This is a genomic window from Pseudomonas sp. P7779 (assembly GCF_013386315.1).
GTDB lineage: Bacteria > Pseudomonadota > Gammaproteobacteria > Pseudomonadales > Pseudomonadaceae > Aquipseudomonas.
This window is the reverse complement of sequence record NZ_JACARZ010000039.1, coordinates 1-57,242: the sequence shown is the minus strand read 5'-3', so window position 1 is coordinate 57,242 and position 57,242 is coordinate 1. Positions and strand designations below refer to the sequence as shown.

Sequence of the window (57,242 nt, the reverse complement as noted above, 5' to 3'; positions counted from 1 at the left end):
TCGCCGGCCGAGATGAAGATCTTGGTACCGGAAACCTTGTAGGAACCATCAGCCTGAGGCTCGGCCTTGGTGCGCAGCATGCCCAGGTCGGTGCCGCAGTGCGGTTCGGTCAGGCACATGGTGCCGGTCCACTCGCCCGACACCAGTTTGGTCAGGTAAGCCTCTTGCTGCTCGGGAGTGCCGTGCTCGGAAATGGTGTTCATCGCGCCATGGGACAGGCCCGGGTACATGCCCCACGACCAGTTGGCTTCGCCGACCATTTCGCTGACCGCCAGGCCCAGGGATTCCGGCAGGCCCTGGCCACCGTGCGCCACGTCGTGGGCCAGGCTTGGCCAGCCGCCTTCAACGAACTGTTTGTAGGCTTCTTTGAAACCGGTAGGGGTCTTAACGCCTGACTCGCTCCAGGTGCAACCTTCGATATCACCCACGCGGTTCAGCGGTGCCAGTACCTGCTCACAGAACTTGGCGCCTTCTTCGAGAATGGCGTCAACCATGTCCGGGGTAGCGTCCTGGCAAGCCGGCAGGCTCTGATAGTGCGCTTCATAGCCAAGCAGTTCGTCACGAACGAAGCGAATATCACGCAAGGGGGCCTTGTAGTCAGGCATAGCGATAAACCTCTGCTGATGTATCTGGGATGAACAACCGCATGGATGTGTTGTGGCGGTCAAACAGTTGTTTGAAACATACGTTTACGACCAATCCTTGTCAAGCGTCGCGCAAACGCCGTTTGTCATGACGCAGGTCAACGTCAGGCACGGCAAGGCCTGCAGCGAAATGCCGCATGACGATTCAGGGGGAAAAAGATTATTGAGCGGTGAAGATCAGTGTGGGAGCTGGCTTGCCTGCGATGCGGGCGCCGCGGTGTATCAGGAGGATCAAGGTGACGCTATCGCAGGCAAGCCAGCTCCCACAGAGAAGCCAGCTCGCACGATAAGAGGGGGGGGTTATGCGTAAGTATCGATCAAGGTGCCGAGCATTTCGTCGGAAGCCTTGGCGACTTTGGCGCCCAGTTCAACCTGGAACTTGCCTTGGGCCATCTCGACCATGTTGCTCGCCGAGTTGCTCGCCTGATTGGCGTCTACCGAACGCAAACGATCATTTTGCGCGTCCGAAGGCTGGGAAGTGGCGGCGCTGGCAATCTTGCCGGCGGCCTGGTCGACACGGTTCTGCCCGGTCTGAATCGCGCTCAGTCCCGAGTAAAACGCACTGCTACCAGAGATTTCCATGGCGTGAACCTGCCTATAAGAGAATCGTGAACTGTTATTGAAGCAGACCTACCGGCAAAACGCCCGTCAAAAACACTAATGGCATAATGCCTTCGCGATAGGCAAAACTAGTCAAGCAGGTCCAGTTGCAAGTACGCGGCGACCGCTTCGGCGCTGGGATGCTTGAGCTTGGGCACCCTTCCCAGGCATGGCGCGGGGAGTCGTTCAGCCAGGGTCGCGAGGTTTTCTTCCAGACGAGAGGTCTTGGGGTCGATGATATTGGCCACCCAGCCCGCCAGCGGCAACCCGTCCCGGGCGATGGCTTCTGCGGTCAACAACGCGTGGCTGATACACCCCAACCGCACACCCACCACCAGGATCACCGGCAGCTTCAGCGCCTGGGCCAGGTCCGACAAATTGTCCTGGTCCGCCAATGGCACACGCCAGCCGCCCGCACCTTCGATCAAGGTGAAGTCCGCCTGCTTGGCGAGAACGTGCTGCATGGGCTTCAACAACGACTGCACCGTCAGCGCCACGCCGGCTTCACGGGCCGCCAGATGCGGCGCGATGGCCGGCTCGAAGGCCACCGGGTTGACCTCGGCATAACTCAACGGCAACGAACACTCGGCCAGCAACGCCAGGGCGTCCGAATTGCGCAGGCCCTTGGGCGTCAGCTGGCACCCAGAGGCTACCGGCTTGCCCGCCGCCGTACTTTTGCCGGCTTGCCGCGCGGCATGCAGCAGGCCGGCAGCGACGGTGGTCTTGCCGACGTCGGTGTCGGTCCCCGTGATGAAGTAAGCGGCATTCATAGAGGTTTCTCCAGGACGGCGTACACCACTTGATAAGTTGCCGGCAGGCCCTGGGCCTGGCGGAACTGCTCGTAGGCTTGCACCAGTGCAACAATCCGCGCCCGGCCCGTCAACCCTCCTGGGCGCCCCGGGTTCAGATTGTGCGCACCCAACGCTTTCAGTTCGTGGGTCAGGCTGCGCACGTCGGGGTAATGCAACACGTGGGGACACTGCTCCAGGCTGCGCACCCGCAAACCACTGGCTGCGCACAGTTGCTCATAAGCACTGAACGGCCGGAAGCGGTTCACATGAACCATGCCATCCGCTGCGCGCCAGCTTTCGCGCAACTCATCCAGCGTACCCACGCAGAGGCTGGCAAACGCCAGCACGCCGCCGGGCTGCAATACGCGCTGCGCTTCGCTGAGCACTGCGGCAAAATCCGAACACCACTGCACTGCCAAACTGGAGTAGATCAGCCCGCAACTGGCGTCCTGCAAGGGCAAGCGCTCGGCATCGCCAGCGATGAAATGTTGTGCACCGCCCAGCGGCCGGGCGTGTTTGAGCATGCCCTCGGCGATATCCAGGGCCAAACCCTGGCTACCCGCAAATGACTGGCCCAGCACACGACTGAAATAGCCCGTGCCACTGCCCAGGTCGAGCCAGCGTTGTGGAGAAAGACCTTCGGGCAAACGCCGCAACAGCTCGCTGCCCACCGCACGCTGCAACTCGGCAACGCTGTCGTAACTGGCGGCTGCGCGGGAAAAGGAGGCCGCTACCTGGCGCTTGTCTGGCAAGCCGCCGGGCAGCACATGGGACAAATCAGTCATCACCGCACTCATGCAAAAAAGCCTGGATGGCCCCCGCCACACCGTGGGGGTCCTCCAGTAGAAAAGCGTGACCGGCCTGTTCAATCAGGCCGATTTCAACGTCAGGCAACAAGGCGAACAACTCACTGGCCACTTCAGCCGGAACCAGCCCGTCCAGCCCGGCAAACAGATGCAACTGCGGCCCTTGAAAGTCGACCAGCGCCTGGCGGGTGTCCAATCGGCCCAACAGCTCCAGACCACTGAGCAAGGTCTGCGCGGAGGTTTTAGGGGCACCCGCCAGCAATAGCCGAGCAAGTGATCGGGGATCGCTGGAGCCCCGGGCGCAAAGCAGACTGAAGCGTTTTAACGTCGCAACCGGATCAAGGCGGCAACCGTTAAGAAACGCAATAAAATCCTCTTCGTGCATGCCATGGTCCCAGCGGGGCCAGGCCACGAAGCTTGCGTTGCTGGCAAAGGTGAGCAAACCGCAACAATGATCACCGCGCCGGGCGGCCAACTCGGCAGCAAGCATGCCGCCGAGGGACCAACCACCCAGCCAGACGTCTTGGGGCAAGGTCGAATCCAGCTCATCGAGCCACTCTTGAAGGTCGTCCGACTCCACGTCCGGCAACGGTTCGATCTGCACCTGCAAGTGTTCATCCAGCCCCTGCAACGCCGCCGCCAGCGGTTCCAGCGGCGAAACGCCGAGGCCCCAGCCAGGCAGCAATATCAGTCGATCACGCATGGTCGGGCTCCTGGCCTAACAAGCGGAAACACTCTTCCAATGCGCTTAACAATAGCTGCACCTGGGCTTCACTGTGGGCTGCCGTGAGAGTCACCCGCAGACGGGCGCTGCCGGCGGGCACGGTCGGTGGCCGAATCGCCGTCACCATCAGCCCGCGCTCGCGCAGCATCTGCGACAAAAGCACGGCGCGGGCACTGTCGCCAATCATGATCGGCTGGATCGGCGTGAAACTGTCCATCAGTTCCAGGCCAATCTGCTCGGCGCCCTGACGGAACTGGCGGATCAGCCCATTGAGATGCTCCCGCCGCCAATGCTCGGTGCGCAGCAGTTCCAGGCTTTTCAGCGTGGCGCAGGCCAATGCCGGCGGTTGGCTGGTGGTGTAGATATACGGGCGGGCGAACTGGATCAGGCTTTCGATCAGCTCTTCGCTGCCCGCGACAAACGCGCCGGCAGTACCGAAGGCTTTGCCCAGAGTGCCCACCAACACCGGAACGTCTTCCTGGCTCAAACCGAAATGCTCGACGATCCCGCCACCGTTGGCGCCCAAAGGCCCGAAGCCATGGGCGTCATCCACCATCAACCATGCGCCCCTGCCCCGGGTTTCACGGGCCAGCGCCGGCAAGTCGGCCAGGTCACCGTCCATGCTGAACACGCCGTCGGTCACCACCAGCGTATTGCCGGTGGCTTTCTCCAGGCGCTTGGCCAGGCTTTCAGCATCGTTGTGCAGGTAACGATTGAAGCGCGCACCCGAGAGCAAACCAGCGTCCAGCAACGAGGCGTGGTTAAGGCGGTCTTCCAGCACCGTATCGCCCTGCCCCACCAGCGCGGTGACGGCGCCAAGGTTAGCCATGTAACCGGTGGTGAACAGCAGCGCCCGCGGGCGCCCGGTGAGGTCGGCCAGGGCCTCTTCCAGTTCATGGTGCGGCGTGCTGTGGCCGATCACCAGATGCGAAGCGCCGCCACCCACGCCCCAGCGAGCCGCGCCCGCGCGCCAGGCTTCAATCACTTGCGGGTGATTGGCCAGGCCCAGGTAATCGTTGTTGCAGAACGCCAGCAACGGCTGGCCATCGACCACCACGTCAGGGCCTTGCGGGCTCTGCAGCAGTGGACGTTGGCGATACAGGTGTTCGGCACGACGAGCCGCAAGACGCGCGGCGAGATCGAAAGACATGAGACCTCGGTAGATCAGGTTGAACGCAGTCAAAAATGTGGGAGCGGGCTTGCTCGCGAAAGCAGTGGATCAGTCAGCTTATGTATTGGCTGACACACCGCCTTCGCGAGCAAGCCCGCTCCCACATTTGGGTGGCATTCCAAAGTGGACTTATCAAACAGCCGCGTTATAGAACTGCTCGCTGCTCTTCTGCTCCACCAGCGCCTGCTCGATCGCCGCCTGGTGCACTTCATCGGCGTGCTCTTCACGAGCTTCCGGCAAGATGCCCAGGCGCGAGAACAGTTGCATGTCCTTGTCCGCCTGCGGGTTGGCAGTGGTCAGCAGCTTGTCGCCGTAGAAAATCGAGTTGGCGCCAGCAAAGAATGCCAGGGCCTGCATCTGCTCGTTCATCGCCTCACGCCCGGCCGACAGCCGCACATGGGACTGCGGCATCAGGATGCGCGCCACCGCCAGCATGCGGATGAAATCGAACGGGTCGATGTCGTCGGCGTTTTCCAGCGGCGTGCCGGCAACTTTCACCAGCATGTTGATCGGCACCGATTCCGGATGCTCCGGCAGGTTGGCCAGTTGGATCAGCAGGTTGGCGCGATCGTCCAGGGACTCGCCCATGCCGAGGATGCCGCCGGAGCAGATCTTCATCCCCGAATCACGCACGTACGCCAGGGTTTGCAGGCGCTCGCCGTAGGTGCGGGTGGTGATGATCGAACCGTAGAACTCCGGCGACGTGTCGAGGTTGTGGTTGTAGTAATCGAGGCCGGCCTGGGCCAGGGCTTCGGTCTGGTCCTGGTCGAGACGGCCGAGGGTCATGCAGGTTTCCAGGCCCATAGCTTTCACGCCTTTGACCATCTCCAGCACGTAGGGCATGTCTTTGGCTGACGGATGCTTCCAGGCGGCGCCCATGCAGAAACGGGTCGAACCGATGGCCTTGGCGCGAGCGGCCTCTTCGAGGACCTTCTGCACTTCCATCAGCTTCTCTTTTTCCAGGCCCGTGTTGTAGTGGCCCGACTGCGGACAATATTTGCAATCTTCCGGGCAGGCGCCGGTCTTGATCGACAGCAGCGTGGAAACTTGGACGCGGTTAGCGTCGAAATGCGCGCGGTGCACGGTCTGCGCCTGGAACAACAGGTCGTTGAAGGGCTGTACGAACAGCGCTTTGACTTCGGCTAAAGACCAATCGTGACGCAGGTTGGCAGTGATGCTGGCGCTCATGGGCGATTCCTTGATTATGCTTTGGCAAGCCCTGTGGGAGTAATACCCACAGGTACGACACGGATGCTCGGCATATTTAAGGAAGATTCATGCACTGTCAACTTGAGAACAAACACGAGGTTTACATCTGGTTAAAAAGCGACCAACCCTGTTTAGTTTGCGATGAAAGCAGCGGAACGGCCGATCCCGTCTGCAGCGCCTGCGAAACCGAGCTGCCCTGGCTGATGGAACATTGCGAGGTGTGCGCACTGCCGTTGCCGGCGACTGGCCTGGTGTGCGGCCAGTGCTTGAAGCAACCTGCGGCGTTCAAGCAGGTTGTCGCGCCGTGGACCTACAGCTTCCCCATCGACAGCCTGATCAGCCGTTTCAAGCATCAGGCCCGCTGGCCGCTGGGGCATCTGCTTGCGCACCTGTTGGGACAATTCCTGCAACACCGCTATGAAGATGCCGCGCTGGCTCGCCCCGACTGCCTGCTGCCCGTGCCCCTGGCCCGCAAACGCCTGCGGGAACGGGGCTTCAACCAGGCGGCAATGCTCGCCCGCTGGCTGAGTGAGGACTTGAACATCCCCTGGGATGAGCACCTGCTGTCACGGCCGCGTGAAACCGTGGCGCAGCAAGACCTCGACGCCAGGACCCGCAAGCGTAACCTGCACCAGGCCTTCGCCCTGGCCGACGGCGCGCAAGTCAAAGGCCGGCACTTGGCGCTGATCGACGACGTACTGACCACCGGCGCCACCGCCAGCAGTCTCGCCCGCCTGTTAATGGATGCCGGCGCCCGACAGGTGGATGTGTATTGCCTGGCCCGTACGCCCAAGCCCGGCACATGACTTGACTCGCGGGCGCCCTGCCCGCAACGTCAGCCCATTCCATCGAAGCGTGTAACCATGTCCCTGCCAACCCTCTTGAGCCAACACATCGTCCGTCGCCCGCAGCGCATTGCACTGCTGCAACATATTGCCGAACAAGGCTCCATCACCCGCGCCGCAAAGAGCGCGGGGCTGAGCTACAAGGCGGCCTGGGACGCCATCGACGAGCTGAACAACCTGGCGCAAAAGCCCCTGGTGGAACGCAGCGTCGGCGGCAAGGGCGGTGGCGGCGCCAGGTTGACGGCCGAGGGTGAGCGGGTATTACGCCTTTACCAACGCCTGCAGGTGTTGCAAGCCCAGGTGCTGGATTGTGCCGAAGACGCCAGCGACTTCAACCTGCTGGGCCGCCTGATGCTGCGCACCAGCGCACGTAACCAGTTGCACGGCCGGGTGATCGCCATCGACAGCCACGGCCGCAATGACCTGATTCGCCTGGAGCTGGCAGCCGGGCTGCGCCTGGATGCGCAGATCACCCACGACAGTACCTTGCGCCTGGAGCTGGAGATCGGCACCGAAGTCGTCGCCCTGATCAAGGCCGGCTGGCTTGAAGTACTGGCCGTCACGCAGGCAGCAACACCTGGACACAATTGCCTGGAAGGAAAAATCGACGCCATTCTCGATGCCGAAGACGGCCCCAGCGAGGTGCGGATCACCTTGCCCAACGGCCAGGTTCTCTGCGCCCTGGCCCGGCCCGACGCGCTTGCGCAGATCCATGCCGCCGAAGGCCTGCAGGTGAAGGTGCAGTTCTCCCCCAGCAACGTGCTGCTGGGCACTCCGGTGTAGCGCTTCAAACTGCAACAATTTCGTCACGACTGCTCCCTAAGGTGGCTGCAAAAACCCGCAGGGAGCCTGAAATGAGCCTATTAGAAGAAAACCAAGCCACCGACCTGGAACAGATGGTCGGCCTCACCCGCCGGCGTTTTATCGGCGCCGGCGCCCTGTGCGGTGCGGCGATGTTCCTCGGCGGCAACCTGCTGACCCGCAGCGCCCTGGCGGTCAACGCCGCGTCGAACAGCCCGTTGCTGGGGTTCGCCAGCATCGCCTCGGCCACCAGCGACACCATCACCCTGCCGCCCGGCTACAGCGCTTCGGTACTGATCAGCTGGGGCCAGCCGCTGCACAAGAACGCGCCGGCCTTCGACCCCAGCGGCAACGGCACGGCCAAGGCCCAGGAACAGCAGTTCGGCGACAACAACGACGGTATGAGCCTGTTCGCCTTCCCCGGTGACGACAACCGCGCGCTGATGGCGATCAACAACGAATACACCAACTACCGCTACCTCTACGCCCACGGTGGCGCGCCGCAATCGGCCGAAGACGTGCGCAAGGCGTTGGCCAGCGAAGGCGTGTCGGTGATCGAAGTACGGCGCAAAGGCGACACCTGGCAGTTCGTCCAGGACTCGCGCTACAACCGGCGCATCCACGGCAACTCGCCAATCCGCTTCGGTGGCCCTGCGGCGGGCCATGCCTGGCTGAAAACCAGCGCCGACAAAACCGGCAAAAAAGTCCTCGGCACCTTCCAGAACTGCGCCAACGGCAAGACCCCGTGGGGCACGTATCTCACCTGCGAAGAGAACTTCACCGACTGCTTCGGCAGCAGCAACCCGCAACAGACCTTCGACGCCGGGCAGAAACGCTATGGCGTGGTGGCCGCCAGCAAAGACATCAACTGGCACCCCCACGACCCGCGCTTCGATATGGCCAAGAATCCCAACGAACTCAACCGCCATGGCTGGGTGGTGGAAATTGACCCGTTCGACCCGCAATCCACACCGGTCAAGCGCACCGCCCTCGGCCGCTTCAAGCATGAAAATGCTGCGCTGGCGGAAACCCGCGACGGCCGCGCCGTGGTGTACATGGGCGACGACGAGCGCGGCGAGTTCATCTACAAGTTCATCAGCCGCGACAAGATCAATCACAAGAATCCCAAGGCCAACAAGGACCTGCTGGACCACGGCACCTTGTACGTGGCGATCTTCGACGCGGGCGACGGCAATGCCGACCATCCCAAGGGCCAGGGCCAATGGGTCGAGCTGACCTACGGCAAGAACGGCATCGACGCCAACAGCGGTTTTGCCAGCCAGGCCGAAGTGCTGATCCACGCGCGCCTGGCCGCCAGCGTGGTGAAAGCCACCCGCATGGACCGCCCGGAATGGATCGTGGTCAGCCCCACCGACGGCCAGGTGTATTGCACCCTGACCAACAACGCCAAGCGCGGCGAAGACGGCCAGCCCGTCGGCGGCCCGAACCCGCGGGAGAAAAACGTCTACGGGCAGATCCTGCGCTGGAAGGCCAACTCCAATGACCATGGCGCGCCGGACTTCAGCTGGGACCTGTTTGTGGTGGCCGGCAACCCGGCGGTGCATGCCGGCACGCCAAAGGGCGGCTCATCCAACATCAACCCGCAGAACATGTTCAACAGCCCGGACGGCCTGGGCTTCGACAAGGCCGGGCGGTTGTGGATCCTCACCGATGGCGACTACAGCAACGGTGGCGACTTTGCCGGGATGGGTAACAACCAGATGCTGTGTGCCGACCCGTCGACCGGTGAAATTCGCCGGTTCATGGTAGGGCCCGTGGCCTGTGAAGTGACCGGGATCAGCTTCTCGCCGGACCAGAAAACCCTGTTTGTGGGGATTCAGCATCCGGGGGAAACCGGTGGTTCGACCTGGCCGGAGCATCTGCCAAATGGCAAGCCACGGTCCTCGGTGATGGCGATTCGTCGGGATGATGGCGGGATCGTCGGCGCCTGATAAGGCCTCTTCGCGAGCAAGCCCGCTCCCACACTTGACCGCATTCCAAAGCCAGGACTCGGTTTAATGTGGGAGCGGCGGTGCGACGATTCGACTTGCTCGCGAAGGCGTCAGAACAGTCACCACCTATCCAACCCTGGGTGCGTTACCATACCCGGCCGGACGCGGCGCCCTGCTGCGCGCAGGAGTTCGCATGGCACACCCGTTTGAAACACTGACCCCTGACCTGGTGCTCGACGCAGTCGAAAGCATCGGTTTCCTCAGCGACGCCCGCATCCTCGCGCTCAACAGCTACGAAAACCGTGTCTACCAGGTCGGCATCGAAGACTCCGAGCCCTTGATCGCCAAGTTCTATCGGCCGCAACGCTGGACCAACGAAGCGATCCTCGAAGAACACAGCTTCACCTTCGAACTGGCCGAGTGCGGAGTGCCGGTGGTGGCGCCGATGATTCACAACGGTGAAAGCCTGTTCGAGCACGCGGGTTTCCGCTTCACCCTGTTCCCGCGCCGTGGCGGACGCGCACCGGAGCCGGGCAACCTCGACCAGTTGTATCGCCTCGGCCAATTGCTCGGCCGCCTGCATGCGGTCGGTTCCACCCGCCCCTTCGAACACCGCGAAGCCCTGGGCGTGAAGAATTTCGGTCACGACTCCCTGAACACCCTGCTGGAGGGCAATTTCATCCCTCGCAGCCTGCTGCCAGCTTACGAGTCCGTGGCCCGCGACCTGCTCAAGCGTGTGGAGGAGGTCTACAAGGCCACGCCCCACAAGAACATCCGCATGCACGGCGATTGCCACCCCGGCAACATGATGTGCCGCGACGAGATGTTCCATATCGTCGACCTCGATGACTGCCGCATGGGCCCCGCCGTTCAGGACCTGTGGATGATGCTCGCCGGTGATCGTCAGGAATGCCTGGGGCAACTGTCGGAATTGATGGACGGCTACCAGGAATTCCACGACTTCGACCCGCGCGAGCTGGCCCTGATCGAACCCCTGCGTGCCCTGCGCCTGATGCACTACAGCGCCTGGCTTGCACGGCGCTGGGACGACCCGGCGTTCCCCCACAGCTTTCCCTGGTTTGGCAGCGAACGTTACTGGGGCGACCAGGTTCTGGCGTTGCGTGAACAGTTGTCGGCGCTCAACGAAGAACCGTTGAAGCTGTTCTGATCCCTGCCGTCTGGGCCCTGACCTTGGGCCCTACACTTTCAACACACATCCGCTGACAAATATCCTTACAATCGCGGCTTTGTTAGCTGCCTAAGCAAGGATTCTGCATGCAAGCCGCCAACCCCCGTCGCGGGTACATATTGGGCCTGAGCGCCTACGTCATCTGGGGCCTGTTCCCGATCTACTTCAAGGCCATCGCCAGCGTTCCCGCCGCAGAAATCATCGTCAACCGCGTGCTGTGGTCGGCGCTGTTCGGCAGTCTGCTGCTGATAGTCTGGAAACACCCGGGCTGGCTCCGAGAACTGCGGGACAACCCCAGGCGCCTGGCGATCCTGGCCCTGAGCGGCACCTTGATCGCGGCCAACTGGCTGACCTATGTGTGGTCGGTGAACAGTGGCCGCATGCTGGAGGCCAGCCTGGGTTACTACATCAACCCGCTGGTGAACGTGCTGCTGGGCATGGTGATCCTCGGCGAGCGCCTGCGCCGCCTGCAATGGGTGGCCGTGGGCCTGGCAGCGGTAGGTGTGGCGCAACAGGTATGGCAAGTCGGCAGCCTGCCGTGGGTATCCCTGGTCCTGGCGGCGACCTTTGGTTTCTACGGGTTGATCCGCAAGCAGGCGCCGGTCAAGGCATTGCCCGGGCTGGTGGTGGAAACCTGGATGCTGGTGCCGATTGCCATCGCATGGTTGCTGTTCAACCCCTCGGCCCACAGCGCACAGATGGAATTCTGGAGCACCTCCGAAGCGTGGTGGCTGGTGGCCGCAGGCCCGGTGACGCTGATCCCGCTGGTGTGTTTCAACGCCGCCGCACGGCATTTGCCCTACACCGCCCTGGGCTTCCTGCAATACGTGGCGCCCACCCTGGTGCTGCTGGAAGCCGTGCTGTTGTTCAACGAACACCTGGCACCCGCCACGCTGATCGCCTTCTGCTTTATCTGGGCCGGCCTGGTGGTTTACAGCATCGACGCCTGGATGACTGTGCGGAAAAACTGATCAAATAACGTACAAACCTCTGCAAGCCACGGCCGGTGTGGCTTGCAGGCATTCACCCCAAGGTTATCCACAGCCTGGTCCCCGGCGTTTGTGCACAAGCCCTTGAAACTGTTCGTTTTTTAGCCAGCCGGCGAAGAGCCACGGCCCGCCTGGGCCGGACGCGGGTCTCTACAGGTTATCCACAGGCCCATGCAAGATTTCCATGCATAACCTTGTGGGCAACTATTCCTCGCTGCGTAGTTCCAGTTCCACCATCAAGTCGTCGGCCAGGGTTTCCAGCGCCGCCTGCAAGGTTTCCAGCGGCAGCGTCAACGGCACCGCCAGCAAGGCTTCGGCGTGGAACAGCAGGTCGCTGCTCATGGGCGCCGGGCGCACGTCGGTGATCAAGCGCTCCAGGTTGACACCCTGCTTGCTGAGCAGCGCGGTGATGTCGCGAACAATCCCCGGCCGGTCGTTACCGACCAGTTCCATCGCGATGGGTTGCGACTCGCTGGGGGCGAGCGAACTGCTTTCGCCCAGCAGCACGCGAATGCCGTGGGTGGACAAGTCTTCCAGCGCGCCAATCAAGTCCAGCCGATTTTCCGCCGGCACGCTCACCCGCAAAATCCCGGCAAACTGCCCGGCCATGTGCGCCATGCGGCTTTCCAGCCAGTTGCCGCCATGGGCGGCGATGCATTGGGCGATGCGTTCGACCACACCGGGTTTGTCCGGGGCGATGACAGTCAGTACGAGATGGTCCATGGTGTCGTCCTCTTCTTATGAAAATCAGGTAGGAACCAGGCGTTCCCCTCGTACCTACCAAGGTGGACTCAGGTAGCCACGAAAACAAATCGTGTACCATTTTTATATTTATATGGAACAATCCAATAGTTTTTTGAGAACATCCCGTACCCCACTGTGACCGTACGACCAAAGTGGGTCGCTAAACGACGTATTTAGTCTAATTTTCACAACCGCAACTCATCATGTAGTATGCCCAATCGCGCACTACATAACGTTAGGTCGATGTCTGCCAAGGCAACCACGCACCGCGACGCAGCCCGCCCAGCCGCCTTCTACGGCATGTACTGGTGCAGCGTGTTCACGGTTTACATGGCCAGAGGCTTCATTGGTAAATTGAAAAGCTGAAAAGCGCATAAGCTCCGCAGAGTGAGGCAAGCAATGACTGAACACGTTCAAGTCGGTGGCCTGCAGGTCGCCAAAGTCCTGTTCGACTTCGTGAACAACGAAGCCATTCCTGGTACCGGCATTACCGCCGACCAGTTCTGGGCCGGTGCCGACAAGGTCATCCACGACCTGGCGCCGAAGAACAAAGCCCTACTCGCCAAACGCGACGATTTTCAAGCGCGGATCGACACCTGGCACCAGGCGCACGCCGGCCAGGCCCACGACGCGGTGGCCTACAAAGCCTTCCTTCAAGATATCGGATACCTGCTGCCAGAAGCCGCGGATTTCCAGGCCTCGACCCAAAACGTCGATGAAGAAATTGCCCACATGGCCGGCCCGCAGCTGGTAGTGCCGGTGATGAACGCCCGTTTCGCCCTCAACGCTTCGAATGCGCGCTGGGGTTCGCTGTATGACGCGCTCTATGGCACCGATGCCATCAGCGAAGCCGACGGCGCCGAGAAAGGCAAAGGCTACAACAAGGTGCGTGGCGACAAGGTCATCGCCTTCGCCCGCGCCTTCCTCGACGAAGCCGCACCACTGGCTGCCGGCAGCCATGTGGATTCCACCGGCTATAAGATCGTCGACGGCAAGCTCGTGGTCAGCCTCAAGGGCGGCAGCAACAGCGGCCTGCGCAGCGATGCCCAGTTGATCGGCTACCAGGGCGACGCAGCCAAGCCGACCGCCATCCTGCTGAAGCACAACGGCCTGCACTTCGAAATCCAGGTCGACGCCAGCACCCCGGTCGGCCAGACCGACGCCGCCGGCGTGAAAGACGTGCTGATGGAAGCCGCCCTGACCACCATCATGGACTGCGAAGACTCCGTCGCCGCCGTCGATGCCGATGACAAGGTGGTGATCTACCGCAACTGGCTCGGCCTGATGAAGGGCGACCTGTCGGAAGAAGTCGCCAAGGGTGGCAAGACCTTTACCCGCACCATGAACGCCGACCGCGTCTACACCGATGCCGACGGCAAGGAAGTGACCCTGCACGGTCGTTCGCTGCTGTTCGTGCGTAACGTTGGCCACTTGATGACCATCGACGCGATCCTCGACAAGGATGGCAACGAAGTGCCGGAAGGCATTCTCGATGGCCTGCTCACCAGCCTGTCGGCGATCCACAGCCTTAACGGCAACACCCGCCGCAAGAACAGCCGCACCGGTTCGGTGTACATCGTTAAACCGAAAATGCACGGCCCGGAAGAAGCCGCATTCACCAACGAGCTGTTCGGTCGCATCGAAGACGTGCTGAAGCTGCCGCGCAATACGCTCAAAGTCGGGATCATGGACGAGGAGCGCCGTACCACGGTCAACCTCAAGGCCTGCATCAAGGCCGCCAGCGAGCGCGTGGTGTTTATCAACACCGGCTTCCTCGACCGTACCGGCGACGAGATCCACACCTCCATGGAAGCCGGCGCGATGGTGCGCAAGGCCGCCATGAAGGCCGAGAAGTGGATCGGCGCCTACGAAAACTGGAACGTGGACATCGGCTTGAGCACCGGCCTGCAAGGCCGCGCACAAATCGGTAAAGGCATGTGGGCGATGCCCGACCTGATGGCCGCCATGCTGGAGCAGAAGATTGCTCACCCGCTGGCCGGCGCCAACACGGCGTGGGTTCCTTCGCCGACGGCGGCTGCGCTGCATGCGCTGCACTACCACAAGGTTGACGTGTTCGCCCGCCAGGCCGAACTGGCCAAGCGCGAACGTGCTTCGGTAGACGATATCCTGACCATTCCCCTGGCCCAGAATACCGATTGGTCCGAGGAAGAAATCCGCAACGAGCTGGACAACAACGCCCAAGGCATCCTCGGTTACGTGGTGCGCTGGATCGACCAGGGCGTGGGTTGCTCGAAAGTCCCGGACATCAACGACGTCGGGCTGATGGAAGACCGCGCCACCCTGCGTATCTCCAGCCAGCACATTGCCAATTGGTTACGCCACGGCATCGTCAATGAAGCCCAGGTGATGGAAAGCCTCAAGCGCATGGCGCCGGTGGTGGACCGTCAGAACGCCGGGGATGCGCTGTACCGCCCGCTGGCTCCGGATTTCGACAGCAACATCGCGTTCCAGGCAGCGGTGGAGTTGGTGATTGAAGGGACCAAGCAACCGAACGGCTATACCGAGCCGGTGTTGCACCGTCGGCGTCGGGAGTTCAAGGCCAAGAATGCTCTGTGAGTAAGCGCTAGAAACGAAAAAGCCCTGACCTATCGATCAGGGCTTTTTTGTTTGGGATGTCAATCGGACTCAACGGTGTAGTTCCCATTAAGCGTGACCGTTCCTCCGTCCGATTCAAACGTTACGTTTGTAAGTTTCCCGATGTGCTTGAAGGTAGTACCGGACTCCGGACGTTCGACCAGCACATTGAGGTCACCCAGCACAGGCTGATGGTATGAATGGCCGTCGGCATCGCGGTAGGTGACATTAAGAAGTGGAGCTTTCCGATGATGCGGCCCGGCTTTCAAGTCGCTTCCGTAGTAGATACGAACACTCTCAACTGCACCGTCCAAAGCGCTCCAGGAGAGATAGCCAAAGACGTCTGTAGGCACAAATACATGACTCAAGGTGCCATCTCGCGAAACTTCAATACGAGCATCACCACTGCTTAAAGTCTTGGCCTTGTGCAGTTCTTTCTCATCGATATTGAATTTTTCAGTACTCATGATGAACTCCTGTCCACAAATTGATTAGGTGCAGGCCTGCGACCCACCCCCTCCTAATCAGTAAACATGCGAAGTTCGATACTTTCCTACTGTCAGAATTGACAGTTCTTCGCGAAATCAGACCAATGGCACCGTCTAGGACGCCATCCCCAACTCCCGCTTCACCATCTTCGCCAGCTTCACGCTATCAATCGGCTTGAGCAAAAAGTCCACCACGCTCAAGTGCATCGCATCAATCACATCCGGCGCTTCGGCGTCACCCGACATGATGATGATCGGCAGCGCCGCCCGGGTGGATTCGCGCACCTGGCGAATCAATTGCAGCCCGTTGCTCGGCGTCATGCGCAGGTCGGTGATCAGCAAGCCGATGGAGCTGCTGGAACTCAACAAGTCCCATGCAGCCTCGCCGCTGTCGGCGGTCATGCAACGAATGCCGTCCAGGCCAAGAATTTCTGCCAACAGTTCGCGCGCGTCCTTGTCGTCATCCACGATCAAAACCCGTTGTGGCGGCAAATCCGGCTCCTGCATAACAGCACTCAGGGCCTCGCGCTCGGCATCACTCAAAATATCGTGGTCGGACATACGTTTCTCGGCAGTTCTATTCAATCTCCCAGCACAGAAGTCAGACATCGCCGGAAGGGCGAACAATGTGCACTTCGTCGGAAAGTTTGCCTAGTGGGCGTTCTACGGGGTTTGGACGATATTCATGTAAGGTTTTTCCCTAGTCGTGGAAGGCATAACGCTACCTAGACTTACGTCCAATGGGCACCCGCAGCGCAGGAGTCGACCATGGGGCACGATAACGACAAAAAAACTGCGGTCATAGGTATGAGTAAAGCTGATGCTTTCACACAAGCGGGGAAAACCGCTGTGTTGCAGAACATCCACGGCACCCTGCAATTCCTGCAACGCTTCCCGCCGTTCAACCAAATGGAAAACGCCCACCTGGGATTTCTGGTAGAGCAGTGTCAATTGCGCTTCTACGGCCCCGGCGAGAGCATCCTCAAGCCCTCGGGCGGGCCGGTGGAACACTTCTATATCGTCAAGCAGGGGCGCGTAGTCGGCGAGCGGCCGGACTCGACAGAAACCACCTTTGAAATCACCACCGGTGAATGTTTTCCGCTGGCGGCGCTGCTGGGGGAGCGGGCCACCCGTACCGAGCACAAAGCCGCCGAAGACACCTTCTGCCTGCAACTGAACAAGCCGGCCTTTATCAAGCTGTTCGCCCTTTCCAGCGCGTTTCGCGACTTTGCCTTGCGCGGCGTGAGCAGCTTGCTGGACCAAGTCAACCAGCAAGTCCAGCAAAAGGCCGTGGAAACCCTCGGCACCCAATATTCGCTGAACACCCGCCTGGGTGAATTGGCCATGCGCCACCCGGTCACCTGCAGCCCGCTGACGCCGCTGCGTGAAGCGGTCACGCAAATGCACGAGCAGCAAGTGGGTAGCATTGTGATCGTCGATGAACACAAGGCGCCCCTGGGGATTTTCACCCTGCGGGACCTGCGCCAGGTGGTGGCCGACGGCACCAGTGATTTCAACCAGGGCATCGAGCGCCATATGACCCAGGCGCCGTTTTTCCTCACGCCGGACCACAGCGCCTTCGACGCGGCGATTGCGATGACCGAGCGGCATATCGCCCACGTGTGCCTGGTCAAGGATCAGCGCCTGTGTGGCGTGGTGTCCGAGCGTGACCTGTTTTCCCTGCAGCGGGTTGACCTGGTGCACCTGGCGCGCACCATCCGCAATGCACCCAGGGTCGAAAACCTGGTGGCGATTCGCGGCGAGATCGGCCAGTTGGTGGAGCGCATGCTCGCCCACGGCGCGTCGTCTACGCAGATCACCCACATCATCACCTTGCTCAACGATCACACGGTGTGCCGTGTCATCGAGTTGACCCTGGCCGACAAGGGCGACCCGGGCGTGCCATTCAGCTGGCTGTGTTTCGGCAGCGAGGGCCGCCGCGAGCAGACGCTGTATACCGACCAGGACAACGGCATCCTGTTCGAAGCCCGGGACGCCGCCGAAGCCGCCGAGATTCGCGGGCGCCTGCTGCCGCTGGCACAACAGATCAACCAGAGCCTGGCGCTGTGCGGCTTCAGCCTGTGCAAGGGCAATATCATGGCCGGTAACCCGGAGCTGTGCCTGTCCCGGGCGGAATGGGCGCGGCGCTTTGCCGGGTTTATCCGTGAGGCGACGCCGGAGAATCTGCTGGGTTCGAGCATCTATTTTGATTTGCGGGTGGTGTGGGGCGATGAGCAAGGGTGCGAGCAACTGCGCCAGGGCATTCTCGACCAGGTGGCAGACAACCGCTTGTTCCAGCGCATGCTGGCCGAGAACGCGTTGCGCCAGCGCCCGCCGGTAGGGCGCTTCCGGGATTTTGTGTTGACGCGCAAAGGCGCCGACAAGGCAACCCTCGACCTCAAGGTGCAAGGCCTCACGCCATTTGTCGACGGTGCCCGTCTGCTGGCATTGGCCAACGGCATCAGCGCCATCAACACCCTGGAGCGCTTGCGCCAACTGGTGGCCAGGGAAGTCATCGAACGCCTTGATGGCGCCGCCTATGAAGAGGCCTATCACTTCATCCAGCAAACCCGCATGCAACAACACCAACTGCAAACCCGCGAGAACCTGCCCTACTCCAACCGCGTCGATCCCGACAGCCTCAACCACCTCGACCGGCGCATCCTGCGCGAATCCCTGCGCCAGGCCCAACGCCTGCAAGGCAGCCTGACGTTGCGGTATCAGCTGTGAGCTGGTTTGGCTGGTTGCGCAAACCCAAACCTGGCCTGGATGCGGCGCAACAACGGCGCGTCGAACAATTGCCCACACCTGGGGAGCTGGGGGACGGATCGCTGCGGGCCCAGCGCTGGGTGGTGGTGGACCTGGAAACCAGCGGCCTGAACCTCAATCGTGACCAGGTGCTTTCGATTGGCGCCGTGGTGATCGAGGACGGCGCAGTGGACTTCTCGCAATTATTCGAGCGCACCCTGCACCGGGCCGAGACCAAGCTCAGCCCCAGCGTGCTGATCCATGGCCTGGGGCCCAGCGCCATTGCGGCGGGCAGTGACCCGGCAGAGGCGCTGATGGACTTCATGGAGTTTGTCGGCGACAGCCCGCTGCTGGCGTTTCATGCGCCCTTCGATCAACACATGCTGTGCCGGGCACTCAAGGACAGCCTGGGCTATCGCTTGAACCACCCGTTCCTGGACGTGGCCGACATCGCCCCGCTGCTGTGCCCCGACGCCAACATCCGCGAAGCCGGGCTGGATGACTGGATCACGCATTTCAAGCTGCAAGTGGGCGAGCGTCACCATGCCAGTGCGGATGCGCTGGCAACGGCGGAACTGATGCTGATTTTGTTCAGCCGCGCACGGCAGCAGCAGATCGATAGCCCGCACGCGTTACAACAGCGCCTGGGCCAATGGAAACGCCGCAAGCAAGCGCCCTCATTCTAATGGTGGCGAGGGAGCTTGCTCCCGCTGGGGTGCGAAGCGCCCCCAAATCAGCCAACCCATTTCCAACTGAATAAATGCACTGCCTGGATTACGACTGCTGCGCAGCCGAGCGGGAGCAAGCTCCCTCGCCACAGTAAGCGGCATCACCATGATAGATAGCATTACGCCGCCGCCCGACCAACGCCAATTGCACCCGCCTTACACCTCTGCCACAATCGCGAATAATTCTCGTTAGTTTAAACTTTCCGATCGGTGTCGCCTTGTCGTCAATCCAAAGTCCCCACAGTGAGCTTGTTGGCGCGTTGTACCGCGACCATCGCAGTTGGCTGTTGGCGTGGCTGCGACGCAACGTGGCCTGCCCCAGCCGCGCCGAAGACCTCAGCCAGGACACCTTCATGCGTCTGCTGGGCCGTGAAGAACTGCGTGAACCCCGCGAGCCGCGGGCGTTCCTGGTGGCCATCGCCAAGGGCCTGCTGTTCGATTATTTCCGCCGCGCCGCGCTGGAACAGGCTTACCTCACCGAACTGATGCTGATCCCGGAAAGCGAGCACCCGTCCCCGGAAGAACAGCAACTGATCCTCGAAGACCTCAAGGCCATCGACCGCCTGCTGGGCAAACTCTCGAGCAAGGCCCGCGCGGCCTTCCTCTACAACCGCCTCGACGGCATGGGCCACGCCGAAATCGCCCAGCGCCTGGGGGTTTCCGTGCCCCGGGTGCGGCAATACCTGGCCCAGGGTATCCGCCAGTGCTACATCGCCCTGTATGGCGAGCCGCTGTGAGCCCGGTCAGTTCCAAGCCGGTGTCGGCGCGGGTGCTCGACGCGGCCATTGCCTGGCAACTGTCCCTCGGTTCGGGCGACGGCAGTGCCGTGGAGCAGGAAGAATTCGCCAAATGGCTGGCCAGCAACGAAGAACACGCCCGCGCCTGGCGCCAGTTGGGCATGCTCGATCAGCGTTTCAGTGTGGCCTCGGGCCCGGCCCGTGCGGCATTGCTGCAGTCGCGCGAAGGCATTCGCCGCCGCGTGCGCAAGCTCGGCAGCGGCCTGGCCAGTGTGGTGCTGGTGTGCGGCCTGGCATTGTTCGTCGGCCAGCGCTACGTGCCGCTCAACTATTGGCTGGCAGACCAGCGCACCGCCACCGGTGAACAGCGCACCCTGAAGCTGGCGGATGGCACCGTGATCAACCTCAACACCCACAGCGCCATTGACGTGCGCTTTGACGAGAAACGTCGGCTGATCGTATTGCAGGAAGGCGAGATCCTTGTCGAAACCGGCCACAACGACGCCCGCCCGTTTTTTGTCGAAACCCGCGAAGGCAGCCTGCGCGCCCTGGGCACACGGTTTATCGTCAAGCGCGAGGAAGATGGCACCCGCCTCAGCGTGTTGCAGTCTGCCGTCGGCGCACAGCCTGAAGCGCTGCATCAAGAGCAGATCTTCAAGGAAGGCCAGCAAGTGCTGATGCGCCGCGACAGCCTCGGCCCGATGCTTGCCGTCAGCCCCGGCACCGACGCCTGGACGCGCGGCATGCTGGTGGTGGACAACGCGCGGCTCGGCGATGTGGTTGCCGAACTGAGCCGCTACCGCACCGGTTACCTGGGTGTGGATAAACAGGTGGCCGACCTGCGGATCACCGGCAGCTTTCCGTTGCACGACACCAACCTGGCACTGAACGCGCTGCTGCCGACCTTGCCGGTGCAGATTCAACAACACACGCCGTGGTGGGTGACGGTGGCGCCCAAGCCGTAGGCTCCTGTGGTGCATAGGCCATTGTCATCGCAGGCAAGCCAGCTCCCACAGGTGGAATGCGTTCCCCTGTGGAGCTGGCTTGCCTGCGATGAGGCCCTCAAAAACAGCACTCACCCACTAATAGAAATTATTTTCATCGAGCCCTATCACTTTTTGCATCTCGCTCGGCACATAGGCAATTGAGAAATATTTCCATTCAGGAGCCGCCCTATGTCCCGCACGCTAGACACCTTGTTGCGCCCCAGCCTGTTGGCCGTGGCCATTGCCCTCAGCGCCCCGCTGGCCAGCACCCAGTTGCTCGCCGCCGAACAAGCGTCCAGTGTGCGCGCCTACAATCTGCCGGCAGCGTCGCTGGCCACCACCCTGAACCAGATCGCCAGCCAGGCCGGTTTGGCGCTGACGCTGAACCCGGGGTTGGCAGCGGGCAAGACTTCCGCGCCGGTAAAAGGGCAATTCGATGCACAAGGCGCATTGCGTGAAGCGTTGCGCGGGACCGGGCTGCAACTGGAGCAAAGCAGTGCAGGCACGTTCAGCCTGGTAGCGATCCCGGATGGGGTCGTGGCATTGCCGGAGACCAGCATTACCGGCCAGGCCGACGCGGAAAGCGCATGGGGGCCGGTTGACGGTTACCTGGCGACCCGCACCGCTGCCGGCACCAAGACCGATACCGCACTGGTCGAAGCCCCGCGTTCGATTTCCGTCGCCACTCGCCAGCAAATGCAGGACCGTAACGTCCAGAACCTGGATGACGCCGTCAAATACATGCCCGGTATCGTGTCCGCCAGCTACGGCAGTGACACCCGCTACGACTGGATGCGTGTACGCGGCTTCGAACCCACCCAGTTCCTCGACGGCCTGCCGCTGCCACGCGGCGTGTATGCCAACCCGAAAGCCGAAACCTGGAACCTCGACCGCCTTGCGCTGCTGCGCGGCCCGGCCTCGTCGGTCTACGGCCAGACCCCGCCCGGCGGCCTGCTGGATATGGTCAGCCGCCGCCCCAGCGCTGAATCGAGCAATGCCATCCAGGTGCAGTACGGCAGCGACAACTACCGCCAGATCAACTTCGCCAGCACCGGCAAGATCGATGATGAAGGCCAGTTTCTCTACGGCCTCAGCGGTGTGGTGCGCGACGCCGGCACCCAGGTCGATCACATCGACAACAAGCGCTACAACATCGCCCCCAGCCTGACCTGGAATATTGATACCGACACCAAGCTGACGTTCCTGTCGCAGTTCACCCGCGACGATACCGGCGCCACCAGTCAGTTCCTGCCCATTGTCGGCACCAAGATCAAATCGCCGTTGGGGGACATCTCTCATCACAAGAACCTCGGCGACCCGGACTACGAGTACTACGACCGCACCTACTACGCGCTGGGCTACGCCTTCGAGCATCGCTTCAACGATACCTGGCAGTTCAAGCAGAACCTGCGTTACACCAAGTCGGAGCTGGCTTTCCAGCAGCTGACCGTGGGTTCCTATGGTTACTCGACCATTGATGCCGAGGGTAATACCAGCCGCGGGTCGACCAACGTCGACGAAAGCATCGGCCAGTTCGCCGTCGACAACAATTTCCAGGCTGACTTCGCCACCGGTGATATCACCCACACGCTGTTGCTCGGCCTGGATCACCAGCGCACCGACACCTCGTACCTGTCGATCTTCGGTGACGGCGGCACAGTCAACCTCTACAACCCCGTCAACACCAAGCCGGTGGTGCGTCCGGCGCGCTCCACCGCTTATTACGACTACAACCAGAAAACCATCCAGACTGGCCTTTACGCCCAGGACCAGATGGCCCTGGACCAGTGGCGCCTGACCCTCGGCGGGCGTGAAGACTGGGTGCACCAAGGCACCACCTACTTCAACAAAAACGATGCAACCAATACCGACCGCAGCAAGAACTTCAGTGGCAACGCCGCGCTGAGCTATGTGTTCGATTCGGGCTTCGTTCCGTACCTCTCCTACGCCGAATCGTTCCAGCCAGCGAGTAACGCCAGCGTCTCGCCAACCGAGTCGTACAAACCCACCGAAGGCAAGCAATGGGAATTGGGGGTCAAGTACCAGCCACCCGGCTCAAATACCCTGCTGAGCGCAGCGGTGTACGACCTGACCCAAAAGAACGTGCTGGTTACCAGCTTCGGCGCCGGTGGCCAGTCGATCACCGACCAGACCGGCGAAGTGAAGGTCAAGGGCCTGGAATTGGAAGCCGTCTCTGACGTGACCGAGAACCTTAAGGTCATCGCGGCATACACCCTGGCCAAATCCGAAGTGCAAAAAGGCCAATACAAAGGCAACCGCCTGCAACTGATGCCAAACCAGCAAGCCTCACTGTGGACCGACTACACCTGGCACGCCGGTGTGCTCGACGGTTTCGGCATTGGCGCGGGTGCCCGTTACACCGGCAATACCTATGGCGACCAGGGCAACACCTGGCTGGGCAAGGCCAATGCCTACACCGTGTTCGATGCCTCCGTGCATTACGACCTCGGCCGCCTGGACAACAGCCTCAAGGGGGCTTCGGTGAAACTGAATGCCACCAACCTGTTCGACAAGGACTACATTTCCACCTGCGATGCTTCCTACTGCTACTACGGCGACCAACGCAGCGTCGTCGCCAGTGCCACCTACCAGTGGTAATCGGCTGAGTTAACAACCGGGCCGCCCCCGTGGGCGGCTTCGGTGTGTCTGAAGGCTAGAAAATGAAAAGCAAAACCATCCGCCGCTGGTCCTTCATCCACACCTGGACCAGCCTCGTCTGCACCGTATTCCTGCTGCTGCTCGCTCTCACCGGCCTGCCGTTGATCTTTCACCACGAGATCGACCACCTGCTGGGCAACGAACCCGAGCTGGCACAGATGCCCGCCGATACCCCACAGCTGAACCTCGAACAGCTTGTTGCCAAAGCCCAGGCCCATCGCCCCGGCGAAGCCATGCAATACCTGGCCTGGGACGAAGACGACAAGAACGGCGTGATCGCGATCATGGCCGCCACCGCCGGCACCGAACCCAATTCCTCCCACACCTTCATGCTCGACGCCCGCACCGGCGAGGCCGTGGAAACGCCTTCGGCCAACGGCGGGCTGACGATGTTCCTGCTGCGCCTGCACGTCGATATGTTCGCCGGGCTGCCGGGCAAGTTGCTGCTGGCGTTCATGGGCATTCTGTTTGTGCTGGCGATCATCTCCGGCACGGTGTTGTACCTGCCGTTCATGCGCCGGCTGAAATTCGCCACCGTGCGCCAGGACAAATCCACGCGCCTGCGCTGGCTCGACCTGCACAACCTGATCGGCGTGGTCACCCTGACCTGGGCGCTGGTAGTGGGCGTGACCGGCGTGATCAGCGCCTGCGCCGACCTGATCATCGCCGCGTGGCGCACCGACAGCCTCAGCGCAATGATCGAGCCTTACAAAAACGCCCCGCCGCTGACCCTGCGCGCCCCCGCCACCGACCTGCTGACGATTGCCGCCAAGGCCGCGCCCGGGATGGAGCCGGACTTTATCGCGTTCCCCGGCACGCGTTTCTCCAGCGAGCATCACTACGCGGTGTTCATGAAAGGCAGCACCCACCTGACTTCACACCTGCTGACGCCGGTATTGATCGACGCCAGCAACCTGCACGTCACCGCCATCGCCGAACGGCCGTGGTACATGGACGCCATGGGCATGTCCCAGCCGCTGCACTTCGGTGACTACGGCGGCATGCCGATGAAGATCCTGTGGGCGGTGCTGGATGTGCTGACCATCATCGTCCTGGGCAGTGGCGTGTACCTGTGGCTGGTGCGGCGCAAGGCGGCCAAGTCATGAAGCCGAGGCAATCGAGTTTCTGGAAGGTATTCGGCATTCCGCTGGCCATCGGGTTGTTGAGTGCTGCCGGATTGTTTGCGGCATTGCTGGGGGACGGCTTGTGGGATTCGCTGAGCTGGGTGGGGCTGGGCATTCCGGCCGCCATAGGTAGCTGGGCGTTGCTCAAGCGTTGAGATAGATTAGCGCTGCCCTTTTCCGAGGAATGCCCATGTCCACCCCCAGCATGACGTTGTTCCACAACCCTGCCTCGCCGTTTGTGCGCAAAGTACGGGTGTTGTTGCACGAGACCGGTCAACTGGACCGCGTGACCTTGCACGCCTGCGTGCCGACGCCGGTCAAGCCCGACGCCGATGTAATCCTGGACAACGCGCTGGGCAAGATCCCCGCCCTGCGCCTGGCCGACGGCAATGCGCTGCACGACAGCCGGGTGATCCTCGATTACCTCGACTACCAACACACCGGGACTCCACTGATCCCCCGGAACGGCCCGGCCCGCTGGCGGCGCCTGACCCTGGCCTCGACCGCCGACGGCATCATGGATGCCGCCGTACTGGTGCGTTATGAAACCGCCATGCGCCCCGAGGAAAAACATTGGGACCTGTGGCTGGAAGGCCAGCGCGACAAGATCCGCCGCGCCCTCGACATGCTCGAACAGGACGCCATCGCCGAACTGGCCGGGCCGTTTGACGTGGCCGCGATCAGCGTGGCGTGTGCACTGGCTTACCTGGACTTCCGCCACCCGGACATGCAGTGGCGGTCGAGCCATCCGAAGCTGGCGGCGTGGTATGCCGAGGTGAGTCAGCGGCCGTCGATGCTCCAGACCCAGCCACCGGCCTAACCTGCTGCAAGGGCCCCTCTGTGGTGAGGGAGCTTGCTCCCGCTGGAGTGCGAAGCGCTCCCAGGATTTTTGGGGCCGCTGCGCAGCCCAGCGGGAGCAAGCTCCCTCGCCACAAAAAGCTCCCGGGCCACAGGGAATAGCGCGTTGATCCTCACCACTAACTGCGCGCCCTCTTGCTGATCCTCCCGCAACCCCAACGACCGACTCATCGCTTGCCCACCCCATACCAATCCAGCTTGCGGGTCAGCACCATCACCGTGCCCAGCAACCCGAACAGCAGCAACGAGCCCATCAACAACGCGTAATCCTCGGCACTCAGCAACCCGTACAGCAAGCCATACAACGCCGCCAACCCTGCTGAAAACCCCAGGCCATGGGCGACACTGCGCAGCACATGGCAGACGTAAAACCCGATCAGCAACACACAGGCCGCCGCCGATATCAGGTACGCCGGGCCAAACCCGATGTGCTCGGACAACGACAACAGCAGCAGGTAGAAAAACGCCAGGGCAACCCCCACCAACGCGTACTGGATCGGGTGCACCGCCAGGCTCTTGAGCACCTCGAACAGAAAGAAACCGGCAAACGTCAGGGCGATAAACAACAGCGCATATTTGATCGCCCGATCGCTCTTGAGGTACTGGTCCACCGGGTCGATAAAGCTCACGCCGAAGCTGCGGCTGTTGAAGTCGTCACAGCCGCGCTCGGCCAGGCAACCGCGCAGCGCTTCTTCCAGGTTGGTGGAGAAGAATGTGGTCTGCCAATTGGCGCTGAAGCCTTGGGCGGTGACCTCGCGCTGGGTCGGCAGGAAGTTGCCGATAAAGCTGGGGTGCGGCCAGTTGGACGCGAGCTTGACCTGGCTGGTCTTGCCCACCGGCACCACTTGCAGTTGCTCGGTGCCTTGCAGGCGCAGGTCAAAGGCGAAGTCAAAAGGTGACGGATTGTGGCTGTCCTGCTCGGGCAGCATCACGTGCACACCCTCCCCCAGCCAAGCCACTTGAGTACCCGGGGAAAACGCCAGTTGCTGGCTGCCCAGCTCCAGCTTCAACGCATTTTCGATACCGCGAATGTCGCTGATACCCACTGCCAGATACGCCGGGTCAAAGCGGTAATCGGCAAAATTTTCCTTGATGCCCCACTGCTCCGGCAACACAAACCGCCCACTGATACGGCTGTCGGCGTGGAACAACCGCGCCTGGTAAATGCCCCGGGCCCGCACTTCGGTTTGCACCTGCCCGTCGAGGGCAAATTGCTCCGGCAGGAAATACAGATGACCACGCACCTCGCGGGTTTCTTCGTAGCGTTCGTTGAGCTTTTCATTGAGCTTCCACTCCCGGACGGTCTTGCGATAAGGCACCACCAGCACCGGGCCATTGAGGCGCTGGCTGTAGCTGGAACTGCGGGCGATATCCTGCAAGACGTCGTCGCGCAGTTGCTGACGGTCGGTAATCACCCCGTGGATCATCAGCAACGGAATCAACAACAGCACGATCAGCAGCGCGATGGCGCCCAATTTGAAAAGCAGATTGCGGTTCATGAAGCTCTCCCTGTTTTGATGAGGGAGAGTCTGGCGGGCGCTTAAGGGGGATTTATGAAGGGAATGTGGAGACTGTGTGGAGATGCAGTTTTACCTGCACGCCGCCGGGCACGTTGCCGATCTGCAGTGAGCCGCCGTGCAGCTTCATCACCTCTTCGACAAAATTGAGCCCAAGGCCGGTGCTCTTGCGCCCGCTGGCCGGGCGCGGCAGGGAATAGAAGCGCTCGCTGAGGCGCGGCAACGCGTACTCGGGAATGGCGTCGGCCTGGTTGAACAGGGTGAATTCGATCCCGTCATCCAAGGCCTTGGCGCTGAACCGCAATGTGCCGCCGGGCGGTGTGAAATCCAGCGCGTTTTCCAGCAGGTTACCCAGTGCCTGGCGCAGCAGGAACGGCTCGCCGTACACCTGCAGATCCGCGTCAATCGCCTGCTCGACCTGCAACCCGGCGCCTTCAATGCGCGCACATTGAGCCCTGAGCACTTCGTCCACCAGCGCCGCCAACGACAGGCTGGCCTGGTCCTCAAGGCCCTGGCGCTGCTCCACCTGCGCCAGGTTCAGCAGGCGTTCGATCAACTGCTGCAAGCGCGCACTTTCACTGTCGATATTGCTCACGAAACGCTGCTGCTGGTCACGGGACATGTCGCCCTGCAACAGCTCCGCCGCACCACGAATCGCCGCCAGCGGGCTTTTCAATTCGTGGGTCAGGGTGTGCACATAACGCTCGACGTACGCCTTGCCTTCCAGCTGGGTGCGCATGTGTTCCACGGCGGTGGACAACTGCTCCAGTTCACCGCCGCGATAGTGCGGCAACTCGGCACGCCGGCCTTCACTCACCGCCTGGGCATACGCCGTCAGCCGGCGCAGTGCGACACTCAACCACCACGACAACAGCGCACCAAACAGCAAGCCCAGGGCGACCAGCCCGGCGCCGTACCACAGCAGCCGGTCTTCGGTGCGGTCCACATAGGGTTGCAGTGAACTGTTGGGCTTGGCCACAGTGACCACGCCGATGATCTGCCCGCTATCGCGGATCGGCGCGCCGACGTGCATCACCGAAGAGGCAGGGTCGTCCAGTTCGCTGCGGGTCGAGCGCGCACCGTATTCGCCGCGCAGGGTCAGGTACACGTCATTCCACTTCGAGTAATCCTCGCCTACGGCCTCGCCGCTGGAGTCCAGCAGCACAATGCCCTTGGCGTCGGTGACGTAGATGCGGTGGTTGACCTGGTTTTTCGGCAGGCCCCAGATATTCGCGCCGGGCTGACGCTCACCGTAGGCCTTGAGCAGTTCGGGCCAGTGGCTCTGGCCGAGGGTGCCGTTCTTCACATCGTCGCGCAGGATTTCCGCCAGCAGGTTGGCGGTGTCCACCAGGGTTTCCTCGGTGGACTGGCGCACGCCGGGGCGGATTTCCTTCATCACGGTGCTGAGTACGAAGTAGCCTGTCAGGCCGATAAACAATGCGTACACCAGGAAGAACCGAATCCCCAGGCGCATCAGCTGTTGCCCGGGCTGTAGCTGTAGCCAAGGCCGCGATGGGTCTGGATGGGCTCCGCCTCGGGCGCCACCGCGCGCAATTTGCTGCGCACGCTTTTGATGTGGCTGTCGATATTGCGCTCGTAGCCTGCGTCCGCCGCCACGCCCACCGCATCCAGCAGTTGCTCGCGGCTGAACACGCGCTCGGGTTGCTCCAAAAGGCTGTGCAGCAGACGGAATTCATGGCGAGTGAGGCTCAGGGGCTGGCCGCGATAACTGATCTGCATGCGCTCCAGGTCCACCTGGAACACCGCCGGAGCAGCACCGGGGCCCACGCGCTTGAGAATGGCCCGTACCCGCGCTGCCACTTCCCGCGGGCTGAACGGCTTGACTACATAGTCGTCAGCGCCGATCTCAAGACCCACCACGCGGTCGATCTCACCGTCCCGGGCGCTGAGGAACATCACCGGTACTTCGCTGAAACGCCGCAGTTGCTTGCAGGTTTCAAAGCCGGTGATGTCCGGCAGGCCGATGTCGAGGATGACCAGGTCCGCCGGGGTTTGCCGCTGATGGGCCAGCGCCGCCTGGCCGAGGCTCAACCAGGTGGTGGTGAAGCCCTCGCCTTGCAGGGCGAAAATCAGCGTGTCAGCGATAGCCGCTTCGTCTTCGACAATCAGGATGTGCGCCATGGTGTTCCGTCAGCAGTCCGGTTTGTCCGCAGTGTAACGGCGGGCCGGGTTTACCGCAGCGCCGAATTCACGCAGGGCCTTGGCGCCGATCAGCAGCGGGTAGTTGAAGCTGCTGCGGTCGGTGAGGTTGACCTCGACGGTGCGCTTGACGTTGCCCAGGCACATTTCCAGGTCGATCACCGGGCGCTTGGCCACGGTGGCTTCGTCCTTGTCGTCATCTTCGTCGGCGCGGCTCTTGATTTTGCTGATGCGCGAAACCTTGTGCTCGTACACCTTGTTGGTGGCGTCCTTGCCGCCGAGGCGGAAGCGTACCCAGTCGTCGCCATCACGGGTGAAGGTCTCGATGTCCCGGGCCGACAGCGAGGCGGTCAGCGCGCCGGTGTCCATCTTGGCCTTGAAGGTCTCACCGATTTCCGGCAGTTGGATGTATTCGTAGCGACCGTAAAGGGTCGGCTCGGCGGCCATGACAGGCAAGGCCACCAGCGTTAGCAGGGCAAGGATGGATTTCACGTAGGAGGTTTCCTTGAAATAAGTGGGCCAATTCTAGACTGCAAATTCGCTGCTTAGTTAGATCACAGAGCATACCCAGCCCGCTGTGAAACATTCGTAAGCTTATTTGCGATTTGGTCTCCAGGCCCAAGCTGCTTATCATGGCGGGCCAAAAATGATTCCAAGAGTTACTTATGCGCCGCCTGCTCACCGGCTGTTTCGTCACATTGCTGCTGTTGCTCAACACCCTGGTGCTGTTCGGGCCGCTGATGGTGTTTGCCCTGCTCAAGCTGGTGGCCCCCGGTCGCTTTCGTGACTATGCGTCCTGGGCCGTCATGTGGATCGCCGAAACCTGGGCCGAGATCGACAAGCTGATCTTCGCCCTGTGCATCCCTACCCAATGGGACATTCGCGGCGGCGGCGACCTGCGGGGTGACACTTCTTATCTGGTGATCAGCAACCATCAATCCTGGGTCGACATCCCCGCACTGATCCAGGCCCTCAACCGGCGCACGCCGTTCTTCAAGTTCTTCCTGAAAAAGGAACTGATCTGGGTACCCTTCCTGGGCCTGGCCTGGTGGGCACTCGATTACCCGTTCATGAAGCGCTACAGCAAGGCATTCCTGGCCAAACACCCGGAACTGGCAGGCCAGGACCTGAAAATCACCAAAGAGGCCTGCGAGTTGTTCAAGCGCCAGCCGGTCACCGTGGTGAATTACCTGGAAGGCACGCGGTTCACCCCGGCCAAGCGCAAACAGCAGGCTTCACCCTTCGAGCGCCTGCTCAAGCCCAAGGCGGGTGGCGTGGCGTTCGTGCTCGCGGCGTTGGGTGAACAGCTGGATGCGGTGCTCGACGTCACCGTGGTTTATCCACAGGAAAACATTCCGGGCTTCTGGGACTTAATCAGTGGTGCGGTGCCGAAGGTGATCGTGGATATCCGTACCCGAGAGCTGGATCCGGCGTTGTGGCAGGGGGATTACGAGAACGATCCGGCGTTTCGCCAGACCGTCCAGAACTGGGTCAACCAGCTCTGGATGGAGAAGGATGCGCGCATCGCCCAACTGCGCGCGGAGCGGTCTTAGCCGCCAGTGCCCCAGGCCGAAGCCAGTTTGCCCAGCACCGATTCGCTGGCGCCCTGGCCGCCCAGGTATTTCAGGATAACCGGCGCAAACTGGCCCACCATCCCACTGTCCATGCCCAGCGCGCTGAACGCGGTGTTCAGGTCGTTGGTGTTCTTCACGTTACCCAACACGCCGTCCAGGCCCGAGGTCTTGCTGCCGCCGCTCTGGCCGAGCATGCCGCTCAGGGCGCCGAGGCTGCCCAGGGAGTTGCTGCCGGAGAGCTTGTCCAGGCCCGGTACGCTTTTGGTCAGTTGCGAGTAATCACCGCCGCCCAATTTATTCTTGGCCAGGCCCAGCATTGCGCCGGTACCACCAACGGCCTGCTCAGGGGTCACGTTCAATTGCGAGGTCAGTGCCTGCAGCAGACCAGCGGTCTGTGAAGTGGGTGCAGCCGCTGCTGCCTTGTCGCCACCTTGTGCACCGGACACGGCATTGGCCACGTCGCCGAGGCTGAAACCTGCCGCAAATACCGGGCTGGCCGCCACGGTCAACAGGCAGGACAGGGCAAAACCGCGTGAAATCTTCATCAAGACAACCTCTGAAAGTAAGCGCAAAAAGCAGGAGTTTGACTGGGTACGCCGAAGGATTGTTCCCTCCCTGCAGATTAGTTCAGAAAACCACTGCATCCGATGCGCCTTGCGCTGCGTATATCCACCACGAGCCGCACGGAGGTAGATGGAATGAATGCCCAAGCTGGACTAACCTCAGCCTGCCCTCTTTACCGTGCGCCGTCCCATCGCTCTGTTGCAAGCGCCTGGAGAAGCCCTATTTCGACCCACGATGCAGATCAGCTACGGCAATTGCTGGCCCAGTGTTCACTGGGTAATCGCCAGGCGTTCGAAACGCTCTATCGCAGCGTTTCCCCGCGTTTGCATGGTGTTGCCTTGCGTTTCATGGGTCGCAAGGATCTGGCCGAGGAGGTGTTGCAGGAAAGCTTCGTGCGCATCTGGTACAACGCCTCACGCTATGAGGCCCATCTGTCGGCGCCCATGACCTGGATGGTCAATATCACCCGCAACCTGGCGATCGACCAGTTGCGCAAACACCGCGAACAACCCTTGAGCGAAGGCCAGGAGGACGCCACGGCCGACGAAAGCCCCAGCGCCCATGAACAGCTCGACAGCGAGCGTGAAGCCCTCGCCCTGAACCGCTGCCTCGACAGCCTCGAAGGCATGCAGCGTCAATCGATCACCGTGGCTTACTTCCAGGGCTTGTCGTGCTCGGAATTGGCCGAACATCTGGCCGCGCCCCTGGGCTCGGTCAAATCCTGGATTCGCCGCGGCATGGAGCGCTTGCGCAGGTGCCTTGAATCATGAACTACCAGACCACCGCCCTGCGCCGCGCCCTGGCGGCTGACTACGCCATCGGGCTGATGCCTGCCACCGCCCGCCGGCGCTTTGAAGCGCTGCTGCGGGATGACGCGGCGCTGCGCGTCGAACTCGGGCACTGGCAGGATGCCCTCGCCAGCCTCACCGGGCCGCTGCCTGAACGGCCGGTGCCGGACCACGTATGGGAAGGGATCAAGGCGCGCATTGAGCCGCAAGTGCTGCATATGCCGGCGAAGAAACCGTTCTGGATGAACCTGCGCTTGCTGGTAGCGGCGTGCGGGGTGGTGATCGCGGTGTTGGTGGGCGTGTTGTACCAGCGCGACCTTGGGGTGGAGTACAACGCCACGCTGGTGGCGGCCAATCAACAGCCCGCGCTGAAGATCCAGGCCTATGCGGATCATCTGCAAGTGGAACCGCTGACCCTGGCCGCCGTGGAGCCGGCCCGCGCGTTGGAACTGTGGGCAATCCCGGCAGGCGGCAAACCCATCTCCCTGGGGTTGTTGCCGGTGTCGGGTAACGGCCGAATCCAGTTGAGCAAAGAACACCAGGCGCTGCTGACGGCGCCGCTGACCCTGGCAGTGAGCCTTGAGCCTCAGGGGGGCTCGCCGACCGGACAACCCACCGGGCCGGTGCTGTATCAGGGCCAATTGGCATCACTCTGATCCGAGGCTCAATACGACGGATGAGGAACCGATCGCCGTTAACCGGGTCCATGAAAGACTACAAAACATGTCAGGAAGAGCCTAATGACTGCGATCAACCCCCAAGTGATTGAGCACAAGCCTTCATTCTGGAACCGCCCACGCCTGTTCATCGGCGCCTGTTTGGTGGTAGTCGCCGGCGTCGGCGGCGCCCTCTACACCCAGGACAGCGTCAAGGCTGCCGCATTGCTGGTGAACACCACCCAGCAACCGGCCACGCAAATCGTGGCCCACAAGGATTACCTCGAAGTGCAGCCGATTGCCGCCACCGCACCGGCTCCGGATCAAAGCCTGGAACTGTGGGCCGTCCCGGCTGACGGCACGCCAGTGTCGCTGGGCCTGCTGCCGGAAGACGGCAAAGGCATTATCGGCATCAACCCTCGCCAGCAGGAGTCAATCAGTAAACCGGTGACACTGATGGTCAGTTCGGAAACCAAGGGCGGCTCGGTGAGCAAGCAGCCGACGGGGCCAACGGTGTATCAGGGGGCTTTGGCGATTCGCTGATTCTCCCACCCAACCGCAGATGCAAAAAAGGCGACCCTGAGGTCGCCTTTTTATTTGCCCGCGATTTAAGCCGCGCTGAACAACTTGTGCGGATCAATCACAAACTTCTTCGGCACGCCCGCATCGAACTCGCCGTACCCGCGTGGCGCGTCATCCAGGCTGATGACTTCCACACCGACGATGTCGGCAATGTTGATACGGTCCCACATGATCGCCTGCATCAGTTGGCGGTTGTACTTCATCACAGGGGTTTGCCCGGTGTGGAAGCTGTGGGACTTGGCCCAGCCCAGGCCAAAACGAATGCTCAGGCTGCCCATTTTTGCAGCGGCATCCACGGCACCCGGGTCTTCGGTGACGTACAGGCCCGGAATACCGATTTTGCCAGCCACCCGCACCACGCCCATCAACGAGTTGAGCACGGTGGCCGGAGCCTCTGCCTTGGCCCCTTCATGACCATGGCCACGCGCTTCGAAACCCACGGCATCGACGGCGCAATCCACTTCCGGCTCGCCCAGCAACGCAGCGATCTGTTCGTGCAGCGGGGTGTCTTTCGACAGGTCGGCAATTTCAAAACCCTGGGCCTTGGCGTGGGCCAGGCGGATCGGGTTGACGTCACCGATGATCACCACCGCAGCGCCCAGCAGGCGAGCGGAAGCGGCAGCCGCCAGGCCTACCGGACCGGCACCGGCGATGTAGACCGTGCTGCCCGGGCCAACGCCCGCAGTGACTGCGCCGTGGTAGCCGGTGGGCAGGATGTCGGAGAGGCAGGTCAGGTCGCGGATTTTCTCCATGGCCTTGTCGCGGTCCGGCAGTTTCAACAGGTTGAAGTCGGCGTAAGGCACCAGCACGTATTCGGCCTGGCCGCCAGTCCAGTCGCCCATGTCGACATAGCCGTAGGCGCCACCGGCACGGGCCGGGTTGACGGTCAGGCACACGCCGGTGTGCTGCTCTTTGCAGGAACGGCAACGGCCGCATGCGACGTTGAACGGCACCGACACCAGGTCGCCGATCTTCAGGTTCTCGACGTCGCTGCCCTTCTCGATCACTTCGCCGGTGATTTCGTGGCCCAGGACCAGGCCGGTCTGGGCAGTGGTGCGGCCGCGCACCATGTGTTGGTCGGAGCCGCAGATGTTGGTGGAGACCACGCGCAGGATGACGCCGTGCTCAATCTTCCTGCCACGGGGGTCCTGCATTTTGGGATAGTCGATTTTCTGTACTTCGACCTTGCCGTTGCCGAGATACACGACACCACGATTACCAGACATGCTTTCACCTCGCTGTTGTTTTTATGGAACCGCGTTGCCCAGGCAGGCAGCGCGTTTAAGTGCTCGGGTACAGATGCTGTTTTTGCGTTGTTAGTAAGGGCCTCTTCGCGAGCAAGCCCGCTCCCACAGTTGACCGAGTCCTACCTTTGAAATGCGGTCGAATGTGGGAGCGGGCTTGCTCGCGAAGGTGTCCATCAGAGCACCACTGTCCGATTGGCGTTCAAGAACACCCGCCGCTCAATGTGATACCCCACGGCCCGGGCCAGGGTCAGGCCTTCGATATCCCGTCCCTTGGCAATCAAATCTTCCGGATAGTGACTGTGGTCCACCACCTCCACGCCCTGGGCGATGATCGGGCCTTCGTCCAAATCGTTATTGATGTAATGCGCAGTGGCGCCCACCAGTTTCACCCCCTTGTTGTAAGCCTGGTGATACGGCTTGGCGCCCTTGAAACCGGGCAGCAGGGAGTGGTGGATGTTGATGGCTTTACCGTCAAGCTTGCGGCACAGCTCCGGCGACAGCACTTGCATGTAGCGCGCAAGAATCACCAGCTCGGCGCCGGACTCTTCGATCACCTGCCACACCTGGCGCTCCTGCGACGGCTTGTCGTTGGGGTCCAGGGGAAAGTGGTAATAGGGAATCTGGTGCCAGTCGGCCAGGGGCTTGAGGTCCGGGTGGTTGGAGACTACGGCGACCACGTCCATCGACAGTTGGCCGATGCGCTGGCGGTAGAGCAAATCGTTGAGGCAGTGATCGGCCTTGGAGACCATGATCACCACTTTCGGCCGGTAGTTCGGCGCGGTCAGTTCGAAGATCATGCCGAAGGCTTCGCCACGGGTGGCCAGGCCATCGCGGAAGGCTTGTTCGTCGAAACCATCGGGCTGGCGGAACTCCACGCGGATGAAGAACCGGCCCGAGAGCCGGTCATCGAAGGAGTGGTGCTCAGTGACGTAGCAGCCCTGCTCGAACAGGTAGCGAGTGACCGCGTCCACCGTGCCGAGCACGCTGGGGCAGTCGGCGGTCAAAATCCATGTGTCGGGTACGCGGCTCATTATTCGTGACTCCTTGATCGTTCCCACGCTCTGCGTGGGAACGCCGCAATGGACGCTCTGCGTCCGCTCTTGGGACGCGGAGCGTCCCGGGATGCATTCCCACGCGGAGCGTGGGAACGATCAGGCCTGGACGCTTAAACCATACTCAGCCGCCGCATCCTGCAACCACAGCCACCAGTAATCCGAGAAGCTGCGACGAATCACCAGCTCCCAGGTGTCTTCAGCAGTATGGCGAATCACCAATTGCGACTTGGCGAACACCGTGCCCACCGCCTTGCCCACCGGGAAGCTGTTGGGGTGCACGTCGTAGCTGGTGGATTTCATCAGCACATCGCGCACGTTGGGGCCGCTGAGTTCGAGAATCTGCTGGCCGCCGCTGACGTTGACGACCTGGATATGCAAATCACCCAGCGCCTCACGCAAGCTTTTCTCGGCGGCGAATTCCTCACCGCCTGGCACTACCAGCAACCACTCATCCGGACCGAGCCATTGCAGGCTGGTCTCACCCTTGACGATGACTTGCAGGGCACCGGGCAATTCGATACCCAAGGCTTTGTGCACACCGGCGGCGAAGGCTGCGTCATGGCCATCGCCACGAATGGTCAGGTGGCCCAGCAGTTTCTTTTCACGCACGGTCACGCCGGCGTTCTTGCGGCCCTTGCCTACCAGGCTGGCGAGGTCGGCATGGTGCAGCGACGACTCGGCCTTGGCTCCGGAGGTGGGGCGTTGTTGGTAAACATTGGCTGCTGTCATAAAGCACCTGTTTGAATTCTGTAGGTCTTGCGGTGACTGTTCTGGCCTCATCGCGGGCAAGCCCGGCTCCCACAGGGGAATGCATTCCAACTGTGGGAGCTGGCTTGCCTGCGATGCAGGCGACTCGGTCTGTCAGATGTTCTGGCGGTCGCCTTTAGGGTCGAAGAACACCGAAGAAACAATCTCCGCCTCGATCACGCTGCCATCCGCCAGCGGTGCAAACACCCGCTCGCCGATGCGCTTCAAGCCGCCCTTCACCACGCCCATGGCAAACGAATAACCGAGGGAGTTGTGGGCATAACTGGAGGTGACATGGCCGACCATCTTCATCGGGATCGTCTGCTTGGCGTCGAACACCAACTGCGCGCCTTCCGGCAGCCACACGTTCGGGTCGATCGGCTTGAGTCCGACAAGCTGCTTGCGGTCTTCACGCACGCAATCCTCGCGATTCATCCCGCGCCAGCCGAGCCACGAGAACGGTTTGGTGCGGCCTACACACCAGCCCATGTTCAGGTCGTCCGGGGTCATCGAGCCGTCGGTATCCTGGCCAACGATGATGAAACCCTTCTCGGCCCGCAGCACGTGCATGGTTTCGGTGCCGTACGGGGTCAGGTTGTACTGCTTGCCGGCCTCGACGATTTTCTCGAGCACGCCCATGGCGTAGTCGGCCTGCACGTTGACTTCGTACGACAGCTCACCGGTAAACGAAATCCGGAACACCCGTGCCGGCACGCCGCCTACCAGGCCTTCTTTCCAGGTCATGAACGGGAAGCCGTCCTTGTCCAGGTCGATATCGGTGACTTCGCTCAGCAGTTTGCGGCTGTTGGGGCCGGACAAGGTCATGGTTGCCCAGTGGTCGGTGACCGAGGTGAAGTACACCTTGAGGTCCGGCCATTCGGTCTGCTGGTAGATTTCCAGCCACTGGAGTACGCGTGCTGCGCCGCCGGTGGTGGTGGTCATCAGGAAGTGGTTGTCGGCGAGGCAGGCAGTCACGCCGTCGTCGAAGACCATGCCGTCTTCCTTGCACATCAGGCCGTAGCGGGCCTTGCCCACGTCGAGCTTGGTCCAGGCGTTGCTGTAGATGCGGTTGAGGAACTCGCGGGCATCCGGGCCCTGGATGTCGATCTTGCCGAGGGTGGACGCGTCCAGCAGGCCGACGCTGTCACGCACGGCCAGGCATTCGCGCTTCACTGCGGCGTGCAGGTCTTCACCGTTGCGCGGGAAATACCATGGGCGTTTCCACTGGCCGACGTCCTCAAACTCGGCGCCGTTTTTCACGTGCCAGGCTTGCAGCGCGGTGTAGCGCACCGGCTCGAAGATGTGCCCACAGTGCCGGCCTGCTACCGCGCCGAAGGTCACCGGCGTGTAGTTGGGACGGAACATGGTAGTGCCCATCTGCGGGATGGTCACATTCAGCGAACGGGCCGCGATGGCCAGGCCGTTGACGTTGCCGAGCTTGCCCTGGTCAGTGCCGAATCCCAGTGCGGTGTAGCGCTTGACGTGCTCCACCGACTCGAAACCCTCGCGGGTGGCGAGTTCGATGGCGGCCGCGGTGACGTCATTCTGCAGGTCGACAAATTGCTTCGGCGCCCGTGCGGTAGCTTTCTCGTGAGGTACCTGGAACAGCGCCAGGGTCGGTTCTTCCAGACGGCTCAAGGCTTTTGGCAGCGTACCTTCCACCGGCGCAAACCCGGCTTCGCTGGCAGCGCGCACGCCACCTTCAAAACCGTCGGCCAGGGAATCGCCGAGGCCGTAGACGCCATTGATGCCACCGACGCACACGCGTTTCTGCGGTGCTTCGCCCGGTACAAAACCGAGGATGTCTTCACGCCAGGTCGGCTTGCCGCCCAGGTGCGAGGCCAGGTGGACCACCGGGCTGTAGCCGCCGGAACTGGCGACCAGGTCGCAGTCCAGCCATTCGCCGGGGCTGGTGACTTTGTGGGCTTTCACATCAATGGCCGCAACGCGGGCGCCAGTGACGTGCTTGCTGCCACGGGCCTCGATCACGGCGCTGCCGGTGAGGATGCGAATGCCTTTGGCACGCGCCTCTTCAACCAGCGCGCCACGTGGGTTGTGGCGGGCATCGGCTACGGCGACAACGCTGAGGCCGGCGTCGAACCAGTCCAGCGCCACGCGGTAGGCGTGATCGTTGTTGGTGGACAGCACCAGCTTCTTGCCCGGTGCCACGCCGTAGCGACGCACGTAAGTGGAGACCGCTCCCGCCAGCATGTTGCCCGGTACGTCGTTGTTGCCGTACACCAGCGGACGCTCGCACGCACCAGTGGCCAACACCACGCGCTTGGCGCGAACCCGGTGGATACGCTGACGCACCTGGCCGATCGGCGCACGGTCACCGAGGTGGTCGGTGAGGCGTTCGTGAATGGTCAGGAAGTTATGGTCGTGGTAACCGTTGACGGTGGCGCGAGGCAGCAGCACCACGTCCGGCAGGGCCTTGAGTTCAGCAATCACACTGGCAACCCACTCGGCCGCAGGCTTGCCATCGAGGCTTTCGCGGGAGTCCAGCAAGGAGCCGCCGAACTCTTCCTGCTCGTCCGCGATGATCACCCGGGCGCCACTGCGGGCAGCGGCCAACGCAGCCGCCAGGCCGGCAGGGCCCGCGCCCACAATCAGCACGTCGCAATGACGGTTCATGTAGTCGTAGGTGTCCGGATCGTTCTCGGTCGGCGAGCGGCCAAGACCGGCTGCCTTACGAATGTACTTCTCGTAAGTCATCCAGAACGATTGCGGGTACATGAAGGTTTTGTAGTAGAAACCCGGCGGCATCAGCTTGCCGCCGACCTTGCCGAGAATGCCCATCATGTCGTTGTTCACGCTCGGCCAGCCGTTGGTGCTGGTGGCGACCAAACCCTGGTACAGCGCCTGTTGCGTGGCGCGCACGTTGGGTATTTGCGTGGCTTCGGTGGCGCCGATCTGCAGCACCGCGTTCGGCTCTTCGGCACCGGCGGCGAAGATGCCGCGCGGGCGGGAATACTTGAAGCTGCGACCGATGATGTCGACGCCGTTGGCCAGCAGCGCAGCGGCCAATGTGTCGCCTTCAAAGCCTTTGTAGCTCTGGCCGTTGAAGGTGAAGCTCAGGGCTTTGTTGCGGTCGATCCGGCCACCGTTGGACAGGCGATTGATCTGGCTCATACCTTCTCTCCAGAAGCCTTGGCGGTGAATTGCGGCTTGCTGCCAATCTTGTAGGTTTCAAGAATTTCGTAGGTGACGGTGTCGCGGGTCGCGTTGAAATACTGGCGGCAACCGGCGGCGTGAATCCACAGTTCGTGGTGCAGGCCCCGCGGGTTGTCGCGGAAGAACATGTAGTCGCCCCACTCCTCGTCGGTGCAGGTGTTCGGGTCCAGTGGGCGCGGGATGTGCGCTTGGCCGGAGGCGTGGAATTCCTCTTCGGAGCGCAGTTCGCCACAGTGAGGACAGAAGATATGCAACATAGGGAATTTCTCCTGTTAGTGGGCGACGGCCGCGGCGCCGTGTTCGTCGATCAGCGCACCGTTGTGGAAACGGTCGATGGAGAAAGGAGCGGCCAACGGGTGCATTTCACCCTTGGCGAGGCTGGCGGCAAATACGTTGCCTGAGCCTGGAGTCGCTTTAAAACCACCGGTGCCCCAACCGCAGTTGAAGAACATGTTCGGGACCGGGGTCTTGGAGATGATCGGGCAGGCATCCGGCGTGGTGTCGACGATGCCGCCCCACTGGCGGTTCATGCGCACGCGGGACAGCACCGGGAACATCTCGACGATGGCCTGGATGGTGTGCTCGATCACCGGGTACGAGCCGCGCTGGCCATAGCCGTTGTAGCCATCGATACCGGCGCCGATCACCAGGTCGCCCTTGTCGGACTGGCTGATGTAACCGTGCACGGCGTTGGACATGATCACGCTGTCGATGATGGGTTTGATCGGCTCCGACACCAACGCTTGCAGCGGGTGGGATTCGATCGGCAGGCGGAAGCCCGCGAGCGAAGCCATGTGGCCGGAGTTACCCGCCGTCACCACGCCGACGCGCTTGGCACCGATGAAGCCTTTGTTGGTTTCCACGCCGATGCACACACCGTTTTCCTTGCGGAAACCGATGACTTCGGTCTGCTGGATCAGGTCCACGCCCAGTGCGTCAGCGGCGCGGGCAAAGCCCCAGGCCACGGCATCGTGACGGGCCACGCCGCCGCGCCGTTGCACGGTGGCGCCCATTACCGGGTAGCGAGTGTTCTTGGAGCAGTCGAGGTACGGAATCTCATCGGCCACTTGTTTGGCGTTGAGCAGTTCGCCGTCCACACCGTTTAGGCGGTTGGCGCTGACGCGACGCTCGGAGTCACGGATATCCTGCAGGGTGTGGCACAGGTTGTAGACGCCACGCTGGGAGAACATCACGTTGTAGTTCAAATCCTGGGACAAACCTTCCCAGAGTTTCATCGCGTGTTCGTACAGGTGCGCCGACTCGTCCCACAGGTAGTTGGACCGCACGATGGTGGTGTTGCGCGCGGTGTTACCGCCGCCCAGCCAGCCTTTCTCGACCACCGCCACATTAGTGATGCCGTGTTCCTTGGCCAGGTAGTAAGCCGTCGCCAGACCATGCCCGCCGCCGCCGACGATGACCACGTCGTAGACCTTTTTCGGGGTGGGCGTGCGCCACATCTTCTGCCAGTTTTCGTGGTGGCTGAGTGAGTGCTTGAAGAGGCCGAAGCCCGAGTAGCGTTGCATAGTCATTACTCCAAAACCGCGCTCAGCGATAAACCGGGAAATCAGCGCACAGGGCGGCCACATGCTTGGCGACGTTGGCCTCCACATCGGCGTCGCCGAGGTTGTCGAGGATGTCGCAGATCCAGCCGGCCAGTTCCAGGCATTGGGTCACTTTGAAGCCACGTGTGGTCACCGCCGGCGTGCCGATGCGCAGGCCCGAGGTCACGAAGGGCGACTGCGGGTCGTTAGGCACGGCGTTCTTGTTGACGGTGATGTGGGCGCGACCGAGGGCGGCGTCCGCGTCTTTGCCGGTGAGGCCCTGACGGATCAGGCTGACCAGGAACAGGTGGTTATCGGTGCCGCCGGACACTACATCGTAGCCGCGTTTGATAAACACGCCGGCCATGGCCTGGGCGTTGTCGATCACTTGCTGTTGATAGGCCTTGAAACCTGGTTCCTGGGCTTCCTTGAAGCACACCGCCTTGCCGGCGATCACGTGCATCAGCGGGCCGCCCTGGGCGCCCGGGAATACCGCAGAGTTGAGTTTCTTTTCAATTTCTTCGTTGGACTTGGCCAGGATCAACCCGCCACGTGGACCGCGCAGGGTCTTGTGGGTGGTGGTGGTGACCACATCGGCGTAGGGCAGCGGGTTCGGGTACAGACCGGCGGCCACCAGGCCGGCGACGTGGGCCATGTCGACGAACAGCAGCGCACCGACCTTGTCGGCGATCTGGCGAAAGCGCGGGAAATCCAGGGTCTTGGAGTAGGCGGAAAAACCCGCCACGATCATCTTCGGCTTGTGCTCCACGGCCAGGCGCTCGACCTCGTCGTAGTCGATCAGCCCGGTGTTGGTGTCGATGCCGTATTGCACCGCGTTGTACAGCTTGCCCGAGGACGACACTTTGGCGCCGTGGGTCAGGTGGCCGCCGTGGGCCAGGCTCATGCCGAGGATGGTGTCGCCGGCGTTCAACAGCGCCAGGTACACCGCACTGTTGGCGGACGAACCGGAGTGCGGCTGCACGTTGGCATAGTCGGCGCCGAACAGCTGCTTGGCACGCTCGATGGCGAGCACTTCGACCTTGTCCACGTGCTCGCAGCCGCCGTAGTAACGCTTGCCCGGGTAACCTTCGGCGTACTTGTTGGTGAGGCCGCTGCCCTGGGCTTCCATGACACGCTTGCTGGTGTAGTTCTCTGACGCGATCAGCTCGATATGATCTTCCTGGCGCTGCTCCTCGGCATTCATGGCCGCCAGCAGTGCATCGTCATAACCCTGGATCTGGTCTTGCTTGCTGAACATCGCGTCTCTCCCAGCGGCGGCGGTGCGCCAATCGTATTGTTGGGGCCGCCGCACGACGGAGGGGCCCTTTGATGCGATGGTAGGGCTGGCGCAGAGAGGTCAAATGCCTATGGACGCCACGCAAAGGTGCGTTTACGACATGGCCGGAACAACACAGAACAAATGTGGGAGCGGGCTTGCTCGCGAATGCGGTGGGCCAGCCAATATAGGTGCAGCCTGACACACCGCTTTCGCGAGCAAGCCCGCTCCCACAGGGGTTAGGCGATGATCTTGCGGACCAGTAGCAGCAGCAGGAAATGCGCCGGATAAAGCGCATATGCCCAGCGCCGCATGGCCGGTGGCGATACCTGCCCGGCATGTCGCAACAAGACCAATCCGGCCAGCGGCGCAATCAGGCATGTCGCCAATCCCAGCATCGCCACCAGCGTGCCGCTATTGAGCAGGATCTGCCATTGATTGGCAGCCAGGCACACCACACCCGGCAGCACGCTGAAGTACCACGGCCGGCGAAACACCAGCAGCATCGCCAACGGCAGTAGTACGCCAAAGAAACCGAACATCAGCTGCGCCGAGAAAAACCCCGCCAAAACCAGCGCGATCAACGCCAATCCTCGATCAATAACCGTCTTCTGCTGCCATCCCCGGGCAACCAGCAAACCCAGCGCCAGGGTCGGCAGTACGTTCAGCGTGTCGGCGTCGTCGATGAACATCCGGTACGGCACCTCACTGATCACACTGAACAGCAGCAACCAGCCCAGATAGCGCCACTGCCCCGTCACCGGCGCGTCCTTGACCCGATGCAAATTCGCCGCGATCGCCAGGCAAAACCACGGGAACGCCAGGCGGCCCGGCACATACAGCCCGTCCAGGCTCAAACCGACATAACGCAGGTGGTCCAGCACCATACTCAGCAGCGCCAGCCACTTGAGCAGGTCCAGGGCGCCATCGCGGACGCGGCTTACAGGAACGCTTTCAGAACCGTGCATAATTCCCCAATGACTTTGCATTAACAGTGCGTGCGCCCGCCCGACAATCTTGGGTAAAGTGCGCACCAACATCGACCACAGGACTGGGCCATGACCGACAAGAGCCAACAATTCGCCAGCGACAACTATTCCGGCATCTGCCCGGAAGCCTGGGCCGCCATGGAACTCGCCAACCAGGGCCATCAACGCGCCTATGGCGATGATGAATGGACCCACCGCGCCGCCGACGGTTTCCGCAGACTGTTCGAAACCGACTGCGAAGTGTTCTTCGCCTTCAACGGTACCGCAGCCAACTCCCTGGCGCTGTCCTCCTTGTGCCAGAGCTACCATAGCGTGATCTGCTCGGAAACCGCCCACGTCGAAACCGACGAATGCGGCGCGCCGGAGTTTTTCTCCAACGGTTCCAAGTTGCTCACCGCCCGCACCGAAAACGGCAAGCTGACCCCGGAGTCGATCCGCGAGATCGCCCTCAAGCGCCAGGACATTCACTACCCGAAACCCCGCGTCGTGACCCTGACCCAGGCCACCGAAGTCGGCAGCGTCTACACCCCGGAAGAAATCCGCGCCATCAGCGTCACCTGCAAGGAACTGGGGTTGAACCTGCACATGGACGGCGCACGCTTCTCCAACGCCTGCGCATTCCTCGGCTGCTCGCCGGCCGACCTGACCTGGAAAGCCGGGGTCGACGTGCTGTGCTTTGGTGGCACCAAGAACGGCATGGCCGTGGGTGAAGCGATCCTGTTCTTCAACCACAAGCTGGCCGAAGACTTCGACTACCGCTGCAAACAAGCCGGGCAGCTTGCCTCAAAGATGCGCTTCCTCTCCGCCCCGTGGGTGGGCCTGCTGGAAAACGACGCCTGGCTCAAACACGCCCGCCACGCCAACCACTGTGCACAATTGCTCAGCAACCTGGTGGCGGATATTCCGGGGGTGGAGTTGATGTTCCCGGTCCAGGCCAACGGCGTATTCCTGCAACTGTCGGAACCGGCAATTGCCGCGCTGACGGCCAAGGGCTGGCGCTTCTACACCTTCATCGGTAAAGGCGGCGCACGGTTCATGTGCGCGTGGGATACCGAGGAAGAGCGCGTAAGAGAATTAGCCGCAGATATTCGGGAAGTGATGAGCGCCTGAAGTAGGCATCAGCCCCTCAGATAATGGCGAAAGGCCGAGACTGTTTTTTGATATTTCTGACAGCAATCAACTTCGTTTTCTTTGACTAGCCTCTTGGAACCCGGAAGGAAAAGGCCGCCTTTCGGGACTAACCGCCAGCCGAATAATCGGCCGGAAACGGAAATCCAGCAGAGGGCAACACCATGGAAGCGCAACGCTACGGAAACAACTTGCTAGGCGAAGGCACTATCAGCACCACCGTCATCGACTGGGACGAATTCAGAAAATCCGCGAAAATCGGTGACACCATCAGCGAACCGACGAGGACATTGCGGATCACTGACAAGGTCTATGAACTGACAGCATCCGGCCAGCACTTCGTCGTGCACATCTACGCCCAATAACCTCTAACTGATCGTTCCCACGCTCTGCGTGGGAATGCAGCCCGTGACGCTCCGCGTCACACAGCGGGACGGGACGCGGAGCGTCCAAGGAGGCATTCCCACGCGGAGCGTGGGAACGATCATTAGAACTCGATGCGCACATCACCCTTCGGCACGCTGCAGCACGACAGGATGTAACCCTCGGCTTCGTCTTCCTCGGTGATCCCGCCGTTGTGGTCCATCTCGACCTCCCCGCCCAGCTTCAGCACCTTGCACGTCCCACAGATCCCCATGCCGCAAGCTTTCGGAATCAGCAGGCCAAGCTTGGCCGCCGCTGCGTGCACGGTCTCGCCCGGTGCCACGCGGATGCTCTTGCCAGAGGCAATGAATTCCACCTGATGCAGGTCCGCCAGGTCGATCTCCGGTGCATCCGCCGCTTGTTCGGCTTGTTCCACCGCGTCGGCCCGGGCTTCCGGTGGCGTCGCGCCGAAGGATTCTTCGTGATAACGCGCCATGTCGAAGCCGGCGGCTTCCAGCAGGCGCTTTACCGCGTTCATGTAAGGCGTCGGGCCGCAACAGAAGACTTCCCGCTCCAGGAAGTCCGGCACCATCAGTTCGAGCATCTTGTGGTTGAGGTAACCGCGATAACCGGCCCAGGGTTCACCCAGGCCGTGTTTCTCGCAAATCAGGTGCAGGCTGAAGTTATCAATCCGCGACGCCATATGCTCCAGCTCGCGGTGGTAAATGATGTCCTTTGGCGAGCGGGCGCTGTGGATAAACGTCATGTCGACGTTGGCGTTGGTGTCGTAGAACCAGCGCGCCATGGACATCACCGGGGTAATACCGACACCACCACTGAGGTACAGCACTTTCGGGCTCGGGAAGTCGATGGCATTGAACAGCCCCACCGGCCCGTGCACCGCCAGCTCCTGGCCTTCGTGCAGCGTGTCATGCAACCAGTTGGACACCTTGCCGCCCGGCACGCGCTTGATGGTCACCGAAAAGCTGTAAGGCACCGACGGCGAACTGGAAATAGTGTACGAACGCATGATCGGCTGGCCGTCGATTTCCAGCTCCAGGGTGACGAACTGCCCGGGCTTGAAAAAGAACAGGATCGGCTGGTCGGCCATAAAGCAGAAGGTGCGCACGTCCCAGGTTTCCTGGATGACTTTGACGCAACGGACGATGTGCCGACCATTGGCCCAGGTCTGGGTTGTTACCGGGTTCAGGAAGCTGTTGGACATGCTGTTCTCCATAGCCGTGTGATCGGCCTTATGGTGGCGATTCTGCGTAACGCGCGAATCACCCATTTACCTATCTGCGACATTCACATACTTATCGCGACCAGCCCCCATACCACGGGGGTTGCGCGTCGGGAACAGAGTGGGCCATGTCGTTCATGGATAAGGTTCTGGCCGTTGTGGGGCCCACACTCGCTCCCAACAAAGACGCTTTCTTTACGCCTTGCTGCAAAACCTAGCCACTATTCGCCGGCCACACAGAATGGCCATGAGGACACACACGATGGACGTCACCGCAACCTTAAGCTTGGGCGATCCGCTGGAACCCGCACGCAAGGCCACTGCGCAAATGCTGCAAGAACGCGAGCGGACCTTTTCGCTGCCGCAGCCGTTTTACTCTGATGAGCGGCTGTTCGATATCGACATGCAGGAAATTTTCCAGAAAGAGTGGTTGATCGCCGGCATGACCTGCGAGATCCCCGCCAAGGGCAACTACATCACCCTGCAAGTGGGCAAGAACCCGATCATCGTGATCCGTGGCGCCGATGGTGTGGTGCACGCATTCCATAACGTGTGCCGCCACCGCGGTTCGCGCTTGTGCACCAGCGACAAGGGCAAGGTCGCCAAGCTGGTGTGCCATTACCACCAGTGGACGTATGAACTGGACGGCCGCCTGCTGTTCGCCGGTACCGAAATGGGCGCCGACTTCGACATGAAGCAATACGGCCTCAAGCCGGTGAATGTGAAGACCGCCGGTGGCTACATCTTTATCAGCCTGTCGGAGAACCCGCCGGCCATCGACGACTTCCTGTCGACCTTGAGCCACTACATGGAACCCTACGACATGGAGAACACCAAGGTGGCGATCCAGACCACCTTGTTTGAAAAAGCCAACTGGAAGCTGGTGCTGGAAAACAACCGCGAGTGCTACCACTGCAACGCGTCGCACCCGGAACTGTTGAAAACCCTGCTTGAATGGGACGACGTTACCGACCCGCGGGCCGACCAGGCCTTCAAGGACCACGTGGCCGCCTCCGCCGCCGCCTGGGATGCCGAAAAGATCCCTTACGCCCACGCCAGCTTCGGCCTGCGTAACCGCATCGTGCGCATGCCGCTGCTCAAGGGCACCGTGTCGATGACCCTCGACGGCAAGCAAGGCTGCAACAAGCTGATGGGCCGTATCAAGAACCCGGACCTGGGCTCGATGCGCATCCTGCACCTGCCACACTCGTGGAACCACTGCATGGGCGACCACATCATTGTGTTCACCGTGTGGCCGATCAGTGCCCAGGAAACCATGGTCACCACCAAGTGGATCGTGCACAAGGACGCCGTGGAGGGTGTGGACTACGACGTCGAGCGCATGCGCAAAGTGTGGGACGCCACCAACGACCAGGACCGCCGCCTGGCCGAAGAGAACCAGCGTGGCATCAACTCCACCGCGTACCAGCCAGGGCCGTACTCCAAGACTTATGAGTTTGGTGTGGTCAACTTTGTGGACTGGTACAGCGAGCGGATGCTGAGCAACCTGGGGGCGGCGCCAGCGCCGTATCTGAAAGGCGTCGCGGTCCACGAGTAAGCCATACAGTGACAGGGACCTGAACTGTACAAAAAACAGCCAGGTCTCTGACAGACCCCTGCTTTCCTGCCTTCCAGCCATTGCCCAACAACTTATCCACAAAGCCACCCACAGCAATTGTGGGCAACTGCGCTTTCCCGTCGAAATAAAACCAAGAAAATCCGTGACTTATTCAAAGGTACCGGTTTTATCCCACATTGATCATTTTTTGACCTAAAGCCTGAAAGCCACGTCCTGCATGGGCTACAGAGGAACGCAAACACCTTATCCACAGAAGCGCCAACAGACTTTGGGGGCAACTTTGGACCATCTGTGGAAAACCGGCTTAAACCGAGGAAAATCGCGGCTTTGAAAGCAAAACCCAGCCGGAATAGCGATATTGGTTACATTTTAATCAACGCACTGTAAGCCACGCTTTATATGGCCTACAGCGGATAGCGAACATCTTATCCACAGAAGCACCAACAGACTTTGGGGGCAAGTCTGCGCAGGGCATTTTCCTTATCCACAGAAAAACCCAAGGAAAAACCGTCAGTTAGGTTGGTTGTTTTTCGTACAGCGAGCTGCAGGGCTTGATTTGCATGGGGTGTGGACAGCCGCGAACAGGTTATCCACAGGTGGGTTAACAGGGATTGTGGGTAAAGCCACAATCGCCGCAAACCAGTGTGGGAGCGGGCTTGCTCGCGAAAGCGGCGGATCAGTCGGTACATGAGTTATCTGAGACACCGCCTTCGCGAGCAAGCCCGCTCCCACAGTGGATCAGCGCACTACACCTTCTTCTATAAGCAATTTAAGAATGGCTTCAGCGCCCGCCTCCGGACTCACGCCCTTGAGCACCTGCCCACCGCCGCCGCTGGCCTTGGCCGTTGCAGCCTTCATCCGGTCGGCACCGCTTTTGGCCTTGATCACCTTGAGGCGCTTGGGCCGAGGCTTGGCCGGCTGCAATACAGCGCCTGTGAATAACTCATCCTCCAACACCTCGACGTCATGGGCCGTCAGCTCACCGCGTTGCGCCGGGCCGTAGGCGCTTTGCCGTGGCTTGGGCGCCGCGTTATCCACCGTGGCCATAAACGGCAGGCGCACCTTCAGCCGCCGCCGTTGGCCACGAGGCAAGGCCTGCAGCACATGGGCCACACCGCCTTCGATGGATTCCACCTGGGCCAGGCCGACAATCAGCGGCCAACCCAGTTGCTCGGCCAGCAGGAACGGCAACATCCCCGAGCCTTCGCCGGTTTCCGCCTGGCTGCCGGTGAGCACCACTTGGGCGCCCGCGTCCCGCAGATAGTCGCCGAGCACCGGCAAGGCGTCCGCCCCGGCCGGTTGTTCAAGCACGTGCAACTGCGGCAAGCCCATGCCCAGGTAAGCGCGCAGGGTGGGTTCGCCGATGTCGCCGGCGTGCAGCACTTGCAGGTTATCCCCAGCCAGTTGCAGGCCCAGTTCCACAGCGCGCGCGTCTTGCTCGGCGCGGCGTGGGCGGCCTGAAGTCGGGTGGGCGCCGATGGACACCAGGCTGATTACATTCGTCGTCATGGCCATTTCCTTAAGCTGCATCGCGCTTGGCACCGTGGCGGTAGGCCTCGACCGCGACGATCAAGGCTTGCAGTATCGCGGCGCTTTCGCCGATCACCGACAGGTCGGCACGCTTGATCATGTCGCAGCCCGGGTCGAGGTTGATCGCCACCACCTTGTCGCAGGCACCAATGCCTTGAAGGTGCTGGATCGCCCCGGAAATCCCCACCGCCACGTAAACCCGTGCAGTGACCCATGTGCCGCTGGCGCCCACCTGGCGATCGCGCGCCATGAAGCCGTCGTCCACCGCCACCCGCGAAGCACCTTCGGTGGCGCCCAACGCGGCAGCAGTCTGGTGGAACAGCGCCCAGTCCTTGACCCCGTTGCCACCGGAGAAAATAAATTCGGCTTCGGCCATGGGAATCGCCGCCGGGTCCACGGCCACCGCACCCAAATCTTCGATACGCGCAAGGCTGCGGGCCAGGCTTGTGGATAACTCCACCGGCAGCACTTCGTGACGGGTTTCGCTGACGGGATCGGCGCACTCCGCCGCAGCCAGGATCATCCGTGGCAGTGGGCGGGCAAGATCCTCCTGACCCGCGCCTGCACGGCCAATACATTCCTGGCCCTTGATCTGCCAGACCCGCGTGGCCGGGCGCTCCTTGAGGCTCGCGGCAAAGCGCCGGCCCAATTCACCACCGCCGCTGCGGCTGTCCGGCAGCAACCAGTGGCGCGGGTTGAACTGGTTATCCACAGCCCGCAGGCCGTGAACCCGTTGCTCCGGTGAATAACCGTCGAATTCATGCCCGTCCAACACCAGCAGCCGATCCACACCGGCAGTGGCGAAGGCGTTTTCCTTGTGTTCGCCGAACACCACGGCCAATACCGCACCGTCGTCGCCGGCCAGTTGCCGGGCCAGGCCCAGCAAGTCGCGGTCGTGGCTGCTCAGGCGGCCGCCGACCATGTCCGGCACCACGTTGATGTAGAAAGCGGGCGCCGGTACCTGATGCAGCGGCAACTGCACTTCCACCGCTGCCGTACGCTTGGCCGCGCCGCCCTGCTGGGCGCCGCTGCGGTCAATACGCTTGATGCCGTTGGGGCCGATAAAACCGACACCGTGCACGTTCTTGCGGATGACCCCATTGGGCCCCATCCAGCTGTGTTGCACCGGCTGCATCGCCGCGTGCAGCGGGTGCAGGCGGTTACGGGCGATCCATTCGGCCCGTGGGTCGCGGCGGATAATGTCGCTCATCAATGCACCTCCGCAGGTTCGCGTTTCGGCGCCTTGGCCGGTGCCGCGTCTTCAAGCAACGCGTCAGCTACCAGTTCGGCAATGTCCTTGATCAAGGGACGCGGTTCGACCACGCCTTCCAGCATCGCCGTGCACTGTGGACAACCCACGGCCACCAGTTCGGCACCGGTCTCGCGGATGTCTTCCATGCGCATGTCGGGAATCCGCTGCTTGCCGGGAATATCGGTGATCGGCGCCCCGCCACCGCCACCGCAGCAACGCGAGCGGAAACCGGAGCGCTGCATTTCCTTGACCTCGATCCCCAGCGCCCGCAGCACTTGGCGTGGTGCCTCGTACTCGCCGTTGTAGCGGCCCAGGTAGCACGGGTCGTGATAGGTCACGCTGTTGCCTTTGTGCTGGCCCAGGTTCAGGGCGCCGGCGTCGATCAGTTCGGCCATGTAGGTGCTGTGGTGCTGCACCAGGTAGTTGCCATCGAAGGCGCCGTATTCGTTTTTCAGCACGTGGAAACTGTGGGGGTCGCAGGTGACGATGCGCTTGAAGCTGTACTTGGCCAGGGTCTGGATATTGCGTGCGGCCAGCAGCTGGAAAGTCGCTTCATCGCCCAGGCGCCGGGCCACGTCGCCGCTGTCGCGCTCCTCAAGGCCCAGTACGGCGAAGTCGACCTTGGCGGCTTTCAGCACTTTGACGAACGAGCGCAGGGTGCGCTGGTTGCGCATGTCGAAGGCACCGTCGCCGACCCAGAACAGCACGTCGACGGTTTTCTTGTCGCTGAGCAAGGGCAGGTTCAAATCCGCCGCCCAGTTCATCCGCCCGCCCGGCGCAAAACCGCCCGGGTTGTCGGTGGCGATCAGGTTTTCCAGGACTTCGGCGCCCTTGTTCGGGGTCGCGCCTTTTTCCAGGGTGAGGTGGCGGCGCATGTCGACGATGGCGTCCACGTGCTCGATCATCATCGGGCACTCTTCCACGCAGGCGCGGCAGGTGGTGCAGGACCACAGGGTTTCCGCATCCACCAGACCATTTACGATTGGCTGGTGCGGGTTGCCGGCGTGTTCGCCGATGGCTTTGCCCGGATACGGGCTGCCGGCGAACTTGGCGTCGGTGCCACCGGCCAGGCCGACGACCATGTCCTGGATAAGTTTTTTCGGGTTCAGTGGCTGGCCGGCGGCGAACGCCGGGCACGCGGCTTCGCACTTGCCGCACTGCACGCAGGCGTCGAAGCCGAGCAGTTGGTTCCAGGTGAAATCCACCGGTTTTTCCACGCCCAGGGGCGCGCTTTTATCCGCGAGGTCCAGGGGTTTCAAACCGGTGGAACGGCCGCCGCCGAAGCGTTCGGCGCGGCGGTGCCAGGCCAGGTGCAGGGCACCGGCGAAGGCGTGTTTCATCGGCCCGCCCCAGGTCATGCCGAAGAACATTTCCGACACGCCCCACAACACGCCCAGGCTCAGCAGCGCGGCGAGCAGCCAGCCGCCGAAGTCCGCCGGCAGAATCCCGGCCACCGGCAAGGTCACCAGGAAGAAGCTCATCGAGAACGCCATCAGGCTTTTCGGCAGGCGCATCCACGGGCCTTTCGACAGGCGTGCAGGCGGGTTGCGACGGCGCAGGTAGACGAAGGTGGCGCCGACAAACATCAGCACCGAAGCCAACAGCAAGGCGTAGCCGAGGATGCGGTTATGCAGGCCGAAACCGTGCACCAGGATCGCCAGCAGCGCCGAGAGCACAAAGCCCAGGGCGGTGGCGACGTGGGTGTTGGCGATGTATTTGTCGCGGGCGACCACATGGTGCAGGTCGACCATGTAGCGCTTGGGCATGGCCAACAGGCCGCCGAGCAAGTCGACCTTGGAGGACCGGCCGCGGCGCCACATGTTCACCCGGCGCAGCGCGCCGAGGACGGCAAGGCCCAGGGCGGCGAAGAGCAGGATGGGAAGAAGGGTGTTCAACATGGTGAAGCTCCCGAAGACCACACAGGTCTACTGTGAAACTGGCCCGAAATGTGGGAGCGGGCTTGCTCGCGAAGGCAGCGTGTCAGTCGATGCATCCAGTGGCTGACACACCGCTTTCGCGAGCAAGCCCGCTCCCACATTTGACCGAGTACACCTCGTCAGAAATCCTTGCACAGGCGCAGGGCGTCATAGATGGCCGCGTGGGTATTACGCTGGGCCACGCAGTCACCAATGCGGAACAGCAAGTACCCCTCGCCCGGCTCGCTCAGGCACGGCTGCGGCTTGATCGCGAACAGGGCCTCGATGTCCATCTGGCCCTTGTTGCGCGAGCCTGCCTTGAGCCCGTAGTAGAGCTCTTCGTCCGGACGCACGCCGTTCTCGACCACCACCTGGTCCACCACCCGCTCTTCCCTGGCCCCGGTGTATTCGTTCTCCAGCACCGCCACCAGCTTGTCGCCTTCGCGGTAGACCTTTTCCAGCATCATGTCGCCGGTCATGATCACTTCCTTGGGGTACATGCTGCGGTAGTACGTCGGGAACGACGTACCGCCCACGGCCACGCCCGGCTTGATGTCGTCGGTGACGATCTCGACCTGGCTGCCCTTGTCCGCGAGGAAGTCGGCCACCGACATGCCGGTGAACTCGCAGATGGTGTCGTACACCAGCACGTTCTTGCCAGGTAGAACCTTGCCGTCGAGCACGTCCCAGCTGCTGACCACCAGGCCTTCAGCCGCGCCCCAGTGTTCGTTCTGCTCCAGGAACGGATGACCGCCCACCGCCAGCACCACCACGTCCGGGCGCAGGTCGAGGATGGTCGCCGCGTCCGCCGCCACACCCAGGCGCAGGTCGACGTTCAGGCGCGCCAGTTCCAACTGGAACCAGCGGGTGATCCCGGCAATCTGGTCACGCTGCGGGGCTTTCGATGCAGTGGTGATTTGCCCGCCGATAAATTCTTTCTTCTCGAACAACGTCACGTCGTGGCCACGTTCGGCAGCCACCCGCGCCGCTTCCATCCCGGCCGGGCCGGCACCCACCACCACGACTTTGCGTTTTGGCCCGGTGGATTTCTCGATGATGTGCGGCACGCCCATGTATTCACGGGAAGTGGCGGCGTTCTGGATGCACAGCACGTCCAGGCCCTGGTACTGGCGGTCGATGCAGTAGTTGGCGCCGACGCACTGTTTGATCTGGTCGATCTGGCCCATCTTGATCTTGGCGATCAGGTGCGGGTCGGCGATGTGGGCGCGGGTCATGCCGACCATGTCCACGTAGCCGCCTTCCAGGATGCGCGTGGCCTGGTTCGGGTCCTTGATGTTCTGCGCGTGCAGCACCGGGGCCTTGACCACTTCCTTGATGCCGGCCGCCAGGTGCAGGAACGGCTCCGGTGGATAACTCATGTTCGGGATAACGTTGGCCAGGGTGTTGTGGGTGTCGCACCCCGAGCCGACCACGCCGATGAAGTCGAGCATGCCGGTGTCGTCGTAGTACTTGGCGATCTGTTTCATGTCCTCGTGGGACAGGCCGTCCGGATGGAATTCGTCGCCGCACAAACGGATGCCGACGCAGAAATCCGGGCCGACTTCCTTGCGTACCGCCTTCAACACCTCAAGGCCGAAACGCATGCGGTTTTCGAAGCTGCCGCCCCATTCGTCAGTACGTTTGTTGACCCGAGGGCTCCAGAACTGGTCGATCATGTGCTGGTGCACCGCCGACAGTTCCACACCGTCCAGGCCACCGGCCTTGGCCCGTGCCGCAGCGGTGGCGTAGTTGCCGATCACCCGCCAGATTTCTTCAGGCTCGATGGTCTTGCAGGTGGCGCGGTGCACCGGCTCGCGGATGCCCGAAGGCGACAGCAGCGTGGGCCAATGCTCGCCGTCCCAGCGCGAGCGACGGCCCATGTGGGTAATCTGGATCATGATCTTGGCGCCATGCTTGTGCATGGCGTCGGCCAGGTTCTGGAAGTGCGGGATGATCCGGTCATCCGCCAGGTTCACCGACTTCCACCAGCCTTGCGGGCTGTCGATGGCGACACTGGAAGAACCGCCGCAGATCGCCAGGCCGATCCCGCCCTTGGCTTTCTCTTCGTAGTACTTCACATAGCGGTCGGTGGTCATGCCGCCGTCGGTGGCATACACCTCAGCGTGGGCGGTACTGAGCACGCGGTTGCGGATGGTCAGTTTGCCGATCTGGATCGGCGCAAACATTGCTTCGAAAGCCATGGCAGGGTCCTCGACTTACAACGGCTTGACAGTGAACAGGCCGTCGTCGTGGCCCTCTTCGGAGCCGCCGTAGACCTGTTCCGCAACGGTGCGGATCTTGCTGCCGCGGGCTTCGAGAATCTGGTCCATCGCGCCGGCAAACCAGCCGGTGAACATGTAGTCGACCTTGCGCCCGACCTTGCCGTACACGTAGACGAATGCCGAGTGCTCGAGCTTGACGCTGGCGGTGCCTTTGTCGAGGTCGATGTCCTGGATCTTGAACAGGCCCCAGCCGCGCTGCGACAGGCGCTTCATGTAGTGCTCGAACACTGCGACGCCTTCCAGGCCGTGGCATTCAGCTTCTTTTTCGCACCAGTGCCAGGCGGATTTGTAGCCGGCCTTGTAGAGGATTTCGGCGTAGGCCTCGCTGCCCAGGACTTCTTCGATCCCCATGTGGTTGTTGACGAAGAAATGGCGCGGCACGTACAGCATCGGCAGGGCGTCGGAGGTCCAGACACCGGTTTCGCTGTCGACTTCGATAGGCAATTGAGGGGCGATCTTGGCCATGGAAACTTAACTCCGGAAAATGCTTTGGTAAGCCCCCGACGCATAAGGTTGGGGGAAAAGAGGCGTGAGTGGTGGCTTATTCGCCCCAGACGTCCTTCAGGACGTTGACCCAGTTTTCGCCCATGATCTTGCGCACCACGCGCTCGGGATGGCCGCGCTTGAGCAGGGTCTCGGTGAGGTTCGGGAACTCGCCCACGGTGCGGATGCCCAGCGGGTTGATGATCTTGCCGAAGCTGGTCAGGCGGCGGGCGTAGCCCTTGTCGTGGGTCAGCATTTCGAAGAAATCCTGGCCATGGCCCTGGGTGAAGTCGGTGCCGATGCCGATGGCGTCTTCGCCCACGATGTTCATGGTGTATTCGATGGCTTCGGCGTAGTCGTCGATGGTCGAGTCGATGCCCTTGGCCAGGAACGGCGCGAACATGGTCACGCCGACAAAGCCACCGTGGTCGGCGATGAACTTCAGCTCTTCATCGGACTTGTTGCGCGGGTGCTCTTTGAGGCCTGAAGGCAGGCAGTGGGAGTAGCACACCGGCTTTTTCGATTCGAGGATGACTTCTTCGGAAGTCTTGGAGCCCACGTGGGACAGGTCGCACATGATGCCGACGCGGTTCATCTCGGCGACGACCTCGCGACCGAAGCCCGACAGGCCGCCATCGCGCTCATAGCAGCCGGTGCCCACCAGGTTCTGGGTGTTGTAGCACATCTGCACCACGCCAACCCCGAGCTGCTTGAAGATCTCGACGTAGCCGAGCTGGTCTTCAAACGCGTGGGCGTTCTGGAAGCCGAAGATGATGCCGGTCTTGCCCTGTTCCTTGGCGCGACGGATATCGGCGGTGGTTTTCACCGGGATCACCAGGTCGCTGTTTTCGCGAATCAGGGTCTGGCTGGCCACGATGTTGTTAATGGTGGCCTGGAACCCTTCCCATACCGACACCGTGCAGTTGGCAGCGGTGAGGCCACCCTTGCGCATGTCTTCGAACAGGTCGCGGTTCCACTTGGCAATGATCAGCCCGTCGATAACGATGCTGTCGGCGTGCAATTCGGCTGGGCTCATCAGGCGTCCCCTTATTGGCGATTCATGCGCCGAATCGTCTGCCGGCGCTTTGGGGCCAGCATATGCCCCGGGGCAGAAGGAGCCGGGTGCAAAAACGACAAGGGAATTGCCGAAAGCGTCAATCCGCGACAAAGGCCAACATGACATCTCTGACGGGTGTCTGTTCTTTGTCTTACGCTTGAGCCAGAATTTGCTCATCAACTGATATGAGACGGCGCAATGAAATCGATTTTCCTGGCTTTGGCACTCATCGCAACCGGCGTACACGCCGCTGAAGACACCGACAGCACGCCCTGCGATGGCATCGAGAACGACAAGCAAACCCTGGAATGCGCCACCTACAACAAAACCACCGCCGAACAACTGCTCAAGGATAACTACCAGGGCTTGCTGGAACGCATGGGTTCGACCTATGGCAGCAACAAGACGCAGTTGGCGGACATTACCGCTCGTCTGAAGGATGCCCAGCAGAAGTGGGAAAAGTTACGTGATGCGGATTGCGCCGTAGATACCTTTCCGGCAGTGGCGGGAAGCAAGGCATATGCGATCCAGCAGAATGATTGTCTGGCGCGGATGAGTGATGAACGGTCGGAGTTTTTGGAGTCGATTGGGCAGGAATAAGCGACAATCCCCTCCACTCTTTACTCAGAATCAAGGCTATTCATGACAATCTGCGGCATCGAAATCAAAGGCAGCGAAGCCATTATTGCTGTCGCCTCGCTCGACGGTCAGGCATTGGGCCACGTCGCTCTGGCCACCAAGAAAATCGCCCTTGAAGACGATGATGAGGCGGCCAACGTCAAGGCCTTCGCCGCTCAGGTCAGCGCGTTTGTGCGGGAAAACGGCATCAGCCGCATCGCCATCAAGAAGCGCAGCAAGAAAGGCGAATTCGCCGGTGGCCCGACTACGTTCAAGATTGAAGGTGTGTTTCAGTTGCTGGAGGGCGTTGAAGTGACGCTGCTGTCGCCGCAGACCATCAATGCGCAGAACAAGAAACACGACTTTGCCCTGCCGGCGACGCTGAACAAGTATCAGCATGAGGCTTACAAGGCCGCGTGTTCAGCCCTGCTGAAGAAATAAGCCACACCACAAATCTCCTGTGGGAGCGGGCTTGCTCGCGAATGCGGTGTGTCAGTCAATACATGTACCGAC

At 61.7% G+C, this 57,242-nt stretch carries 53 protein-coding genes (1 of these 53 running past the window's edge); 23 read left to right on the top strand and 30 right to left on the bottom strand.

All coding sequences use genetic code 11. From position 1 onward, the window contains the following. The 7 genes from HX869_RS12845 to bioB all read right to left on the bottom strand — a co-directional run. On the bottom strand, positions 1-605 hold the beginning of the coding sequence (locus HX869_RS12845; protein ID WP_087694738.1) for a phenylacyl-CoA dehydrogenase. It extends 1,201 nt beyond the left edge of the window; 605 of the gene's 1,806 nt are visible here — the first part of the coding sequence; its start codon is at positions 603-605; its stop codon lies off the left edge, out of view. 339 nt (positions 606-944) lie between these two features. Continuing rightward, positions 945-1,226, bottom strand: coding sequence for a hypothetical protein (locus HX869_RS12840; protein ID WP_008434375.1), 282 nt, complete (start codon positions 1,224-1,226; stop codon positions 945-947). A 107-nt stretch (positions 1,227-1,333) separates the two neighbouring features. Beyond that, positions 1,334-2,014, bottom strand: a complete 681-nt coding sequence (gene bioD, locus HX869_RS12835) for a dethiobiotin synthase (RefSeq protein WP_008434374.1) — start codon at positions 2,012-2,014, stop codon at positions 1,334-1,336. Further along, a complete protein-coding gene (gene bioC / locus HX869_RS12830; RefSeq protein ID WP_087694740.1) occupies positions 2,011-2,820 on the bottom strand; it encodes a malonyl-ACP O-methyltransferase BioC in 810 nt (269 codons plus the stop codon). Before bioC ends, bioD begins: the two co-directional genes overlap by 4 nt. Beyond that, positions 2,813-3,544 (bottom strand): alpha/beta fold hydrolase, encoded by a 732-nt coding sequence (locus tag HX869_RS12825; protein ID WP_177027980.1) that lies wholly within the window; start codon positions 3,542-3,544, stop codon positions 2,813-2,815. The genes bioC and HX869_RS12825 overlap by 8 nt, the downstream gene beginning before the upstream one ends. Next, positions 3,537-4,715, bottom strand: coding sequence for an 8-amino-7-oxononanoate synthase (gene bioF, locus HX869_RS12820; RefSeq protein WP_178903153.1), 1,179 nt, complete (start codon positions 4,713-4,715; stop codon positions 3,537-3,539). The genes HX869_RS12825 and bioF overlap by 8 nt, the downstream gene beginning before the upstream one ends. Positions 4,716-4,868: 153 nt before the next feature. Beyond that, positions 4,869-5,924: a biotin synthase BioB gene (gene bioB, locus HX869_RS12815; protein ID WP_003211072.1), complete on the bottom strand. Its 1,056-nt coding sequence runs from the start codon at positions 5,922-5,924 to the stop codon at positions 4,869-4,871. An 89-nt stretch (positions 5,925-6,013) separates the two neighbouring features. Here bioB and HX869_RS12810 point away from each other — a divergent pair, with 89 nt between their 5' ends. From HX869_RS12810 to rarD, 5 genes are all read left to right on the top strand, one after another. Next, positions 6,014-6,751 (top strand): ComF family protein, encoded by a 738-nt coding sequence (locus HX869_RS12810; RefSeq protein WP_177050198.1) that lies wholly within the window; start codon positions 6,014-6,016, stop codon positions 6,749-6,751. A 57-nt stretch (positions 6,752-6,808) separates the two neighbouring features. Beyond that, the gene (locus HX869_RS12805) at positions 6,809-7,573 is read left to right on the top strand and encodes a TOBE domain-containing protein (RefSeq protein WP_134327426.1); all 765 of its coding nucleotides are present in this window, start codon (positions 6,809-6,811) and stop codon (positions 7,571-7,573) included. A 71-nt stretch (positions 7,574-7,644) separates the two neighbouring features. After that, positions 7,645-9,543, top strand: a complete 1,899-nt coding sequence (locus tag HX869_RS12800; RefSeq protein WP_178903152.1) for a PhoX family phosphatase — start codon at positions 7,645-7,647, stop codon at positions 9,541-9,543. Between the two features lie 193 nt (positions 9,544-9,736). Next, entirely contained in the window at positions 9,737-10,711 is a 975-nt protein-coding gene (locus HX869_RS12795) for a serine/threonine protein kinase (protein WP_178903151.1), read from the top strand. Between the two features lie 107 nt (positions 10,712-10,818). Next, positions 10,819-11,703 carry an EamA family transporter RarD gene (gene rarD / locus HX869_RS12790; protein ID WP_003211079.1) on the top strand — a complete coding sequence of 295 codons (885 nt, stop codon included), beginning with the start codon at positions 10,819-10,821 and terminating at the stop codon, positions 11,701-11,703. A gap of 222 nt (positions 11,704-11,925) precedes the next feature. Here the strand turns inward: rarD and HX869_RS12785 are convergent, their stop codons facing one another. Further along, entirely contained in the window at positions 11,926-12,444 is a 519-nt protein-coding gene (locus HX869_RS12785; protein ID WP_003211081.1) for a glycine cleavage system protein R, read from the bottom strand. Positions 12,445-12,864: 420 nt separating this feature from the next. Between HX869_RS12785 and HX869_RS12780 the strand changes: the two genes are divergently transcribed. Then, entirely contained in the window at positions 12,865-15,042 is a 2,178-nt protein-coding gene (locus tag HX869_RS12780) for a malate synthase G (protein WP_178903150.1), read from the top strand. Between the two features lie 59 nt (positions 15,043-15,101). Here HX869_RS12780 and HX869_RS12775 read toward each other — a convergent pair whose 3' ends face one another. Both HX869_RS12775 and HX869_RS12770 read right to left on the bottom strand, forming a co-directional pair. Continuing rightward, a complete protein-coding gene (locus tag HX869_RS12775; protein WP_178903149.1) occupies positions 15,102-15,527 on the bottom strand; it encodes a hypothetical protein in 426 nt (141 codons plus the stop codon). A gap of 135 nt (positions 15,528-15,662) precedes the next feature. Next, positions 15,663-16,109, bottom strand: coding sequence for a response regulator (locus HX869_RS12770; RefSeq protein WP_003211086.1), 447 nt, complete (start codon positions 16,107-16,109; stop codon positions 15,663-15,665). Between the two features lie 246 nt (positions 16,110-16,355). On the opposite strand from HX869_RS12770, the gene HX869_RS12765 reads away from it, so the two are divergent. The 8 genes from HX869_RS12765 (at position 16,356) to HX869_RS12730 (ending at position 25,370) form a co-directional block, all read left to right on the top strand. Further along, the gene (locus HX869_RS12765) at positions 16,356-18,278 is read left to right on the top strand and encodes a putative nucleotidyltransferase substrate binding domain-containing protein (RefSeq protein WP_003211088.1); all 1,923 of its coding nucleotides are present in this window, start codon (positions 16,356-16,358) and stop codon (positions 18,276-18,278) included. Then, a complete protein-coding gene (locus HX869_RS12760) occupies positions 18,275-18,982 on the top strand; it encodes a PolC-type DNA polymerase III (protein ID WP_008434358.1) in 708 nt (235 codons plus the stop codon). The genes HX869_RS12765 and HX869_RS12760 overlap by 4 nt, the downstream gene beginning before the upstream one ends. Positions 18,983-19,242: 260 nt before the next feature. Then, the gene (locus HX869_RS12755) at positions 19,243-19,761 is read left to right on the top strand and encodes an RNA polymerase sigma factor (RefSeq protein ID WP_010167452.1); all 519 of its coding nucleotides are present in this window, start codon (positions 19,243-19,245) and stop codon (positions 19,759-19,761) included. After that, positions 19,758-20,726 carry a FecR domain-containing protein gene (locus HX869_RS12750; protein WP_102370054.1) on the top strand — a complete coding sequence of 323 codons (969 nt, stop codon included), beginning with the start codon at positions 19,758-19,760 and terminating at the stop codon, positions 20,724-20,726. Before HX869_RS12755 ends, HX869_RS12750 begins: the two co-directional genes overlap by 4 nt. A 210-nt stretch (positions 20,727-20,936) precedes the next feature. Then, complete coding sequence (locus HX869_RS12745; protein ID WP_102604387.1) at positions 20,937-23,366, top strand: TonB-dependent siderophore receptor; 2,430 nt, start codon at positions 20,937-20,939, stop codon at positions 23,364-23,366. Positions 23,367-23,428: 62 nt separating this feature from the next. Further along, positions 23,429-24,532: a PepSY domain-containing protein gene (locus HX869_RS12740; protein WP_003209218.1), complete on the top strand. Its 1,104-nt coding sequence runs from the start codon at positions 23,429-23,431 to the stop codon at positions 24,530-24,532. Then, positions 24,529-24,705, top strand: a complete 177-nt coding sequence (locus HX869_RS12735) for a hypothetical protein (RefSeq protein WP_003209216.1) — start codon at positions 24,529-24,531, stop codon at positions 24,703-24,705. The genes HX869_RS12740 and HX869_RS12735 overlap by 4 nt, the downstream gene beginning before the upstream one ends. 35 nt (positions 24,706-24,740) lie before the next feature. Beyond that, on the top strand, positions 24,741-25,370 hold the full coding sequence (locus tag HX869_RS12730) for a glutathione S-transferase (RefSeq protein ID WP_003209214.1): 630 nt from the start codon (positions 24,741-24,743) through the stop codon (positions 25,368-25,370). A 205-nt stretch (positions 25,371-25,575) separates the two neighbouring features. Here HX869_RS12730 and creD read toward each other — a convergent pair whose 3' ends face one another. Genes creD through HX869_RS12710 form a run of 4 tightly spaced genes read right to left on the bottom strand, consistent with a single transcriptional unit; the run spans position 25,576 to position 29,577 of the window. After that, positions 25,576-26,907 carry a cell envelope integrity protein CreD gene (gene creD, locus HX869_RS12725; protein WP_178903148.1) on the bottom strand — a complete coding sequence of 444 codons (1,332 nt, stop codon included), beginning with the start codon at positions 26,905-26,907 and terminating at the stop codon, positions 25,576-25,578. Positions 26,908-26,959: 52 nt separating this feature from the next. Next, complete coding sequence (creC, locus tag HX869_RS12720) at positions 26,960-28,399, bottom strand: two-component system sensor histidine kinase CreC (RefSeq protein WP_003209209.1); 1,440 nt, start codon at positions 28,397-28,399, stop codon at positions 26,960-26,962. Next, positions 28,399-29,067: a two-component system response regulator CreB gene (gene creB / locus HX869_RS12715; protein WP_003209207.1), complete on the bottom strand. Its 669-nt coding sequence runs from the start codon at positions 29,065-29,067 to the stop codon at positions 28,399-28,401. The genes creC and creB overlap by 1 nt, the downstream gene beginning before the upstream one ends. Before the next feature lie 9 nt (positions 29,068-29,076). Further along, a complete protein-coding gene (locus HX869_RS12710; protein WP_003209205.1) occupies positions 29,077-29,577 on the bottom strand; it encodes an ATP-dependent zinc protease in 501 nt (166 codons plus the stop codon). A gap of 173 nt (positions 29,578-29,750) precedes the next feature. On the opposite strand from HX869_RS12710, the gene HX869_RS12705 reads away from it, so the two are divergent. Then, positions 29,751-30,638 (top strand): acyltransferase, encoded by an 888-nt coding sequence (locus HX869_RS12705; RefSeq protein WP_102370059.1) that lies wholly within the window; start codon positions 29,751-29,753, stop codon positions 30,636-30,638. Here the strand turns inward: HX869_RS12705 and HX869_RS12700 are convergent. Beyond that, a complete protein-coding gene (locus HX869_RS12700; protein WP_003209203.1) occupies positions 30,635-31,204 on the bottom strand; it encodes a DUF2780 domain-containing protein in 570 nt (189 codons plus the stop codon). The genes HX869_RS12705 and HX869_RS12700 overlap by 4 nt on opposite strands. A 153-nt stretch (positions 31,205-31,357) precedes the next feature. Here HX869_RS12700 and HX869_RS12695 point away from each other — a divergent pair, with 153 nt between their 5' ends. The 3 genes from HX869_RS12695 to HX869_RS12685 all read left to right on the top strand — a co-directional run bounded on the left by HX869_RS12695 (position 31,358) and on the right by HX869_RS12685 (position 33,210). After that, the gene (locus HX869_RS12695) at positions 31,358-31,993 is read left to right on the top strand and encodes a sigma-70 family RNA polymerase sigma factor (protein ID WP_177116630.1); all 636 of its coding nucleotides are present in this window, start codon (positions 31,358-31,360) and stop codon (positions 31,991-31,993) included. Further along, positions 31,990-32,667 (top strand): anti-sigma factor domain-containing protein, encoded by a 678-nt coding sequence (locus HX869_RS12690; protein WP_008434341.1) that lies wholly within the window; start codon positions 31,990-31,992, stop codon positions 32,665-32,667. The genes HX869_RS12695 and HX869_RS12690 overlap by 4 nt, the downstream gene beginning before the upstream one ends. Before the next feature lie 84 nt (positions 32,668-32,751). After that, positions 32,752-33,210 (top strand): anti-sigma factor domain-containing protein, encoded by a 459-nt coding sequence (locus HX869_RS12685; protein ID WP_177046484.1) that lies wholly within the window; start codon positions 32,752-32,754, stop codon positions 33,208-33,210. Between the two features lie 65 nt (positions 33,211-33,275). Here the strand turns inward: HX869_RS12685 and fdhA are convergent, their stop codons facing one another. From fdhA to HX869_RS12645, 8 genes are all read right to left on the bottom strand, one after another. Continuing rightward, positions 33,276-34,475 carry a formaldehyde dehydrogenase, glutathione-independent gene (gene fdhA / locus HX869_RS12680; RefSeq protein WP_003209194.1) on the bottom strand — a complete coding sequence of 400 codons (1,200 nt, stop codon included), beginning with the start codon at positions 34,473-34,475 and terminating at the stop codon, positions 33,276-33,278. 194 nt (positions 34,476-34,669) lie between these two features. Beyond that, a complete protein-coding gene (purU, locus tag HX869_RS12675; protein ID WP_003209192.1) occupies positions 34,670-35,527 on the bottom strand; it encodes a formyltetrahydrofolate deformylase in 858 nt (285 codons plus the stop codon). A gap of 120 nt (positions 35,528-35,647) precedes the next feature. Beyond that, complete coding sequence (locus HX869_RS12670; RefSeq protein ID WP_102604381.1) at positions 35,648-36,280, bottom strand: sarcosine oxidase subunit gamma; 633 nt, start codon at positions 36,278-36,280, stop codon at positions 35,648-35,650. Between the two features lie 132 nt (positions 36,281-36,412). Next, complete coding sequence (locus tag HX869_RS12665) at positions 36,413-39,430, bottom strand: sarcosine oxidase subunit alpha (protein WP_177020643.1); 3,018 nt, start codon at positions 39,428-39,430, stop codon at positions 36,413-36,415. Next, on the bottom strand, positions 39,427-39,729 hold the full coding sequence (locus HX869_RS12660) for a sarcosine oxidase subunit delta (protein ID WP_093204269.1): 303 nt from the start codon (positions 39,727-39,729) through the stop codon (positions 39,427-39,429). The genes HX869_RS12665 and HX869_RS12660 overlap by 4 nt, the downstream gene beginning before the upstream one ends. Before the next feature lie 15 nt (positions 39,730-39,744). After that, complete coding sequence (locus HX869_RS12655; protein WP_003209185.1) at positions 39,745-40,995, bottom strand: sarcosine oxidase subunit beta; 1,251 nt, start codon at positions 40,993-40,995, stop codon at positions 39,745-39,747. Between the two features lie 22 nt (positions 40,996-41,017). Beyond that, positions 41,018-42,271 (bottom strand): serine hydroxymethyltransferase, encoded by a 1,254-nt coding sequence (glyA, locus tag HX869_RS12650; RefSeq protein ID WP_008434333.1) that lies wholly within the window; start codon positions 42,269-42,271, stop codon positions 41,018-41,020. A gap of 257 nt (positions 42,272-42,528) precedes the next feature. Next, entirely contained in the window at positions 42,529-43,257 is a 729-nt protein-coding gene (locus HX869_RS12645; protein WP_178903147.1) for a TraX family protein, read from the bottom strand. 90 nt (positions 43,258-43,347) lie between these two features. Between HX869_RS12645 and HX869_RS12640 the strand changes: the two genes are divergently transcribed. Beyond that, positions 43,348-44,388 (top strand): low specificity L-threonine aldolase, encoded by a 1,041-nt coding sequence (locus tag HX869_RS12640; protein ID WP_003209178.1) that lies wholly within the window; start codon positions 43,348-43,350, stop codon positions 44,386-44,388. Between the two features lie 182 nt (positions 44,389-44,570). Further along, positions 44,571-44,771, top strand: a complete 201-nt coding sequence (locus HX869_RS12635) for a hypothetical protein (RefSeq protein ID WP_003209176.1) — start codon at positions 44,571-44,573, stop codon at positions 44,769-44,771. A 122-nt stretch (positions 44,772-44,893) separates the two neighbouring features. On the opposite strand, the gene gbcB is transcribed toward HX869_RS12635, so the two are convergent. Next, positions 44,894-45,994: a glycine-betaine demethylase subunit GbcB gene (gene gbcB, locus HX869_RS12630; protein WP_003216947.1), complete on the bottom strand. Its 1,101-nt coding sequence runs from the start codon at positions 45,992-45,994 to the stop codon at positions 44,894-44,896. A 280-nt stretch (positions 45,995-46,274) separates the two neighbouring features. On the opposite strand from gbcB, the gene gbcA reads away from it, so the two are divergent. Next, a complete protein-coding gene (gene gbcA / locus HX869_RS12625) occupies positions 46,275-47,570 on the top strand; it encodes a glycine-betaine demethylase subunit GbcA (RefSeq protein ID WP_003216945.1) in 1,296 nt (431 codons plus the stop codon). Positions 47,571-48,329: 759 nt separating this feature from the next. Here the strand turns inward: gbcA and HX869_RS12620 are convergent. From HX869_RS12620 to HX869_RS12595, 6 genes are all read right to left on the bottom strand, one after another. After that, positions 48,330-49,100 carry an electron transfer flavoprotein subunit beta gene (locus HX869_RS12620; protein WP_102370063.1) on the bottom strand — a complete coding sequence of 257 codons (771 nt, stop codon included), beginning with the start codon at positions 49,098-49,100 and terminating at the stop codon, positions 48,330-48,332. A gap of 10 nt (positions 49,101-49,110) precedes the next feature. Beyond that, positions 49,111-50,331 carry an electron transfer flavoprotein subunit alpha/FixB family protein gene (locus HX869_RS12615; protein WP_008430652.1) on the bottom strand — a complete coding sequence of 407 codons (1,221 nt, stop codon included), beginning with the start codon at positions 50,329-50,331 and terminating at the stop codon, positions 49,111-49,113. Further along, on the bottom strand, positions 50,331-52,271 hold the full coding sequence (gene dgcB, locus HX869_RS12610) for a dimethylglycine demethylation protein DgcB (protein ID WP_178903146.1): 1,941 nt from the start codon (positions 52,269-52,271) through the stop codon (positions 50,331-50,333). The genes HX869_RS12615 and dgcB overlap by 1 nt, the downstream gene beginning before the upstream one ends. A 158-nt stretch (positions 52,272-52,429) precedes the next feature. Next, a complete protein-coding gene (dgcA, locus tag HX869_RS12605; RefSeq protein WP_087694764.1) occupies positions 52,430-54,490 on the bottom strand; it encodes a dimethylglycine demethylation protein DgcA in 2,061 nt (686 codons plus the stop codon). 15 nt (positions 54,491-54,505) lie between these two features. Further along, the gene (locus HX869_RS12600; protein ID WP_008430647.1) at positions 54,506-55,036 is read right to left on the bottom strand and encodes a DUF5943 domain-containing protein; all 531 of its coding nucleotides are present in this window, start codon (positions 55,034-55,036) and stop codon (positions 54,506-54,508) included. Between the two features lie 76 nt (positions 55,037-55,112). Continuing rightward, on the bottom strand, positions 55,113-56,090 hold the full coding sequence (locus HX869_RS12595) for a dipeptidase (protein WP_003216932.1): 978 nt from the start codon (positions 56,088-56,090) through the stop codon (positions 55,113-55,115). Between the two features lie 219 nt (positions 56,091-56,309). Between HX869_RS12595 and HX869_RS12590 the strand changes: the two genes are divergently transcribed. Together HX869_RS12590 and HX869_RS12585 are read left to right on the top strand one after the other, a co-directional pair. Continuing rightward, complete coding sequence (locus tag HX869_RS12590; RefSeq protein WP_003216930.1) at positions 56,310-56,711, top strand: lysozyme inhibitor LprI family protein; 402 nt, start codon at positions 56,310-56,312, stop codon at positions 56,709-56,711. A gap of 42 nt (positions 56,712-56,753) precedes the next feature. Further along, the gene (locus HX869_RS12585) at positions 56,754-57,170 is read left to right on the top strand and encodes a DUF3010 family protein (protein ID WP_102604375.1); all 417 of its coding nucleotides are present in this window, start codon (positions 56,754-56,756) and stop codon (positions 57,168-57,170) included. The last annotated feature ends 72 nt before the right edge of the window (positions 57,171-57,242 follow it).

Excerpts from the sequence above, each read along its gene's own strand:
- HX869_RS12840 (WP_008434375.1), bottom strand. The coding sequence starts at position 1,226 with ATGGAAATCTCTGGTAGCAGTGCGTTTTACTCGGGACTGAGCGCGATT.
- bioD (WP_008434374.1), bottom strand. The coding sequence starts at position 2,014 with ATGAATGCCGCTTACTTCATCACGGGGACCGACACCGACGTCGGCAAG.
- bioC (WP_087694740.1), bottom strand. The coding sequence starts at position 2,820 with ATGACTGATTTGTCCCATGTGCTGCCCGGCGGCTTGCCAGACAAGCGC.
- HX869_RS12825 (WP_177027980.1), bottom strand. The coding sequence starts at position 3,544 with ATGCGTGATCGACTGATATTGCTGCCTGGCTGGGGCCTCGGCGTTTCG.
- bioF (WP_178903153.1), bottom strand. The coding sequence starts at position 4,715 with ATGTCTTTCGATCTCGCCGCGCGTCTTGCGGCTCGTCGTGCCGAACAC.
- bioB (WP_003211072.1), bottom strand. The coding sequence starts at position 5,924 with ATGAGCGCCAGCATCACTGCCAACCTGCGTCACGATTGGTCTTTAGCC.
- HX869_RS12810 (WP_177050198.1), top strand. The coding sequence starts at position 6,014 with ATGCACTGTCAACTTGAGAACAAACACGAGGTTTACATCTGGTTAAAA.
- HX869_RS12805 (WP_134327426.1), top strand. The coding sequence starts at position 6,809 with ATGTCCCTGCCAACCCTCTTGAGCCAACACATCGTCCGTCGCCCGCAG.
- HX869_RS12800 (WP_178903152.1), top strand. The coding sequence starts at position 7,645 with ATGAGCCTATTAGAAGAAAACCAAGCCACCGACCTGGAACAGATGGTC.
- HX869_RS12795 (WP_178903151.1), top strand. The coding sequence starts at position 9,737 with ATGGCACACCCGTTTGAAACACTGACCCCTGACCTGGTGCTCGACGCA.
- rarD (WP_003211079.1), top strand. The coding sequence starts at position 10,819 with ATGCAAGCCGCCAACCCCCGTCGCGGGTACATATTGGGCCTGAGCGCC.
- HX869_RS12785 (WP_003211081.1), bottom strand. The coding sequence starts at position 12,444 with ATGGACCATCTCGTACTGACTGTCATCGCCCCGGACAAACCCGGTGTG.
- HX869_RS12780 (WP_178903150.1), top strand. The coding sequence starts at position 12,865 with ATGACTGAACACGTTCAAGTCGGTGGCCTGCAGGTCGCCAAAGTCCTG.
- HX869_RS12775 (WP_178903149.1), bottom strand. The coding sequence starts at position 15,527 with ATGAGTACTGAAAAATTCAATATCGATGAGAAAGAACTGCACAAGGCC.
- HX869_RS12770 (WP_003211086.1), bottom strand. The coding sequence starts at position 16,109 with ATGTCCGACCACGATATTTTGAGTGATGCCGAGCGCGAGGCCCTGAGT.
- HX869_RS12765 (WP_003211088.1), top strand. The coding sequence starts at position 16,356 with ATGAGTAAAGCTGATGCTTTCACACAAGCGGGGAAAACCGCTGTGTTG.
- HX869_RS12745 (WP_102604387.1), top strand. The coding sequence starts at position 20,937 with ATGTCCCGCACGCTAGACACCTTGTTGCGCCCCAGCCTGTTGGCCGTG.
- HX869_RS12740 (WP_003209218.1), top strand. The coding sequence starts at position 23,429 with ATGAAAAGCAAAACCATCCGCCGCTGGTCCTTCATCCACACCTGGACC.
- HX869_RS12735 (WP_003209216.1), top strand. The coding sequence starts at position 24,529 with ATGAAGCCGAGGCAATCGAGTTTCTGGAAGGTATTCGGCATTCCGCTG.
- HX869_RS12730 (WP_003209214.1), top strand. The coding sequence starts at position 24,741 with ATGTCCACCCCCAGCATGACGTTGTTCCACAACCCTGCCTCGCCGTTT.
- creD (WP_178903148.1), bottom strand. The coding sequence starts at position 26,907 with ATGAACCGCAATCTGCTTTTCAAATTGGGCGCCATCGCGCTGCTGATC.
- creC (WP_003209209.1), bottom strand. The coding sequence starts at position 28,399 with ATGCGCCTGGGGATTCGGTTCTTCCTGGTGTACGCATTGTTTATCGGC.
- creB (WP_003209207.1), bottom strand. The coding sequence starts at position 29,067 with ATGGCGCACATCCTGATTGTCGAAGACGAAGCGGCTATCGCTGACACG.
- HX869_RS12705 (WP_102370059.1), top strand. The coding sequence starts at position 29,751 with ATGCGCCGCCTGCTCACCGGCTGTTTCGTCACATTGCTGCTGTTGCTC.
- HX869_RS12700 (WP_003209203.1), bottom strand. The coding sequence starts at position 31,204 with ATGAAGATTTCACGCGGTTTTGCCCTGTCCTGCCTGTTGACCGTGGCG.
- HX869_RS12695 (WP_177116630.1), top strand. The coding sequence starts at position 31,358 with ATGAATGCCCAAGCTGGACTAACCTCAGCCTGCCCTCTTTACCGTGCG.
- HX869_RS12690 (WP_008434341.1), top strand. The coding sequence starts at position 31,990 with ATGAACTACCAGACCACCGCCCTGCGCCGCGCCCTGGCGGCTGACTAC.
- HX869_RS12685 (WP_177046484.1), top strand. The coding sequence starts at position 32,752 with ATGACTGCGATCAACCCCCAAGTGATTGAGCACAAGCCTTCATTCTGG.
- fdhA (WP_003209194.1), bottom strand. The coding sequence starts at position 34,475 with ATGTCTGGTAATCGTGGTGTCGTGTATCTCGGCAACGGCAAGGTCGAA.
- purU (WP_003209192.1), bottom strand. The coding sequence starts at position 35,527 with ATGAGCCGCGTACCCGACACATGGATTTTGACCGCCGACTGCCCCAGC.
- HX869_RS12670 (WP_102604381.1), bottom strand. The coding sequence starts at position 36,280 with ATGACAGCAGCCAATGTTTACCAACAACGCCCCACCTCCGGAGCCAAG.
- HX869_RS12665 (WP_177020643.1), bottom strand. The coding sequence starts at position 39,430 with ATGAGCCAGATCAATCGCCTGTCCAACGGTGGCCGGATCGACCGCAAC.
- HX869_RS12660 (WP_093204269.1), bottom strand. The coding sequence starts at position 39,729 with ATGTTGCATATCTTCTGTCCTCACTGTGGCGAACTGCGCTCCGAAGAG.
- HX869_RS12655 (WP_003209185.1), bottom strand. The coding sequence starts at position 40,995 with ATGCAACGCTACTCGGGCTTCGGCCTCTTCAAGCACTCACTCAGCCAC.
- glyA (WP_008434333.1), bottom strand. The coding sequence starts at position 42,271 with ATGTTCAGCAAGCAAGACCAGATCCAGGGTTATGACGATGCACTGCTG.
- HX869_RS12645 (WP_178903147.1), bottom strand. The coding sequence starts at position 43,257 with ATGCACGGTTCTGAAAGCGTTCCTGTAAGCCGCGTCCGCGATGGCGCC.
- HX869_RS12640 (WP_003209178.1), top strand. The coding sequence starts at position 43,348 with ATGACCGACAAGAGCCAACAATTCGCCAGCGACAACTATTCCGGCATC.
- HX869_RS12635 (WP_003209176.1), top strand. The coding sequence starts at position 44,571 with ATGGAAGCGCAACGCTACGGAAACAACTTGCTAGGCGAAGGCACTATC.
- gbcB (WP_003216947.1), bottom strand. The coding sequence starts at position 45,994 with ATGTCCAACAGCTTCCTGAACCCGGTAACAACCCAGACCTGGGCCAAT.
- gbcA (WP_003216945.1), top strand. The coding sequence starts at position 46,275 with ATGGACGTCACCGCAACCTTAAGCTTGGGCGATCCGCTGGAACCCGCA.
- HX869_RS12620 (WP_102370063.1), bottom strand. The coding sequence starts at position 49,100 with ATGACGACGAATGTAATCAGCCTGGTGTCCATCGGCGCCCACCCGACT.
- HX869_RS12615 (WP_008430652.1), bottom strand. The coding sequence starts at position 50,331 with ATGAGCGACATTATCCGCCGCGACCCACGGGCCGAATGGATCGCCCGT.
- dgcB (WP_178903146.1), bottom strand. The coding sequence starts at position 52,271 with ATGTTGAACACCCTTCTTCCCATCCTGCTCTTCGCCGCCCTGGGCCTT.
- dgcA (WP_087694764.1), bottom strand. The coding sequence starts at position 54,490 with ATGGCTTTCGAAGCAATGTTTGCGCCGATCCAGATCGGCAAACTGACC.
- HX869_RS12600 (WP_008430647.1), bottom strand. The coding sequence starts at position 55,036 with ATGGCCAAGATCGCCCCTCAATTGCCTATCGAAGTCGACAGCGAAACC.
- HX869_RS12595 (WP_003216932.1), bottom strand. The coding sequence starts at position 56,090 with ATGAGCCCAGCCGAATTGCACGCCGACAGCATCGTTATCGACGGGCTG.
- HX869_RS12590 (WP_003216930.1), top strand. The coding sequence starts at position 56,310 with ATGAAATCGATTTTCCTGGCTTTGGCACTCATCGCAACCGGCGTACAC.
- HX869_RS12585 (WP_102604375.1), top strand. The coding sequence starts at position 56,754 with ATGACAATCTGCGGCATCGAAATCAAAGGCAGCGAAGCCATTATTGCT.